Origin of the sequence: Curvivirga aplysinae (assembly GCF_009711445.1) — a bacterium.
Taxonomy (GTDB): domain Bacteria; phylum Pseudomonadota; class Alphaproteobacteria; order UBA8366; family Aestuariispiraceae; genus Curvivirga; species Curvivirga aplysinae.
This window is the reverse complement of record NZ_SMMC01000208.1, coordinates 1-53,208: the sequence shown is the minus strand read 5'-3', so window position 1 is coordinate 53,208 and position 53,208 is coordinate 1. Positions and strand designations below refer to the sequence as shown.

Here is a 53,208-nt window from a genome sequence, read left to right as displayed (position 1 = left end):
TAAAAAAAATATTAAGGAATTTAGCAATGGAAATCGGGCAAGAACAATATTACTCCCTTCGTTTTCCGGATAATATCTTTGATCAAGGATTATTAAAATCAACACATGAAGAGATGCTCAATGCGCTTCGTGATGTGGCGGAAAAAGGGGCCGGTGCCTTATCTGTTCTGGATGAAGAAGGGTGTGCGTTATTATTAGAAGAAGCACGTAAACTATCTTTTCGTAGTTGTTTGAATACCATTGGTGCTGGTGAGAAAGCGGTTACTCAGGATTTTAAAATATCATTGAATTTTCCTGATGAAACACGTCTTGACGAATTTTCTGCTGCTTTTGAACGCCAGTTAAATGAGGCATTCGCTGAATTAACTGAATGTCCGGTTCGACTCCCTTATCATTTTAATGACCGGGCTATGTTAATTTATGAGGAAGGGTCCACCGGGATTTCACCTCATAAGGATCATAAATGCTTTGAAGGTGTAGTCGCAATTTTGACCCTTACAGGAAGTGCAGATTTTTACATTTGTGATGATCGTGATAAGCAGAATAGTATTTTACTGCCAGCGCGATCGGGTGTGATGATTATGATGCGTGGAGCAAATTATTTGGGCATGGATCGCCCTTTTCATTATGTAGAAAATATCACTAAAGAAAGATATGGGTTTGGGTTACGGTTTAACGCAAAAGAAGTAGACGCACCTAAGTCTTTATTATTACAAAGATAGTATTATGAAGCAGACACATTGCCGATTTTATCTTTTGCCTAATTATTCATTATTGGCTTTAACGTCGGCGGTGGAAGCTTTAAGGGTGGCTAATAAAAAAGCAAATTCTGATTTATATTCTTGGGAACTGGTCTCAAATCATGGTGGTTTATTCGCCTCTTCCGGTGGTGTGGAACTTTTCACTATTGCGATAAGTAAAATCGATAAAGATCAGAAACTGGATCGTTTTATCATCTGTGGCGGAGATGGATCGGAACATTTATCCGATGAAATCACATTGAATTTTGTCAGGCATCAGACAAGGCAGTCCTTTATGGCTGGGGCAATTTCTGATGGATCATATCTAGCCGCGAAGGCGGGGGTTTTTGATGGTTATAGATCCACGATTCACTGGGAATGCCATGATGGATATGTGGAACAAAACCCGGATTTAGAAGTAACCCGACAAATTTATGAAATAGACCGGGAACGTTTTTCTTGTGCAGGTGGTTCTGCTGCATTTGACTTGTTTCTCAAATTGGTGGAGATGGATCATGGGCGCCATTTAAGTCTTGAAATCGCTGAAAACTCAGTGGTAGCCGATATTCGGTCAGAAGGCAGTCGCCAGCGTATGAATCCATCATATAAATTTGCGGCAGCCAATCCACATATAGGAAATGTGATTGATAAGATGGAGCGTCATCTGGAAAATCCACTATCTATTCAAGTTTTGGCAGATGAGGAAGGCATTTCCGTAAGACAACTCGGGCGGATTTTCCATCAATATGTTGGGGATAGCCCCATACAGTTTTATATGGAGCTTCGTATCCGCCGCGCAGCGAAACTGTTGCGACAAACAACGATGTCTATTGATGAAGTTTCTATTGCTTGCGGTTTTGCCTCAAGTTCTCACTTAGCCAAGAATTTCAAAAAAATCTGGAAAGTTTCCCCACGCGAATATCGTATAGAATGATGTCCGATAGTTTTCTTTATATGTCTGAAATGTTGTGGTGAAGCTGTGCGCATATCCTTAAGTTTTACATAGATTAATGAATGTAAAACTTAAGGAAATAACAATTATGGCAATGCCGACAAGTTCCAAATATGTGATTATCGGTGCGGGTATTCACGGTCTTTCTACAGCCTGGCATTTGGCTGAAAAACTAAAAGCATCTGGCAAAGGCAGCGGCGAAGATATCGTTGTTCTTGATAAAAGTGGTATTGCGGCAGGTGCTTCTGGTATTGCTTGTGGTGTGGTGCGTAACAACTATTTCCAACCAGCAATGCGCGAATTGATGGCGCATTCTGTAAATGTCTGGGAAGAAAATGCAGAGGCATTTTCTTATAACGCTGTTGGCTATATGCAAATTAGCCCTGAATCCATGCATGAAGATTGTGCAGAAATCCATCGTCAGCAGCAAGATATCGGTTATGAATCTGACTTCATCGAAGGTAAAGATGAATGCATGTCTTATATGAAGAATATCTTCAGCGATTGGCAGGCTAAAGGCATCACTAACATCTTGCATGAGAAAAAAGGTGGGTATGCAAATAATACGAAAGCGATTTATGGCTTAGCTGAAAAAGCTGAAGGCAATGGCGTTCGCATCATCACTGGCGTGACGGTAACTGGTTTCGATTCTGATAATGGCTCTTCCGCAATTAAAGGCGTTGTGACAGATAAAGGCACAATCGAATGTGACGAAGTTATTATTGGTGCAGGGCCATGGGCAAAAACATTCTGGGATATGCTGGAATTACCAAAATCCGTAAATATCAAGGCTCAGGACGGTACAATTCATAAAGATATTGATATGTGGCGTTACTGGGCGCTTGAAGAGGGCGTATTGGGTGTTGAGCCTGATTTCTTAATGGATAATGATGGCAAGATGCCACCAGTTATTCACGTGGATACAGATGAACCGTTGATCTCTGACGTTGATGGCTCTGTCATTACGGATAAAATGTGGGGTATCTATTACAAACCTGATTTCCATTTCAATGGTGTGCAAGGTGGTGCGATGCCATATGAGGTGAAAACACCAGCCGATAAAATTGAAATTGACCCTTATGGCCCGGACTCGCCAGAATTCATTGTAGATGACAATTTTGCGCATTTCTGGACATCTGCTTTGGCATTCTGTCAGAAACGTTTTGAGGGGCAGGTTGTTAAATATCGTAATGAACCCTCAGGTGGTTTAGGATGTTTCACGCCGGATAGCTTCCCTGTGTTCGATAAATTCCGTGAAAATGTGACATTCATCGCAGATTCCAATCATGGATATAAAATGATTGGTGTTGGTGAATTGATCGCCCGCGAAGTATTGGGTGAAAAGACATCCTTGTTGGAGCCATTCCGCTTAAGTCGTTATGAGGCAGGAAAGCTTCATCCAGTAAGTAATTCGCCATTCCCTTGGAGCTAGTCTTTGGGTTTAAGTTTTGGCCCTGAATAGTTCGGGGCCTTTTCTTAGATTTGATGCTAATTAATTAATTTTCCGAGAAGGAAGTTTTTACTAGAAGGTAAGAATTGAGTTTTACTTCAGTTAAACAGAAATTAGGTACAGTTTATTTCAATTGAATTGTTGGTTCGACTAGAATTTAATTCCACAAGTATTTCTGTTTTGCAGATTATTGTGAGGCAGATCGTTAATTTAGGAATGTAAAAATGCGATATTCAGGTTTTTCGGTCATACGAGAAGCATTACGCGGAAATAAAGGATGGAAGCCAGTTTGGCGTGATCCAGAGCCTCAATCCGAATATGACATCATTATTGTCGGTGGCGGCGGTCATGGTTTGGCGACCGCTTATTATCTGGCAAAGGAATTTGGTGAGAAGAAAATAGCTGTTCTTGAAAAAGGCTGGCTTGGTTCCGGTAATATTGGTCGAAATACTACGATTGTACGTTCCAACTATATGTTGGAAGGCAATGAACCTTTCTATGAGTTTTCCATGAAATTATGGGAAAACCTGGAACAGGATTTCAACTATAATGCCATGATGTCTCAACGTGGGATCTTGAACCTTTGTCATACGGATGGTCAACGAGATGCTTTCCGTCGACGTGGTAATGCCATGTTACTTATGGGCGCAGATGCGGAATTGCTGACGAATGAGCAAATTCGTGAGATGTGTCCTTTCCTGAATTTTGATGATGCACGTTTCCCTATCAAAGGGGGCTTGCTTCAACGTCGTGCCGGTACAGCACGTCATGATGGCGTGGCTTGGGGCTATGCACGTGGTGCAGACATGCGCGGTGTGGATTTGGTTCAAAACTGTGACGTAACAGGTTTTGTGATTGAAAACGGCGTTTGCAAAGGCGTAGAAACGTCTCGTGGTACTATCAATGCAAAAAAGGTCGGCGTTGCTGTGGCCGGGTCATCTGGTCGTGTGATGGAAAAGGCAGGTATGAGGTTACCGATTGAAAGCCACGTATTACAGGCTTTTGTATCTGAAGGCCTCAAGCCAACAATCCCGGGCGTGATTACTTTTGGTGCCGGACATTTTTACGTCAGCCAATCAGATAAAGGTGGTTTGGTTTTTGGGGGGGATATTGATGGCTATAACACCTATGCCCAACGCGGAAACTTGCCAGTAATCGAAGATGTTTGTGAGGGCGGGATTGCCTTAATGCCAATGATTGGTCGCGCAAAGTTATTACGAAGCTGGGGCGGAATAATGGACATGTCTATGGATGGATCACCATTCATTGATAAGACTCATATTGAAGGGCTCTATTTGAATGCAGGTTGGTGTTATGGCGGCTTTAAGGCCACACCTGCATCCGGCTATTGTTTTGCACATTTGTTGTCAAAGGATGAACCGCATAAGGTCGCGACAGCTTATCGATTAGACCGTTTTAAAACGGGTCATATCATTGATGAAAAGGGCGTCGGCGCCCAGCCGAATTTGCATTAAAGGAGGAATAGGACATGATTATTAACCATCCTCTTTTAGGGCCACGTGATGCACAGGAATTTACCTATCTAGGTGATGCTAGCATGATCCATCGCCCTCACTGGCAGGCAGAAGACGCCATAGATCAGTTTCATGACTATACCTATCTAAGGGACAATCCAGCCGGTTCACATCGGGAATTATGGTTCCATGAACAAGGTGACCGTAGTTGGTTAGTTGTGACACGAAATACACTGACACATGAGATTGAAAAAGTTGAATTGGCAAGTGATGTTGCGAAAGCCGAAGGACGAAGCCGATGACCAAAGATTTTCGCATTAAAGGCGGTGTTGTAAATCGCGATAAGAAGCTGAACTTTCGTTTTGAAGGTAAAGCCTATGAAGGCTATGAGGGCGACACGCTGGCGTCTGCATTACTCGCCAATGGGGAGCGGGTTCTTGCACGTAGTTTTAAATATCATCGCCCACGTGGTGTTTTCTCTGCAGGATCAGAAGAACCAAATGCACTGGTGACTTTACGTGAAGGGGCTTATCAGGAACCTAATGTCAGAGCCACAGTGACTGAGTTGTATGAAGGGTTGGTTGCAAAAGGACAGAATTACCGTGGCTGTTTAAAACATGATTTAATGGCAATTAATGACCTGATGTCACCTTTCCTATCGGCAGGCTTTTATTACAAAACCTTTATGTGGCCTGCTGTTTTTTGGGAAAAGCTGTATGAGCCAATTATTCGTAAAGCAGCAGGACTTGGTGAGTTGTCCATGCTGGAAGATCCGGATGCTTATGACAAAGGTTTTTTACATTGTGATCTTTTAATGATCGGTTCTGGACCAAGTGGTTTAATGGCAGCATTAGCAGCTGGTCGTGCAGGCTTACATGTGATCTTGACGGATGAAGATTTTAGAATGGGTGGTCGTTTAAATGCGGAAACTCAGGAAGTCGATGGCAAGGCAGGGCATGTTTGGGCTGAAGAGGTTTTATCAGAACTAGAAGGCATGAAAAATGTACGCCTTCTTTCGCGCACAACTGTTTATGGCGCATTTGACCATGGTATCTTTGGGGCGCTTGAACGTGTTAGCGATCACAAAAAGGAAGGTTCTGGTGACGTAAGGCAAATCTTGTGGCGTATTTATTCTAAGCGTAGCATCTTAGCTGCTGGTGCTATTGAACGTTCTATCGCCTTTGGGAATAACGATCGTCCGGGTATTATGATGGCGGGCGCAGCGCGTGCATATGCTAATCGTTACGGGGTTGCGTTGGGGCAAAATATTTCCGTCTTCACCAACAATGATGATGGATGGCAAACAACACGTGATCTTCATGCCAAAGGGGTAAATGTCGCAGCCATTATTGATAGTCGATCTTCGACAAGTCAAACTGCGCCTTCGGGTGTGGAAACTATTATGAATACGGCGGTAATGGATACGAAAGGTCGTCATGGCTTAAACTCAATCACGTTGACTAATGGTCGAACCATAAAAACAGATGGTCTGGCTGTATCCGGCGGTTGGTCGCCAGCCGTTCATCTGACCTGCCATCAACGTGGCCGCCCCGCGTGGAATGAAGATCTAGCGGCATTTTTACCCGGCGGCGATCTACCAGTGGGCATGTCTGTGGTTGGTTCTGCCAACGGCACGATGACTTTAAGCGCATGTTTGAATGAAGGTTTAAATATTGCAAATAAGGTTATTGAAGAATTAGGCGCGAAGCCATCCGATTTATCTGTACCAAAAGCAGAAGACGAAACTTTCGCTACCTCGGCTTTCTGGCATGTGAAGGAAAGTAAAAAACGGGCTTGGGTCGATCTACAAAATGATGTGACTGCCAAAGATGTGAAACTTTCTCATCAAGAAGGGTTTCGTGCGGTGGAGCATCTAAAGCGTTACACAACATTAGGCATGGCTACGGACCAAGGCAAAACTTCCAATATGCTTGGATTGGCCATCATGGCAGAAGCTTCGGGAAAAACTATTCCTGAGGTCGGAACAACAATGTTCCGTCCACCATATAGTCCTGTATCCTTATCAGCTCTGGCGGGCCGTAGTCGCGGTAAGGAGTTCCGACCGACGCGTTTGACACCTTCTCATCAATGGGCCGAAGAACAAGGAGCGGTTTTTGTTGAGGCTGGCGCATGGTTGCGCGCGCAATGGTATCCTAAAGACGGTGAAACCCATTGGCGGGAATCGGTTAATCGTGAAGCAAAAGCGGTTCGTGAATCTGTCGGGCTTTGTGATGTATCTACGCTAGGTAAGATTGATGTCCAAGGAAGTGATACAGCTGAATTCTTGAATCGTATTTATGCCAATGGCTTTGTAAAATTGCCTGTTGGTAAGACGCGTTACGGTATCATGCTTCGCGAAGATGGCATGGTGATGGATGATGGGACAACTGCCAGATTGGCTGAAAATCATTTCTTAATGACCACAACTACAGCCAATGCCGTGGGCGTATTTCGTCATATGGAATTCTGTAAACAATGCTTATGGCCTGATTTGGATGTTCAACTGATTTCAGCGACAGAACAATATGCGCAATTTGCAGTGGCTGGCCCTAATTCTAGAAAAGTCTTGGAAAAGATCGTTGATAAGGAATGTGATATTTCCAATGACGCCTTTCCATTCATGGCATGCGGCGATATCACTGTATGTGGCGGCATTAAGGCACGTTTGTTCCGTATCTCTTTCTCTGGCGAATTAGCATATGAAATCGCGGTGCCAGCCAGATATGGGGATAGCCTTGTACGTGTGCTTATGGATGCTGGTAAGGAGTTTAATATTACGCCTTATGGTACCGAGGCTTTGAACGTTTTACGGATTGAAAAAGGTCATGCCACAGGCAATGAACTTAATGGTCAATCCACCGCTTTAAATCTTGGTATGGATCGTATGGTATCTCGCAAAAAAGATTTTATAGGAAATGTTCTCTATCAACGAGAAAATCTAGTGCGAGAAGATGCTTTAAAACTTGTTGGCTTTAAATCTGTTTCGCCAAATCAGGAGTTATTAGCAGGAAGCCATTTTATCGGCGTTGATAAAAATAATGTTCAGGAAAACGATCAAGGTTGGATGACCTCTGTATGTTATTCACCTAACTTAGAGAGTTTTATTGGCCTAGGATATATCAAATCAGGAGATAGCCGTATGGGTGAACGCGTACGGGCTGTTGATCTGTTGAGCAAGACTGAAACTCTTGTTGAGATTGTTAGTCCTCATTTTGTTGATCCAGAAGGGAGCCGTCTTCGTGACTGAGTATATACTTAATGCACAAACACCTCTAAATGGCTTTTCTTTGGAAAAGGATGGGGTTTCATTTAAAGAAGTTTCTCTTGCAGGGATGATTTCCATCGCACCGTTAACGGGACAAGAAGAAGCACTAAATAATGCTTTAAAAGATAGTTTTGGTCTCGGTCTACCCAAAGTAAATAAAAAAGCATCTTCAAATTCTGCATCCATTTATTGTGTTGCGAAAGATCAGTTCTTTCTTGAAGTAGCAGAGGAGAAAACCCAGGAGCTCACAGATTTTCTGAAATATAACGCCTCTTTGGCAGCTATGACGGATCAAACGGATAGCTGGGTAAATGTGGAAGCGTCCGGTCCTAATGTGATTGGGAAATTTGAACGTTTATCAATGCTAGATATTCATCCTGATCATTTCGAAGTTGGATCGGTGGCGCGTACAGTTATGGAACATGTCGGCGTTATATTTAGTCGCGAAGCTAATCAATCTAATGGTGATATGACTTATCGAGTGATGGCAGCAAGATCATTTGCGAAATCGTTGGAGCATGCTTTATCAATTTAACTGCAGTTATAAGAAGCCCTCATAATGTTTATGTGGGCTTCTTGTTAGTTCTGATTGATTAAGTAATCTATAAAATCTTTGCGATAAAGAGGACGGCTATGCAGGTATCCTTGCGCAAAATCACATCCCCTTTCTCTAAGAATATCTTCTTGTTCCTGTGTTTCCACACCTTCGGCAACAACTTCGAGCTTTAAGCTCTTTGCCATATTTAGAATCGAATCGACCAAAGCCATGTTTTCTTCATCAGTTTCCATATCTTGAATGAAGGCTTTATCAATTTTTAGCTTGGTAATTGGGAATTTCTTTAAGTAACTTAAAGATGAATATCCAGTCCCAAAATCGTCGATGGACAAGCCAACACCTAATTCACGAATTTCTTGAAGCTGCCGCAAAATTTCATCTGTGTCTACGATGAGTAGACGTTCAGTGATTTCCAAGATTAACTTATGTGCAGGTAATCCAGTATTAATCAAAATTTCCTTAACAAGTGTTGGGATATGTTGACGCTGGAATTGGAAGCTGGACATATTGACGGCCACACTAGGCGCATTTGCTCCAAGCTCTTCTATCCATCTCACAGCTTGAATGCAGGCTTTACGTAAAATTAGCTCTCCCATTGGGACAATGAGACCGATTTCTTCGGCTAATGGGATAAACTCGTCCGGGGGGATGAAGCCAAGTTCTGGATGCTCCCATCTTACTAATGCTTCCGCACTTGCTGTATGGTTGTTACTAATATCCGTAATAGGTCAATAGTAAACACGAAATTCATCATTTTCCAAACCATGATGAAGTGCGGCTTCTAGCTGATGTCTTTTCTCTGCCTGTTCGGATAACTCACGGGTATAATAGTGGAAAGCATTACGTCCTTTTTCTTTTGCCATATACATCGCGCTATCTGCATTACGCAATAGCTCAGTAGTAGCTGCAGCATCATCCGGATAGAGTGTTATACCGATACTTGCGGAGATAAAGATTTCATGTCCATCTATGTTATATGGTGTAGATAAGCTTTTTAGAATTCGTTTCACGATTCTTTCCAGATTATACATGTTGACGATGTTTGGAAGGATTGCGGCAAATTCATCCCCACCCAAACGCGCAGCTGTGTCGGTTTTCCGTAATTCGCCCAATAAGCGCTTGGTGACACGTTGCAATAGTAAATCACCGACGGCATGACCAAGGGTGTCATTTACATTTTTAAAACGATCAAGATCGATGAAGAGTAAGGCAACTTGATGATCCTCGCGTTCGGCCCTGTCAATTGCGCGAGAGAAACGGTCGGCAAATAAGTTACGATTTGCCAACCCTGTCAGAGAATCGAAATTCGCTTGTCGAATGATATGTTCTTCATCTTGTTTGCGTTTGGTGATGTCGCTGAACAATGAGACATATCCTTCTAAATTTCCGTCACTGTCATATAAACTCGTAATCGTTAACCATTCTGGATAGACTTCTCCGCTCTTGCGGCGGTTCCAGATCTCACCACCCCAAAAACCTTTCTCATTTAAGCTTTTATACATGTCGACGTAAAAGGCTTGATCTTGATGACCAGAATTAAGAATGGATGGATTTAATCCAATCACATCATTTTGTTTATGTCCTGTGATATCTGTAAAAGCGTTATTTACGGTTAAAATTTTATTTTCTGCGTCTGTAACCATGACGGCCTCAGTCGCGGAGTTAAAAACGGTCGCAGCTAAACGTAACTGCTTTTCATTTTCTTTGCTGCTGGTTGTATCAAACAAGACCCCGATATAATGAGTTAACTCACCTGTTTCATTAAGGACTGGTGAAATACTGGCTGTGACGTAAACCCGTTTGCCGTTTTTGGTTTTATTAATAAATTCTCCTAACCAGGAATCCCCTTTACTTAAATTGCCCCACATTTCTTGATAAACGGATGCCTCTGTTTCGTTACTTCTAAGTAAACGCGGATTTTGATTTACTACTTCATCAAATTCATATCCAAAAACGCGTGTAAATGCAGGGTTTATATAGCGGATGGAACGCTCTGCATTTGTGATGAGTACAGAAACTGGAGATTGGTGTAAGGCTGTGGATAGAAGTTTTACTTGTTCCTTTAGTCTTGTCGATTTTTCGTAGTCTTTTCTTACTCGATAGACCGAAAAGGCAATCAGGGTTGATATTGCACTCAAACCTAAAATAAGCGCTAGATTGAGCTCTAACCATGACCAGAATGTTCCATAATGACATAGGGTAACGACCACTGCGAGAGGGAATTTTTCCAAGAGTTGTATGACGATCGTTTCTTGTTCAAAAATACCTAAATGCAAACTTGTAGATGATTGTTCCGCACCGTCTTTTAACAACTGATTGATTAAGGATTCATTAAGTACATCATTGTTCTGATCTGATGTTCCCAATATAAATTTTGTTTTCTGATTAGGCGCAAACCCATAAACACCAACCTTATCTTCAGGTAAGAATTTTAAATTATCAATGATGTCTATGAAGTAACTTGTATTTAAGGCGGCAATTAATTCGTATTTGGCACCTGTATCATCATTAAAGATAGGAAGTTTTAACGAAAGAGGGATAAGGGACCGTCTTTTATTATTAACTGGTGGATCACCGATAACAGGTAAAAAGCGGCTAAAAATTTGTTCTCCGATTTTTAATGCGTCGTAGGTATCTATCGGCGGTCCTAATTTTATTTGAGAACGATCTATTTCTCTTGAGCGGTTTTTTGCGGAGTCAAAAACCAGTCGATCCTCTTTGAATATAACAATTTGTCTTATATGAGGGGCAAATCCAAGAATACGATTGGTACTTGCCATTAATTCTTGTTCACCGATCAAGCCTATTTCGTAGAGATGCATTTCTTCAGAGACTGCCAGAAGACTGGCTTCTACTGATTCAATAGCGCGGGCATAACTATTTTCGATAATGCCTGCATAAAGGCCTGCATTTGATTTTCTTTCTTGAACGGTTTGCGCAAAGCTCGACCATAATGTGAATATCAATAAGAATATGAAGCTGATAGCAATGATCCAGCTCCAAAAAATAAGAGTTTTTCTTTTTTTGTAATTATTTGAATTGGTTACGATCATATCAATAATAGAGTTATGGTAATAGTCTGCTTTTCTTATGAAAAATATGAAATGGGTGATAGCAGTAGAGGCAGATTAGGACATTGATCTAGAACAAAGCTGATTGAGGATCTATATGTTAACTCATTTTCTGGATTGGCTGTGAGGTTCAAAAATCCTATCAGGAGAAAATAATGCAATCTTTCGTAGCTTTATTAGGTGTCGTTTTGACTTTCGGGATTGTTACTAGTGCACAGGCAGAAACGCGGATAGATATAATTAAAAAAACAAATATTCTAAGGGTCTGCATATGGCCTGAATATTTTGCCATTTCATATAGAAACCCAAGGACTTACGAATTGGAAGGTGTTGATGTAGATATGGCCCGGGAATTGGCTGGTGAATTAAATGTTGAGTTGAATTTTGTTGATAGTTCATTTGCCAAACTTGCCGAGAATATGACGAAGAATGCATGCGATATTTCTATGCATGGTGTTGGTGTAAGGGAAAGTCGTAAACAATTTATGGATTTTTCTACTCCGCATCTCTCTAGTGGTATTTATGCGGTGGGTATGAAGCGTAATAAGCTTATTCAATCCTGGGAAGATATTGACCAAATAGGGAATGTAGTGGTTGTACAGAGGGCAACCTATATGGAACCTGTCATGCGAGATTATCTGAAGAAAGCAGAATTAAGCGTTGTAGAAAGCTTTAAGGCCAGAGAACAGGACGTAGAAGCTGGGCGAGCCGATGTTTTTATGACTGACTATCCTTATGGGCATAGAATGAGTTCGTTGACAAATTGGGCGTTGTTGATGGCACCTGAAGAAAAGCTTGCGGTCACCCCATATGCCTTTGCCTTGCCTAAAGGCGAGCCTGACTGGTTAAAATATGTGAATAATTTTGTTGCAAGTATTAAAGCAGATGGTCGATTAAAGGCTTCTGCGATAAAACATGGTCTATTACCAATCGTTGCGCCTTGATTTTAAAATAGACCAACTCCTAAAAATCGTACCTTTTCTTTTCATATCGTTAAGTGAGAAAGTATTTATGAAACCGATCTTGCGCATCGGGTTAGGCTCGCATTAAAATCGCTTGAATTGAGTGATGTAAGGTAAAGAAATGTTATCGGTATTCCGTTTTTTGATATTGGCCTATACCATACTAGGTGCTGCATCTTTGTCATGGGCGAAGAAAAATGAAGAAGGTGTGGCAGTTATTATTGGTAACAAATCTTACTCAGACCGAATTCCTGAAGTGACTTATGCCCATCGTGATGCTGACGCGATACGATATTATATTCTTAACGTCTTAGGCTATGCTGAAGAAAACGTTATTGACTTGAGAGATGCAACGAAATCCCAATTAGAATCTGCATTTGGAAACTCAAATAGTCATAAAGGACAGATTTGGCAGTATATTGACCCAGCGGGAACATCAGATGTGACCATTTATTATTCCGGACATGGTGTGCCGGGAAGTGATAAGCGCGGTTATCTTTTACCCTCAGATGCAAATCCTGATACTGCGGAAATTAATGGTTACCCAATTGATTTACTTTATGAAAATCTAGGCAAATTAAATACACGTCGTGTTACAATATTACTGGATGCCTGTTTTTCAGGGGATAGTGGTGGAGGAATGTTAATTCGTCATGCTTCGCCAGTCTTTATGGAAAGCGAACTGCCGGAAACAAGTGGTGAAAATATGACTGTCATCACAGCGGCAAGCGGAACGCAATTAGCATCTTGGGATGAAAACGCACAACATGGTTTATTCACGCATCATCTACTGGATGCACTTTATGGTAATGCTGATGATAATACGGATGGTCAGATTACCGCGCTTGAGGTGAAATCATATCTGGATAAGAAAATGACACGGGCTGCCCGTCGTAATTATCGACGTGAGCAAGATGCGAGTTTAAGTGGCGAAGTCTCAGCGATATTGGGATTTCAGATTGATGGAGTGTTTGCTTCACGTCCCTATTTCGATGCCAAGTTGACGCAAGGACATGTCGATAATACTTTGCCATCCGCAGAAATAGAGGTGGAAGAAGTTTCCAAGCATCTATTTGCAATTACAAATGCCAATATCCGTAGTCATCCATCTACACAAGGTAATAAGATTGGCCGGGTTAAAAAAGGTGAACTGGTTATTGTAACCGGAAAAACGGGTAAATGGTATCGGGTGGCGATCGCGAATAGCAGCGATGTTGGATATGTTTATGGCAATTTACTTAGGGAAAAACACTTTCAAGTCTCGGATTTTGAAAGTTTTCAAGAATGTGACGAATGTCCGGAAATGGTGACGCTTCCAAAAGGGAGTTTTATAATGGGAACTGACGACGGCGCAGAGGATGAGGGGCCTGCTCATAAAGTGACGATTGACTATGATTTTGCTGTCAGTCGTTCTGAAATTACGCTGGGTCAGTTTACCTATTTTCTAGAGAAAACGGGCCATACGATGGGGCAAAAATGTTATGCCTCCGAAGGTGGTGAATGGGCGGAGAAAAAAGGTGTTTTTTGGGGAACCCCAAATTACTTTCAAGAACAGAATCATCCAGTTGTATGTGTGAATTGGAATGATGCACAAGCTTATGTTAAATGGTTAAGCGAAAAAACAGGACAAAAATATCGCCTTCTGTCCGAAGCAGAATGGGAATATGCAGCAAAAGGTGGCATGGAAGGGAAATTCTGGTTCGATAACATACCGATGTTGCAATGCATTTATGTAAATGGTGCGGCGGGTGAGACTGATGAGGAAAATCGTCTGCAAGAATGTTCGGATGACTTTAAATATACATCATCGGTGTATCATATGCCTCCAAATCCTTTCGGGCTTTATGCAATGAATGGTAATGTATGGGAGTGGGTGCAGGACTGTAATACAGATAATTATCAAAATGCCCCGATAAATGGTAACGCGGATGAAAGTCATGGTTGCGACCAACGTGCTTTGCGCGGTGGTGGGTTTTTGAACAGCGGGGATGCTTTATCGAATATCAATCGCGGCAGTATCAAGCCGGATCGTCGTGACTTTGATACAGGCTTTAGGATCGCACTTAGCTTAAATTAAGCTTTAGGTATAAGAGAGAATTAGTAGAACTAATCCTCTCTTAATAAAGTCAGTGGAACTATATCTCACTGATTTGATAGGTGGAAGTCGCTAGCCATTCAGGATTAATTTCAACTCCCCAACCGGGCTCATCAGTAACAGTCGCTTTACCATCTATAATTTGATATGGATCTTTTACAAAAAGCTCTTGTTGCCATGGATAATATTCCGGCCCTTCGATAGAGAATTCCAGATATTTTCCTGCATTTGGTATAGCACGTAATAGATGCATGGTGAATAATGTAACCATGGATAGATTTGCACAATGTGGCGTACATTTATATCCTCGTTCTGCCCCCATCTTGGCCACTTCCATGGTTCTAATCATGCCGCCCATATATAGAATATCTGGTTGGATCACGTTTACTGCCCCCATATCCATCATACGTTTCCAATGTTGGAAATCACAATCCTGTTCACCGCCAGTGACGTCTAGGGATAGGGCTTCGGTGACTTGTTTCGTTTCTTCCATAAGCCAATAAGGGCATGGTTCTTCAAAATGCTCCACACCGTTTGCTTCCAACATATGACCAACTTCGATAGCGCGCTTTGCGGAAAAACCGGAATTACCGTCTACAAGCAGGGAAACATCATCGCCTAACGTTTTACGGACTGTTGGAACAATCTCCTCGGTTCGACCAGGCCATTCATCCACATCTCTTCCGCATTCAGCTCCAACTCTGAATTTGAAAGCATCAAAACCATATTTATCTTTTAGGGCGTTGAGCCGATCAGCTTCATCTTGTGGTGTGATATCGCGACGCATGGAGGATGCATAACTTCTTATAGTTCCGGCAGAGCCACCTAAGAGTTCCGCTACTGGTTTTTCTGCGACTTTACCGCGCCAATCCCAAGCAGCCGTATCCAAACCGGACATGGCACGTAACACATATGAACCCGGATATTTATGTTCATGTTCTGGAATTTTATCGATGACAGTCTCAATATCTTCGATTTCTACACCTAATGCCCATGGTGCAATTTGGCGATGAAAAATCTGGCATGTAATATCGGAATTATATGTGGATACTTGTCCCCAACCTTGTTTACCGTCTTCTGTGGTGAGGCGAACAAAGCCAACAAATTCATTTGTGAATGTTTCTAGTTTGGTAATTTTCATTTTAATCGGCCTTTAAAATTAAATCTGCTGCACGATGGGCGAGCATTAAAACAGGGGCATTTGTGTTCCCTGAAGTCACATTTGGAAAGACGGAAGCATCCACCACACGTAAGCCATCTACACCAAAAACTTTTAAATTTGAATCTGTGACGGATGTTGAAATATCAGACCCCATTTTGCAGGTGGAAACGGGATGGAAGACCGTGCCGGAACGGTTACGGAAATCTTTTAATAGTGATGCATCATCCATTTTACGGAAATCATCATTCATTGGTTCCTTGATCAGCTCTGCCATAGCATCCGTGTTCATAATACGTTGGCAAAGTTTTGCCCCTGCAATGACATCCTGCATATCTTTATTTGTAGAAAGATAGTTAGGTTGAATTAACGGCATATCACTAGGATTAGTGCTGGCAATATCAATGCGGCCTCGACTTGTTGGGCGCGATGGTTGCATGCCAATAATAAATCCGGCGAAAGGATCAGGATTAATGGCAGTTCGCTTTCCCGCAACTTGTGTCGTATAGGTGACTGGGTTGAAATAAAGTTGTTGATCTGGATAGGCGAGAGAGGTATCGCTTTTGAAAAAACCACCACATTGATTCACACTTAATGATAAAGGGCCTTTTCTGGTAAATACATATTGCATACCAGCTAATAACTTACCCCACCACGGAGAAAGAACATTGTTCAATGTAGGTTCTGTAGCTTTGAAATAGTAGTTGATACCAAGGTGATCTTGTAAATTCCCACCAATATTTTCATTGTCCACAAGAACTGGAATATTATGCTGTTTTAATATTCGTGCAGGTCCCAATCCTGATCGTTGCAAAATGACAGGAGAAGCTACTGTTCCTGCTGAAAGGATAACCTCTCTTCGTGCATTTATAATTTGGGGTCGGCCATGTTGACGATAAACCACACCGGCTGCACGTTTGTTTTCAAATTTTATATGATCAACTTCCGCATGGAGAATGATTTTGAGATTTGAGCGGTTCTTAACTGGATGCAAGAAAGCTGTGGAAGAAGAGCTTCGAAAACCATTTTTGGTCGTGATCCGGTATTCGCTGGCACCTTCATACTCATCGCTATTATGGTTTTTTGTCCGGGGGATGCTTAGCTCTTCCGAAGCGTTAAAGAAATGACGACACACTTTGTGAACTTGATCAGAAACATCGGATACATGAATCGGACCATTGCCAGTTTTATTGCCATCTGGACCTACATTTGTTTCGATCGCTTCAAAATGTGGTTTTACATTTTTCCAGCCCCAACCTTTAGCACCGGCTTCTTCCCAATCATTAAAGTCATTAGGTAAACCACGACAATAAACGAGCGCATTAATGGAACTTGATCCGCCCAATGTCTTTCCACGTGGCCAATAATCTGCACGCCCATTTAAACCTTTTTCGGGTTGTGCAGTATACCTCCAGTTCAGTTTGTCATTGTAAAAAGCTTTGCCATATCCCACAGGCATTTTAACCCAAGGGGAAGCGTCTTTGCCGCCTGCTTCCAGGAGAGCAATAGTATATTTGCCATTCTCACTTAACTTATTAGCAAGAATGCATCCGGCAGAACCAGCACCAACAATGATATAATCAAATTCAGTCATGGAAATTTACCTATACCAAAACATTCACGAAATCTTACCTTCTTGAATGCATGCCGACAGGGAAATTTAAAAGCAAAAAAATCTTTGAGATATACCTAAAATATTTTGTCGAAATCCTAAATTGGGGTGGTTTTATTTGTTCTTAATTGACGGTATCCTTGATCTTCAGTTATGAATTTATGAAGTATTTCAATATCATTCTCCATTTCGATAGCTTTTTCTTCACCTGCCACAATATGATCCAGATATATGGGTAAGACGGGCGGGCATCCAATAGCTTTTTTGACCGTCTCAGGGAATTTCGACGGATGAGCCGTTCCCAATACGATTGTGGGAGTGGATGATGTTTTTTTGTTTGTAATTACTGCTTCGACACCGATGGCGGTATGCGGATCAAGAATTTCACCAGTTTGATCGAAGATTTCTTGGATAACTTCAACCGTACGTTCATCACTTACACGATATGCGTCAAACAGAGATTTTGCTTTGGTTAATATCTCTTCAGAAACTTCATATAATCCATTCCTTTTGAAGTCGTTCATAAGTCGCTTAACTTGCTCTCCATCACGATCGAAAAGTTCAAATAAGAGCCTTTCAAAATTACTTGAAATTTGTATGTCCATGCTTGGTGTAAGTGACAGTTTCACATTCCGAGCTTCCATTTTACCAGTTTCGAAGAAGCGCGTGAGAATGTCATTTCGATTTGACCCGATGATTAATTTATTGATCGGCAAGCCCATAGACCGGGCGATATGACCCGCATATACATTTCCAAAGTTACCTGTTGGTACAACAAAATTGATTTTAGTTTCAGGCGTACCCAGATTGAGGCCTGCATAAAAATAGTAGACGACTTGCGCCGCAATACGCGCCCAGTTGATGGAATTTACGGCGGTTACATAACCACTTTCATTAAGCTCTTTGTCGTTGATTAAAGCTTTCACCATTGCCTGACAGTCATCAAAACTGCCATTAATTGCTAGATTGGTGATGTTGTCTGCCTGAACCGTTGTCATTTGTTTGCGTTGAACATCCGACACACGTCCTTTTGGATGTAACATATATAACCTGATGTTCTCACTGTCTTTCAAGGCTTCTATTGCTGCTGATCCAGTATCACCAGATGTTGCCCCGATAATTATTGCCTTTTTGTCTTCTCTATGAAGGGTGTAATCCAAAAGGTGACCTAAAAATTGAAGGGCGAAGTCCTTAAATGCGATTGTGGGGCCGTGAAAAAGCTCCATTAACCAAAGATTGTTATCTAACTGTTTCAGAGGTGCGATTGCATTGTGGTGGAATGAGCCATAAGCATTTTCCACAATCTCTTGAATGACATGTTTGGGGATATGATCACCCAATAGATGCGGCAATAACTCAGATGCCAACTCTTTATAGTTTTTCCCTTTTAAAGCTTGAAGCTCTTCACATGATAGCGTGGGGAGGTTTTGCGGTACATATAAACCGCCATCTTTTGCCATGGCAGATAAAAGAACTTCATCAAAATTCACATCGGAAACACCCCCGCGGGTACTTTCAAAAAGCATAATGCATCGCCTTTATAAATTATCGGAAAAACGAGTTTATTGATGCGAATGCATCCTAGGCATGAAAAGAAATTTGGGGAGCCTCAAAAAAGTAATACCGCATTCAAATTTTAGGAATTTGCTTTGTGTCCAAGTTCAAGCTGTATTGGCTTAAAAGGGTTTTAGTCTGTCTTAAGCACTAAGACCAACAATGATAAAGATAAGTGGAATGAGCATATGTTGGATACAACCAAAGCAGAAACCTCAAATGGACGTGCAGGGCGCAGAGGTGGGCGTCGCGCCGGGCGTGGGGAAGGTAATAATAGTGGCAATCATAAGATTATCCAATCTCCTTGGCGTAATCTGGTCAATGTCTATGATCCCATTAAGGTTGTTTCAGATGAGGCTATTGAACGTATCCATGATGCTTCTATGAAAATCCTTGAAGAAATTGGTATGAATTTCTTATTACCCGAAGCGCGCAGTATCTTGAAAGAGGCGGGCGCAAAGGTGGATGAAACGACAACTCGCGTTAGGATGAGTCGCGAGCTGGTGATGAAATATGTAAATAAGGCACCCTCAGAATTTATCCTGCACGCACGTAATCCAAATCATAATCTTTGTGTTGGCGGGAAAAATGTTAACTTTTCTACCGTCGCTTCTGCACCAAATGCTGGCGACATAGAGGGGGGGCGTCGTTCCGGCAATTACGAAGATTTTATGAAATTTGTAAAACTGGGACAGTATTTTAACACAATCCATTTCTTTGGTGGATATCCTGTTGAACCAACAGATATTGCTCCCTCCATTCGGCATCTGGATTGCTTGCGCGATCTCACTCTCCTAAGCGACAAAGTATACAGCTGCTATTCTCTTGGGGTTGAACGTAACCGTGATGCTTTGGAAATCGCACGTATCGGCCGGGGCGTGTCGCATCAACAATTTGATCAAGAACCAAGCCTGACAACAGTTATTAATGCGAACTCGCCTCTTATTTATGATGAACATATGTTGACGGGTATCATTGAGATGTCCAGACGTAATCAAGTGGTTGTACTAACGCCGTTTACATTAGCAGGTGCCATGTCTCCTGTGACAGTGGCGGGCGCCATTGCCCAGCAAAATGCGGAAGCCTTAGCAGGTATTGCCTTTGCACAAATGGTGCGGGAAGGTGCCCCTGTGGTTTATGGCGGGTTCACATCTAACGTGGATATGAAAACTGGCTCACCTGCATTTGGGACACCTGAATATACCCGCGCGGCCCAAATTAGTGGACAGCTTGCCCGTCATTATGGCGTGCCATTCCGTTCATCCAATGTAAATGCGTCTAATTGTGTTGATGTTCAGGCAACCTATGAATCCCAAATGGCACTTTGGGGCGCAATTATGGGGGGGGCAAACTATCTAATGCATGGTGCCGGGTGGTTAGAAGGTGGCCTATGTGCATCTTTCGAAAAATTTGTGGTGGATGTGGATATGCTTCAACAGATGGCGGAATATCTGCAACCAATTGAGGTTTCCGAAGAGACACTTGCCTTTGAAGCGATGGAAGATGTAGGGCCGGGTGGACATTTCTTTGGCACCGCCCATACACAGGCACGATATAAGAGTGCTTTCTATAGTCCGTTTATGTCTGACTGGCGCAATTTTGAAACATGGCGTGATGCAGGGCGCGTAGATACCACAACCCGTGCAAGTGAAATCTATAAACAAGCTTTGAGTGAGTATGAAAAGCCAGTCATTGATCCGGCAATCGAAGAAGAATTGAATGCCTTTGTGGATCGTCGCAAGGCCGAAGGCGGCGCGCCTTCTGATTTCTAAGCAAACATAAGAACAAAATTAAAGATCGAAAGAATTAAAAAATGAAAACACATACACAAGTGGTCGTGATTGGTGGTGGCGTTGTTGGTTGTAGTGTCCTCTATCATCTAACAAAACTGGGATGGAAAGACGTTGTTTTAGTGGAACGCTCTGAATTAACATCAGGTTCTTCATGGCATGCGGCTGGTGGTTTTCATACGTTGAATGGCGATCCGAATGTGGCAAAACTGCAATCCTATACTATTGAACTTTATAAAGAGATTGAAGAACTTTCTGGTCAATCCTGTGGCGTGCATCTAACCGGTGGTATCATGTTAGCCGGCACCAAGGAACGTATGGATTTCTTGAAATTGGCGCATGCGAAAGGTCGTTACCTTGGCATGGATACAGAATTGATTACTCCGGAAGAAGCCAAAGAAGTGTTTCCATTAATCGACCCCGATCAATTTGAAGGGGCAATGTATGATCCACAAGAAGGCCATTTGGACCCATCCGGCACAACCTATGCCTATGCGGGTGCCGCGAAGAAAAATGGTGCTGAGATTTACTTACGTAACCCTGTCAAAGAACTTCGCTGAAATACTGATGGCAGCTGGGATGTTATTACAGAACAAGGGACCATCCGCACAGAGCATGTGGTTAATGCTGGAGGCCTATGGGCTCGTGAAGTCGGGCGCATGGTTGGCATCGAACTTCCTGTTCTTGCCATGGAACATATGTATCTTTTGACTGACGATATGCCGGAAGTAAAAGAATTCAACGAAAGCACAGGTAAAGAAATTTGCCATGCCATCGATTTTGAAGGCGAGATTTATATGCGTCAGGAACGTGGCGGCATGTTGATGGGGACATATGAACAAGGTGGTATTCCTTGGTCCCCTGTTGATACACCTTGGGATTTCGGTCATGAATTACTGCCACCTGATTTGGATCGTATCAGTGATTCCTTGGCTGTTGGCTTTGAACATTGCCCTCCTTTCGCCGAAGCAGGTATTAAGCAAATTATCAACGGTCCATTCACTTTCGCGCCGGATGGTAACCCATTGATTGGTCCGATCCGTGGCCTGACTAACTATTGGACAGCCTGTGGTGTCATGGCTGGCTTCTCCCAAGGTGGGGGTGTTGGTTTTGCGCTTGCGAATTGGATCATCAACGGAAATCCGGGATTTGATGTCTGGGGCATGGATGTGGCACGTTATGGGGATTGGGCGACCTTGGCATATACAAATGCCAAGGTGCGTGAAAACTACTCCCGACGTTTCCGTATTTCTTATCCAAATGAAGAATTACCCGCAGCCCGCAATCATTTGATGACGCCCATCTATGACCGTTTGAAAGAACGTGGTGCTGTCTTTGGTCAGTCTTATGGTCTGGAACATGCGCTTTGGTTTGCACCAGAAGGTGTTGAACCTGTTGAAGAAATTACCTTCAAACGTTCTAATGCGTTTGAACATGTAGCCGAAGAATGTCGTGCGGTTCGTGAAGATGTGGGTATGATCGAAACATCCAACTTTGCGAAATACAAAGTCACAGGTTCTGGTGCGCGCGACTGGATCAACTATATCTTTGCTAATCAGGCCCCTAAGATTGGCCGTATGGTTTTGGCGCCCATGTTGAATTATGAAGGCGGTTTAATCGGTGACTTCACAGTCGGCTGTTTAGGCGAAGACGAATTTTATGTGATCGGTACTGGTATTGCTGAAGAATATCATATGCGCTGGTTTGAGCAGCATTTACCAGAAGATGGTTCTGTTCGCATTGATGCATTGGGGCTTGGTTTGCTTGGCCTGTCTATCGCAGGTCCGAAATCTCGTGCCTTGTTACAGAAACTTGTGCGTGATGATCTATCCAACGAAGCTTTGAAATTCATGGATATCCGCAAGATGGATATCGGCATGATCCCGGCCTTGGTCGGGCGTGTTAGCTTCACAGGTGATTTGGGATATGAAATTTGGGTGAAACCAGAATATCAAATCGCTTTGTTCGACCTTTTGATGGAAACGGGTGAAGAGTTCGGCCTGAAACTATTTGGAGGTCGCGCCTTGAAATCCCTCTCCATGGAAAAGGCTTTTGGGTCTTGGTCTACAGAATATCGTCCGATTTATGGTCCATATGAAGCTGCCATGGGGCGTTTTGTATCTGTGCAAAAAGAAGATTTTATTGGTCGAGAGGCGGCCCTGAAAGAGAAAGAAGAAGGCAGCAAGATGAAACTGGTTCTTCTGGATATTGAGGTAAATGATGCAGATGTGATTAATGATGAACCAATTTGGCATGATGGCAAAACCGTTGGCTGGGTAACATCTGGTGGGTATGCGCATCATACACAGAAATCATTGGCTTTGGGATATGTCCCAAGTGAAGTAGCCACTGATGTAGCTGCAAATGCATTTGAAGTTGAGATTATGGGAGAACGTCGTCCGGCAACATTGTTGACCGAACCACCATTTGATCCAAAAGCTGAACGCATGCGCGGCTAATTCACCAAACTTCCACTACACCTAGACCCGCAGGTTACTCTTCCTGTGGGTTCTTTTTATTTTAAAAATATTTCTTATTTAGATAATCTGCCATTTCTCGTTTTACGGCAGGAATTCTATCCCATATTCGCTCAGATAATGCAGGATGTGCCGAATAGAAACTATTACTCATAATTAAATAGTAATTCTTGCTAAGATAGGGTTTTGAGAAGTGCTTTATAGTATGATCTTTCTTTTCCAAAATTGGATTCACCAGATTTAAAAAAGAAACAAATGCATCGATTCTTCCCCTCTCCAGAAGCTCTAATCCTTTCGCAGTATTTTCCAGTTCCAATATATTAAACCCATCTTCCATTAAATGTGTGACGACAGAAAAACCTAGCTCTGCCCCTATATGCCTTTCTACACCTGAAAGTGATTCTCCGTCCCATCTTAAGTCAGAATTATTTCGAATATTATAAAAGATTAAGTATTCAGATTTGATAAACTTGCGTTCATTATCTAATGCGCCTGTTTTATCTCTTGGATATTTAGCGTATTTGCTTCGAGATTCTAGAAAAGATGCGCCGGGTATCATGTCGACTTCCCCTGTTTCAAGCATTTTTAGACAGCGTTTCCAAGGGCGACGGATCAGGGTGAATTTAGTTTTTTCGGCTTCTATTACTTTTTGCAGTAATTCAATTTGGATGCCAGGGTTTTTAGGGATCTTCTCCCCTTGTCCAACGATAAAAGGAGGGAAATGATCCGTAGAATAGCATACGAGAATAGGAGAATTATGCGCATGGAGAGTTTTGTTGAGGCCGAAACCGACAGACAACAAACATAGAATAGTCAAAATGATCTTTAAGCCATGTTGAGCAATCCGCATAGGCTTTATCCTTTTGTATCTAAAGGACAGCATATACCGAATAGATGATTTTGTGAACTATACTTAGAATACTTCTAGATTAGTTGACCTTATCTGAGAAACGTTCAATAAGCCAATTCCGTAATTGTTGAACTGCAAAATGGTTCATATCTTCAGGCAAACAAACAGAGTAATATCCATACCCACTTTCATGGATCAGTTCCGGGAATGGAGCAATGAGTTGGCCTGCTGCTATCTCTTTGGCGAATAACTTAGGGTCAGAAATGAAAATACCATTGCCTGAAATCACATATTGGGCGGCCAGATGCGCAGTATCGAAGACCGGACTTGTCTGGGTGTCTTTGCTTAATCCGTTTTTTCGTAACCAATTATCCCAAGTCATAAAGGGGCCGTCCACGGTTTTGACGTGAACCGTTTGGTTTTTGGATATGATCTGAGCAACATCCAGTTTATCTATGTCATCCTCTGAAAGTAATGAGGGATGGCAAAGCGGTGTTATTTTTTCTTGCCATAGTAAATCCATTACATAATCAGACACCTGAGGCGTTGAGTAAATAACGGCTAAATCCAGATTATCTTTACGCAACTCCGTTGGCCGTCGCGGTGTACTTAGATGCAATGTAATTTCAGGATTTTCGTTCTGAAATTCCGTTAGTAAGGGGGCTGCACCATAATGAGCAAAGGTTGGCGGAAAAGAGACTTTAAGAGGGATTAACGTTTCTTCATTTTGTAAGCGGTTTAAAGCTTCTTCTAAAGTATCAAATGCGTGCGTTAACGCAGGAAGCAACGCTTTACCTTGTTCTGTTAATTCTAATGTATGTGGGCGACGTTCAAAGAGTTTCACCCCAAGAAGATCTTCTAAGTTAATAACATGGCGACTAATCGCACTTTGGGTCACTGATAAAGTTTCAGCAGCTTTGGTAAAGCTATGACGCGTGCCAGTTACTTCAAAAGCACGAAGAGAGTTCAAAGGTAAAAGGCGACGATTCATCATGTTTCATACCCAATCAATCAAGTGATTGTAAGCTCCAATTCCGGTGCATAAATGTCGGGTAATTATTGTTTTTTTTCAAGTATGAATTATAAGTTTTTCTGGCTTCAATGCGACCTTATTAATGATCCATGTCGCATTGAAACCAGTTTGTTAATCGGGATTATAATCCGTGCTTGCCGCCATAGCCACTTGCTTGGGATTCTTGCCATCCTTCAAGCGCGCCATCAGCCGGTTTGAAGATTTCCACATGTAAGGGATAACAAGCTGTACTGTCATCTGAATGACTGCTGCCACAATCCCCGCCCGGACATGTTGATAATGCCCCTACTAAGTCAATTTCCGCAAACATTTCTAGAAAATCACCTGGACGAACTGGGCTGGCTTTCATGAAATATTGATGGGTGTCTTTGGTGAAGCCTGTGCACATGAAAACATTTAAAACGTCGTGAACAATTGGTTCTGCTTGATCAACGGTCATATCAGTGCCCTCAACAACCGCACGGGTTAAGTTTGAGTGACAGCAATGGTTATAATCCACGCCCTTGAGCATATGGTTCGTATAGGGATCACAGCGTGTTCCGATTACGTCATGGACACCACCACCGTCTTCATCCCAGCCATACCAATCCAACGTATCATGTGTAATGGTTGCAAGTGGACGTAGATAAGGAAGGTTACTCCATAACCGATCCCCAGTTGACACATGTGTGGCGTGTAATTGGCGGGTTTTACCACTAAAGAAACGTTCTTGCATGTTATGGGCGTTGAACAAATTTAAGTCACCAACCTGGGGCCCCTCTACACTGTTAATGCGGAAGAAATGTCCTTTAGGGACATGAAATGTTTTTCCGTCACGTGGCGGTACCGTCACTTCATCTACCTTCACCATATTGGCACGGGCATTTTCATAAAAATCCTTTTCATAAGCAGGTACGCAATCGACATCATAACAAATGATTGGCTTTTGTGCGCGACGTTCTTTTGCATCGGATGGTTCTTGATAATGTGGTGTTTGTGGCATGCTCTTCTCCCTTATTCAATTTGTTGTTTTTATGGCAGTGACGATAGGGGGATTTGATCAACAAGGCTAATAAAAAACGGGAATAAAATCTTGTCGCCCTTTTCACTGATCAGTTATGGAGAAGCTCCTTTCACCAATTTCGTGAAAAAATTCGATATCCGACATTAGTTTTTTTCAGATTTACAGAAAAAGAAAAATAACAACTAATCCATGGATAATAAGAAAGTCGCCTTCATAATGTGAAATGTCACGAAAAAGGCATAATGATACAGGAATTAGAGGGAGGGACGACCAATGTCCGTATCCAATCAATTTTTGGATTTTCACGCCATAAAAGAAAAATTGCACCTTTCGAAATACCAGATCATCCTGGGCCAGATGCTGGCTATGAAGCTTTGGAAGCATGGTCGCGACAAAAAGCGGCAAATCACAATCAACATGTTATTGGTTATGGAAAATTAGCGGAAGATGAATGGGCTGCCGCAGGCCTTCTAGAGCCAGATCTATCTGCTATGCGCCATTATCGAATTGAACGTATTCGCGAACAATTGCGTGCCAGAGATCTGGCTGGTGTTTACCTTTATGACCCATTGAATATACGCTATGCAACAGACACTACAAATATGCAACTATGGACAACGCATAATCCTGTGCGGTCCTGTTTTATTGCAACGGATGGGCCGGTGATCTTATATGATTTCCATAATTGTGAACATCTTTCAGATCATTCTGAAGTTGTTGATGAAGTACATCCGGGCGTGGCGTGGTTCTATTTTGAAGCAGGTGGGCGTACAGAAGAATTTGCAAAGAAATGGGCAAAGATCACTGCTGATTTGGTTCATCAATATGGTGGCGGCAATAAGCGCTTAGCTTTTGACCAGATAGATTCTCACGGTATTCCATTTTTAAATGAGCATGGTGTTGAAGTAATCTATGGCGAAGATTTGATGGAAGAAGCCCGCAAGATCAAATCCGTTGATGAATTAACATGTATGCGCCGTGCGATTGTGGCCTGTGAAGCTTCAATGAAAGTCATGGAAGATAATCTGAAAGTAGGTATGACCGAAAATGATTTATGGGCTATTTTGCACGCAGAAAATATCCGCCGAGGTGGCGAATGGATTGAAACACGTTTATTGGCGTCAGGCCCACGAACCAATCCATGGTTCCAAGAATCATCCGCACGCGTCATTGAAGATGGAGATCTTGTTTCTTTCGATACAGATTTGATTGGTTCCTACGGTTATTGCGTCGATATTTCACGCAGTTGGTTATGTGGGGATGGTCTGCCCACCAATGAGCAGCGCCATCTTTATCAAATGGCAGTGGAACAGATAGAGGCAAATACAAAAATATTGAAACCGGGTATGTCTTTTTATGACATGACCCATGAAGCCAAAAATTTGCCTGATGATTACCTGCCGAACCGATATGGGGTTCTTTATCATGGTGTCGGGTTATGTGATGAATATCCATCTGTTCGTTATCCTGTGGATTGGGAACATCATGGCTATGATGGTGTTTTGGAACCTGGAATGATTGTGTGCGTTGAGAGTTATGTGGGCCGTCATGGTGGTCATGAAGGCGTAAAATTAGAAGAGCAGGTATTGATCACGGATGATGGATATGAAGTAATGTCTAGTTATCCATTAGATGAACGTTTGATGGCGTAATTTAGGTTAACCATCTGATTGAAGACATCGGCCGAAAGAAGTGTTCTTTCGGCCGTTTTTTTTGAGTTTGTTAATATAATTCAGTGAAGTATACTTTTAAAAGTCAAAATTATATGGGTGGAATTCTAAATGTAGATCGCTATCCGTATATGGGTTCGCGGCAATAACATCCTCATTTAATTCAATGCCAAGCCCCGGCGCATCATGTGCGTATAGATAACCTTCTTCCCATTTAATTGGTGTTTTCAATACATCCCCGTGGAAGCTTCTCATATCTTGGATGCTTTCCTGAATTAGGAAGTTTGGTGTAGACAGGCATAGATGTATGTTGGCTGCTTCCTCAACAGGGCCACAATATAGATGTGGAGCAATTTGAGCATAAAATGTTTCTGCCATGCCAGCGATTTTCTTTGCTTCCCAAATACCACCTACACGCCCAACTGCAAATTGCAAGATGGATGCGGAACGATTTTGAAGTACCCGAGAGAATTCGTATTTAGAGACAAGACGCTCACCCGTAGACACTGGTATTTTTGTACCACGTGCAACCAAGGCCATTTCTTCTGGCATGTCTGGTGGGGTTGGTTCTTCAAACCAAAGTGGTTCATATTGCTCAAGACGTTGCGCCAAGCGGATTGCACTTGCCGGTGTCATCTGGCCATGTGTGCCAAATAGTAAATCGGCTTTGCTACCAACTGCCTCACGTATTTTACGACAGAAGGTTTCTGCACGATCCATATCTTCTAGATTAATGAAGCGTCCATCAAAGGCAGTATAGGGGCCAGTAGGATCAAATTTAATTCCTGTAAAGCCTTGCGCGACATAGTCGGCGGCGCGTTCAGCGGCTAAATCGGGATCTGCATAGACATTTGTTTTATCTTCTGGCTTTGGATATAAATATGTATAACTACGTAAACGATCACGTACTTTCCCACCTAGTAAGTCATAAACAGGGCGATTTAGTGCTTTGCCTTGAATATCCCAACAAGCTGTTTCGATGCCACTGAAGATACTCATCAAAGTTGGATCAGGGCGCTGGGAATATCCTGTCGAATATACATTGCGATACATTTTTTCAATTTCAGAAGGTGCATTCCCTTTCACATTTCGCTCAAAGACGTCTTCGATCATCTTTTCAACTACATCTGGATGGAAAGGTGGGGAATATACTTCGCCGATTCCATCTATGCCGCAGGCCGTAGTGAGCTTGACAAAGATCCAATAGCGTCCGCCAAAATGTGGCGCAGGGGTGGCAACGGTATAAACTTTAATATCGCTGAGTTTCATGATTTTTTCTCGTGATCGCTCATAGGTGTCGTTTATGGAATAGAGGTTAGCCCTAAATTTATAGAGCTTGTCCCTAGTTTTTTAGCATAGTGTTTTTTCTTTATGCAAAAAACAAGTGAATGGTTATGAGGCTGAGGCCTAAAACTATTTGAAGATATATGTTATAATTTTTGTTGGTTTAATAAGTTAAGGATGTGGGGCCATGGCTTATAATTTACCGCCACTGAACTGGTTACGTTCATTTGAGGCTGCAGCACGTAAAGTTAGTTTTACGGCTGCTGCGGATGAATTGAACCTGACAGCTGCTGCAGTGAGCTATCAAGTACGCTCTTTAGAAGAGCATTTAGGCTTTCCGTTATTTGAACGTTTGCCTCGTAGTCTGCGCCTGACCGAAATGGGACGCGCTTATTTGCCATCGGTGCGTAAAGCCTTTGGTGAATTATCATCATCCACAGTAGGTCTTTTTGGTGTTCAGGGCGAGACATCTATCACCGTTCGTGCGCCGATCTCTTTTACCACCCAATGGTTAGCGACTAATATGTCGGAATTCCGAGATGCATATCCGGAAGTAGGCATTCGTATCTATACTTCAAACTGGGTAGATAAGTTGATGGGCGAAAAGGTGGATATTGATATTCGCTATGGTGACGGTAATTGGGACGGTGAAGTTGCTGAATTGGTCTATGAAGAAAATACGATTATCGTCGCAAGTGAATCCTATATTAAAAAGTTTGGTGAAATTAACTCTCTTCAGGATTTACAGAAACACAGTCTAATCCATGTGATGGGTGTTAAAGACAGCTGGGAACAATTATTCCGCAAACATGAAATTGAATTTGAAGATGATATTAGTTCTATCAAAGTAGACAGTTCTCTGGTTGCTATGAAGATGGCGATGGCGGATCAGGGAATTGCATTGCTTTATCGCAGTTTTGCTCAAGAAGCACTTGATGATAAAAAACTGATAGAGCCACTTATCTTTGAAGAGAAATCAGAGTTTTCTCATTATTTGATTTTGCCGGACGCACGCACAAAGCCAAGACCGGAGGTTCTTTTATTCCGTGATTGGTTACGTGATAAAGCGCGTAAGGATTTGTTGGCAGCTTAATCGGTGAATAAACCTTTGTAAGTCTCACGAAGTAGGTTTTTCTGAACTTTGCCCATTGTGTTACGGGGAAGTTCTTCAAGGAAAAGATATTTCTTCGGTTGTTTATATTTTGCTAAACTATCTTGGAAATGAGATTTTAAGTTTTCTTCTCTTAGAGTCTCATTTTGCATTGGAACGATGATTGCGATAACAGCTTCACCAAAATCTGGGTGAGGGACACCGATAATCGCACTTTCATTGACGCCTTCCATATCATCGATCAGTAATTCTAGTTCTTTTGGGTATACGTTAAAGCCACCTGAAATCACTAAATCTTTTGAGCGACCGATAATAGTGATATAGCCGTCATCGTCGATTTTACCGAGGTCGCCAGTGATAAAGAAACCATCTTCACGCAATTCTTCTTTGGTTTTGTCGGGCATTTGCCAATATCCACCAAACACATTGGGGCCTTTTACTTCTATGGAGCCAATTTCATCGTTTGGTAATAATTGATCTGTTTCAGGATCCATAATCCGTATTTCTACATCTTCCAAAGGAAAGCCAACTGTACCCGCGCGACGTTCACCATCATAAGGATTTGATGTGTTCATATTGGTTTCGGTCATGCCATATCGTTCTAGAATCGCATGACCTGTTTTCGCTTGCCATTGGTCGTGCGTTTCTGCGAGTAGGGGGGCAGAACCAGAAATAAAGATGCGCATATTGGCAACATAGTCTTTGTTGAGTTTTTCTTGTTTTAAGAGGCGTGTATAAAATGTGGGCACGCCCATCAAAGCTGTGGCATTTGGAATGGCATCTATAATGTCATCGGCATCAAATTTCGCCATGAAGATTAAGGATGAACCTGCGGCAAGTGTTGTATTTGTTGCGACAAATAATCCATGACTGTGAAAAATTGGTAGCGCATGAATGAGAACATCGTCTGAAGTAAAACGCCATGCTTTACGGAGCGTGTCACAGTTACTCCATAAATTTTGATGGGACAGCATAGCCCCTTTGGATCGTCCAGTCGTGCCAGATGTGTAGAGAATTGCGGCTAGGTCTCCAGAGTTGCGTGAAACAGGTTTGAAACCGGGTGACGTTAATTGAACTTGCCCTGTAAGACTTCCTTGTCCATCCGCATCAAGGGTAAGCAGATGTTCCGTTCCACATTGAGCTACTATTCTTTGATAGTTTTTTTCTTGACGCGGGTCGCAGATGAAAATCTGAGGTTTTGCATCATTAATGAAATATTCGATCTCTTGTGAGGTATAGGCTGTGTTTAGAGGAAGGAAAACAGCGCCTGCCATCATTGTACCAAGATATAATTGTATTTGTTCAAGGGATTTATCAGCTTGAACTGCAACACGATCTCCTGGATTTACGCCATGATTGACCAGAACTTGCGCAACCTTCTCGGCTTGTACGAATAATTCACCATAACTTATTTTTTTACCATCTAGTGTAGATGCAAAAGTTACGTTTTCGCATCCCACAGATGATTGACGCAAATGATGAATAAGATAGTTCTGGTCATACATATGAATTGGCTCTGTCGAGATTATTTGAGTAAGCCTGCCACATGTGGTGCGGCAATAACTTCACCATTATTTACATATGTTTCGTGGTTTTTCTCAATATCTTTAATGCGATATTGGTAATTTACCATACAACCCCAAGAATTTTTAAGGCCTCGTTTGCTGATATCTCCCATCATATGGAGGTTTTCTAGGCGGGCGCCATTCCCTAGATGGAAACGAGCGACTGGGTCGACAGCACCGCCATCCTTACCTTTGCTGGAGATAAGGTAACGGGCTAGTAACTCTGGCATATGATCTAAATTAGGCAGTACATCCATGACTTCGGTATCATTCTGACAAGCCGTTAAAATGCCTAGTGTCTCGTTATCCTTACCTGAAAGATTGTCACTCATTTCCAAATGGGCTTTTTCCGCCCATTTACGGAATCCCGGTACAGGTGACAACGTTATAAATGTATCTAATTTCTCAAACTCATGACGTAGATCTTCAACCACTTGTTTGATCAGGAAGTTACCAAAACTAATCCCTCGCAACCCCGTTTGACAGTTCGAAATCGAATAAAACACAGCGGTTGTTGCTTCTTCCGCCTGAATAGGGTCTCGATCATCAGAAAGGATAGGGCCAATGGCGCCGGGTACTTCTTTTAAGAGGGCAACCTCAACAAAGATCAAAGGTTCATTTCCAAGGGCAGGGTGAAAATAGCCATATAATCGACGATCTGGCGCACCTACACGTTGGCGCAAATCATCCCATCCATTTATCTCATGGACGGCCTCATAGGCGATTATTTTTTCCAAAATGGCCGCTGGTGTGTTCCAGTCAATGCGTTGTAATTCAAGAAAACCTCTATTAAACCAAGAATTAAATAAATGTGAGAAATCTTTATCTAAGGCACGTAAGTCGGCTTCGATTTTCATGAATTTTAGTAGGTCAGTGCGCATCTTTACCAATGATGATGTACCATTAGGTGCTTGATTGAGGCGTCTGATGAGGTCCTGACTACGCGGTTCCGATGCGAAATGTAGCATCCTTGCGGCTGTTTCTGTTTGATCTTTCTGCCACGCCTCAATGGCCTTTTCTAAGGCTGTTGTATCTATGCCAAATCTAGCTTGAATATCTTTGAAGAATTGAAGTTTTCTTTCATTATCATCTAGTTGGGCGTAACTATTGAGAATCTGTGCCGCATGGGCAAGCGTGGTGGCTTCCCCTTTTTTGGAGAACATAGCTTCGCATTCTTCTGCCAAACTTAGGTTTAACATGGAAGATGGTGTTCGAAGCGAGCGTCCAATGTCGCTCACTTTGGAAAGCAAATCGCTTAATAAACTCATATCGATACATCCCTTATTTCTTTGTATCAGTATATCCTTTTATAGACTGAAGCAGAAGAATTAACGGGATACAAATGAAATAAATATGATGTTTGGGGTGATTGAAATGTAGAAGTTAATTTTGGATTAAAGAGTCGAAAAAAAGCCCTTGAAGATCACTACTTCAAGGGCAGGTCAACAAGGGGTTCGTTCAAACTTATAAAGAACTATAGGAGATTGTTGTGACGATATGTATCCATGTTGTGGCAAGGATCGGGGTAGTAATATCACAAGAATCTAACACTTGTTGTATTTCATTTCTAAACGGAAAGGGTTGCTTGGTATATCAAAACTATCCGAAGATTTGATTAGGTTATGGCTAATCTAAGATGTGAAAAGATTTACTTTACGAAAGCAAAAGAAGCTTTCAATCTATCATTTCGAAACAGGGACTGGTCTCAGTCTGTTTTTTTTAGAAACTAATAAGATAGCGTTTAAAGATAAAGGATGGACCCAAATGGCCCACACACGAATTCGTCCGTTTAATACAAAGAAAACTTACCCGGAACAGAATCTGGACAATGATTTGGCCCAAGGTTGTGTCGCGCAAGGCCGCATCGTGTTTTTACGTGGTCAATGCCCGCAAGATTTAGATACCGCGGAAGATATTGGTAGTTCGGATCCAGTGGATCAAACCCATAAAGTGATGCAAAACATTAAACAATTGATGGAAGAAGCGGGCGGCAAGATGGAGCATGTAACCAAGTTGGTTGTGTATTTGACAGATGTTCGTCACCGTGAGGACGTTTATCGTACAATGGGTGAATATATCAAAGGCGTTCATCCTGTTTGTACAGGACTTGTAGTTGTTGCATTAGCACGCCCTGGCTGGTTGGTAGAGATCGACGCAACTGGCGTTATTCCAGAAGGTGAGTAAAAGATGACTTTTTCGGTTGTCGCACGTTGTCAGGAAACAGGCATGTTTGGTATGGCTGTTTCCTCATCCTCACCTGCTGTAGCAGCACGTTGTGCCAATGCCCGCGCGGGGGTTGGGGCTGTGTCTAGTCAAAATATTACAGATCCAACTTTGGGTCCAAAAGCACTGGATTTATTGGAAAAAGGTGCCTCTGCGGTACAAGCTCGTGACATTTTGCGCCAATCTAACAACCATATGAATTACCGACAGGTGTTGATTGTAGATAAAGATGGTAATACCGCTATTCATTCTGGTGAAAATTCACTGGGTATTTTTGCTGAAGCAGAAGACCACAACATCGCATGTGCAGGAAATCTACTAGATAATGACGGTGTCCCAAGGGCAATGATCAATTGTTTTAAACAGACCGAAGGTAAAGGTCTTTATCTTGGGGACCGTTTGATTGATGTGATGCGCGCGGCGTTGGCAGCAGGCGGTGAAGCAGGCCCTATTCATTCTATTGGTATGCGTTTGGTAGATAAGGTGAGTTGGCCTGTGGCTGATTTACGTGTGGATTGGACAGAAAATTGTCCGGTCGAAGAGCTTACCAAGCTTTGGAATATCTATAAGCCACAATTGGCCGATTATGTAACCCGTGGGATCAATCCATCTGATGCGCCAAGTTATGGCGTGCCCGGTGACGAATAGAAACATACTTGTAAACTGGGTGATGGGGAACCGAAAGGGAACTTGTCGCCCGTTTTTATTTGAGAAATATTATAAATAGAGGAAGCGGATCATGGGACTCCATACTCTGGAAGAATGGAAAGCAAAAGCAGCGTCACTGACATATAGAAATCAAGCCTTCATTAATGGCCAATTTGTAGATGCGATATCCGGGAATACCTTTGATAATATTAACCCGGCAACAGGTGAAACTATTACTAAAGTTGCTGAATGTGATGCAGCAGATATCGACATTGCTGTTAAAGCTGCACGTGCTTCTTTTAAGTCTGGTGTCTGGTCAAAAAAAGCACCGATGGAACGAAAAGATGTGTTGTTAAAGCTTGCTGATCTCATCCGTGATAATCTGGAAGAACTTGCCTTACTTGAATCCCTTGATATGGGAAAGAAGGTCGAAGATGCTGCGGCTGTTGATATACCGGGATCTGCCATGTTTTGGCAGTGGTATGCCGAAAGTATTGATAAAATCTATGATGAAGTTGCCCCGACAGCAGCTGGTGATTTAGCAATTGTCAAGCGTGAAGCATTGGGGGTTATTGGTGCGGTGACCCCTTGGAACTTTCCTTTGGATATGGCCACATGGAAATGTGCACCTGCTTTGGCAATGGGAAATTCCGTTGTCTTAAAACCTGCGGAACAATCACCTTTATCAGCTTTGTTCTTAGCGGAGCTGGCGCAGGAAGCTGGTGTGCCGGACGGTGTTTTAAATGTGGTGCCGGGATTTGGCCCAACGGCTGGTCAGGCTTTGGGATTACATGATGATGTGGATTGTTTAACTTTTACTGGCTCTACGGCGATTGGAAAGTTATTCCAACAATATGCTGGGCAGTCCAATATGAAACAGGTTTGGCTTGAAACGGGTGGTAAAAGTCCCAATTTGGTTTTCGCAGATTGTAAAGACCTTGACGCGGCAGCGGATATGGCAGCCTTTGGTATCTTCTTTAATCAGGGTGAAGTTTGTTCTGCAAACAGCCGTCTGTTGGTTGAACGCAGTATTAAAGATGAATTCGTTGCAAAGCTTAAAGAGCGTGCTGCGACTATGCAGCCGGGAAACCCGCTGGATCCTGATGCAGGAATGGGCGCGATTGTTGATGCGAAACAAGCCTCAAATGTGCAACGTTATATTCAGATAGGTAAAGAAACAGCCACATTGGTTTGCGGGGGGGACGCACCAACAATTGATGGTAAGGGTTCATTCATTTCGCCGACTATCTTTGATGATGTGACGCATGATCATCAGATTGCCAAAGAAGAAATTTTTGGCCCGGTATTATGTGTGATCCCGTTTGATACTGAAGAAGAAGCAGTGACTATGGCGAATGATACGGAATATGGTTTAGCGGCTTCCGTTTGGACAAATGATCTTAGTCGGGCTCATCGTGTTGCTGATGCTTTATTTGCGGGGACTGTTTCTGTGAATACAGTGGATGCATTAAGTCCAATGACACCATTTGGGGGGATGAAACAATCAGGTTTTGGGCGTGATTTGTCATTGCATGCGTTAGATAAGTTTACTGCACTCAAGACAACTTGGATCAAGTATTAAGCCTTTTAATGATTAAGGAATTCCGAAGTAGATTCTTGTTCTGCTTCGGAATTTATGGCATCTTCTAAATATGCATTTAAGATTTTCACTTCGTCAGATTGAGTATTTTGTTGCCGTAGGCGAGGCAGGTTCAATTGCGCTTGCCTCTGAACGTATTCATATCTCCTCACCTTCGATTTCAGCAGCTATTTCACAACTGGAACAGCAATTTGGCATTCAACTCTTTGTACGCCAACATGCACAGGGCCTTACTCTGACGCCGGGTGGAAGACGGTTTTTGCAAGAAGCTAAAATTCTTCTAGAAAAAGCCGAACACCTTCATGATGTGGCGTCTGATATTACCGAATCTGTGAAGGGGCCCTTAAGTATTGGATGTCTTGTTACCATGGCACCCTATGTTATGGGGCGTTTACGTAAGAGTTTTGAAGGCGATTATCCGGAAGTTTGGGTGACACAGCATATTGATAACCAAGCTAACTTATTGAGTAAAATTTCAAGAGCTGAGGTTGATGCGGCTTTAACTTATGATTTGGATATTCCACAAGATATCCGTTTTGATCCCTTAGCGAAATTGCCGCCTTATGTGATGCTATCGCATGACCATCCTTTAGCGGATCATAAAACTATTAATATTGAGGAACTTGTTGATCATCCAATGGTGATGTTGGACCTTCCGTTAAGCCGAGATTATTTCTTATCTCTCTTCCATCAAACAGGGTTACGTCCATTGATTGGGGAAACGGCGACGGATATGGGGGTTATGCGTTCTATGGTGGCAAACGGATTTGGTTATGGTTTGGCAAATCTTCGTCCACAAAATGAAATGTCCCCAGAAGGTTTGGCTTTAAAACATGTGCCATTAGAGGGAGATTATCGTCCCGTAGTTATTGGAGTTGCATCTATGCGAACCGACTATACCTCTGCGGTCATGAATGCCTTTATGGATCATTGCCATACATCTTTTAAGAATAATAATTTCTTTGGATCGCAAATAGCAACGGATTAAGTTAGCAGCGTTGAGAGGGGGATAGCCCCTCGATCAATCTTTCAACCAGTCGATCGAGCATCTCATCACATAGCTGTATTTGTTGAATGGAAACGAATTCATCTGGCTTATGGCCTTGATCCATGGACCCCGGTCCACAGACAACGGTTGGAATATTTAAAACCTGATCGAAAAGACCACCTTCGGTACCAAAGGCGATTTTAAAGTTTTTATTCTCTCCACGTAAGGATTTTACAAAAGAAACAATATCGGCGCCCGGATTGGTATCAAGACCAGGATAGCTGTTGACCACTTCGATTTTAATATCTGCGCAATCTGCCTTCTCTTTTGCGTTGAAGGTAATTATTTCAGCCGCATTCTTAATGCGCTGAATGATATCTTCAGGCTTATCGGCGGCTAGGTTTCGGATTTCAAAATCCAAAATACATTTATTTGGGACAATATTAAGTGCCACACCGCCGGACATTTTGCCCACATGAATGGTGCTATAAGGAATGTCGTAATCATGGTCTTGTGCCCCATTTTCCGCAAAATCGCTTTGAAGATCTTGAAGGGCTTTGATGAGATCTGCACCAAGATGTAAAGCATTCAGGAAATTAGGTGCCATAGCAGAGTGACCTTCAAGGCCAGTACATGTCGCACGTAAGGCCGTTTTGCCTTTGTGGCCTGTTGCAACGCCTAAGCTTGTTGGTTCCCCAATGAGACAAAAATGAGGTTTCATTGGCGCATCTTTTAGGCGTTCAATTAAATGACGTACGCCTACACAACCGATTTCTTCATCAAATGATACAGCTAAATGTAAGGGGGTTTTCAATGGTTGTTTGCTGGCAATCAAACATGTTCGTATAGCTGAGGCCAGAAAGCCTTTCATATCGGCGGTGCCGCGACCATAATATTTGTCATCTTTTTCTGTTAGGGCAAAAGGTTCGACCGTCCAGTTTTGTCCCGCGACAGGTACAACATCGCTATGTCCAGATAAAACAACACCGCCAGTTGAGGCCGTTTCAGCTGTTAGTTCTGTACCATAAATCGTTGCATATAAATTTGCACGTGTGCCTGTTTCTTCCCCAATAATTTGTACCTCAACATTATGATCAGCTAGCAAATTTTTGATGAAATGGATGAGTTCCATATTTGGAGAAAGGCTTACTGTTTGAAAGGAAAGTAGCTTTTCAAGGATTTCTTTGGTTTTCAATGTTTTACATTCCCGAAGCTGGATTAGGACACAACTACCATATTATCTAAATCTTGGGTTTTAAGAGATTAACTTTTTTCGAAGCTGCGGCCAGATTTTTCTGATGCCATTAAGTATCTCTACTTTTTAAAAATTAAAGGCCTTAACGATTACCAGCAGAGATCATTTGAGGATTGAAGAATGAGTAGAGATCCCCGCTACGATATTTTGTTTGAGCCAATAGATATTGGTCCAGCGCGTTCATTAATTGCGGACCCATATACATCCAATTGCGATTGATACATGAATGCCTACCTACCTGCCTGACTAAGTATTTGTGACTAAGTAACATATTAAAGAACGCCGATTGGGAGGCCGGTCGGCGTTTTTTTATTCTTAAAATGCACTGTCAGGCATAAATATCTTTTGATGTCCTCGTGCTTCCAACATGATAGTTTGTTCCAGCTTACGGATGCTCGCCATTCGGCGTAGTTCAAGTGGGATATGCAACCAATATGAACGGATGAAACTTACTTCTTCTGTAAGAATAGGGATCAATCGTGGATCGTTATAAGCCATATAATAAGGTAGAACACCGAACCCGCCACCATGGGCAATGAATTGCAACTGAGCCCAGACTGTAGAGCTTTGATATTGGCTTTGTAATTCTTTATCTATCAGGTGAAGGAACTCTAACTCTTCGGTATATTGAAGTTCAGGGATGTAGCCGACAAATGGATGCTTCAGGATTTCATACTTTTGATTGAGGTCGACCTGTTGGTCTTCGATAAATTTCTTAGACGTATAGAGATATAGTTTGTAATCGGTAATTTTCCGACAATAGATATGCTTGCTAGCCGTTTCTTCTAGACTGATTGCGATGTCCACTTCGCGTTTGAGTAGATTGGGAAAGAGTGGAAGAGCCGCAGATTCAATTGTAATCCCGGGGTTCTCCCTAATGAAGGAAATGAGCTTTTCTGCCAAAAAAGTATTCCCAAAACCATCAGGTGCACCAATGCGAATATTTCCTGAGACAGTTTGTCCCATTTGTTGCGCTTGCTCTTTGGCGAGAGCTGTAATGTCTTCCATCTGTTGTGCAAGAGGAAGCAGGTTTTCCCCAACCTCAGTCAGATGGAAACCATGTTCATCCTGGTCAAAAAGCTTAACTTCCAAAGCTTCTTCAAGCGCTGAAATGCGGCGCGCAACAGTAGTATGATTGACGCCTAGCCGTTTTGCTGCTGATAATAAGCGCCCCTTATGAGCAACCTCCACAAAGTAGCGAAGATCATTCCAATTCAATTTGTCATTTAGCATATGTGCAAATTAGCACAACTATAAATGATTATAAATATTTATTGAGTCAGGCTTGGCAGAAAGTTGTAGGCCATATCTATCTTGGTGATCCGGTTACCCGCAATGGCTGAACGATCTAATTAGGTTTAGACTCATAAATAATAGTTAATCAAAAGCCCGGGAATAGACACGGGCTATTTTTAGGTTAGATCATCAGGTTTTAGAAGTCGCCTTACATTTGTTGTCATCCAGACAAGTGAATTATCTTCCAAGCGCGCCTGAGCTAACTCCCATCTGAAAACAGCGACCAATTCGTCTCTTTGATTTAAGATGTCTACAAAAAGGAAGGCAGAATTATCTTTTTGATATACATCCACTATCTTGTGTTTATTAGCCGCTAACAGCACGACGTAATCTGGGCTTTGTAACATCAAAGCAAATCTTTCTATTGGACCTGTAACAGCTTTGTTCCTCGGATGGGCAAATATCCATGTTTGAAGAAATCCGCTACTTCCTTCATTTCCTACATCGGCAAGTGCTTTGAGCTGTATGGAAACAACTTGTCGCGGGCTCAAGTCAGGATTGGGAAAAATGAGCTCTTGCGCTTTGGCATTTAGGCTTGTGAAGATGGCTGCCAAAACAAAAATAACCAGCGTGTATCTTAACGATTGGGTCATATGAACCTCCTCCCTTTCGTTAGTGATTTTACGATACAGGGTGGAAGTTGGATGATTCTTCGCATTAACGTGGGAGGCGGATGGTGATTCTTAACCCATTAGGATCGATATTTTCTGCTAAAATTTTACCGCCATGTGCATTTACTATGGATCGGGCGATCGCAAGTCCTAGACCGACACTGCCACTTTCTGTATTACGTGCTTCATCTAGTCTAACAAATGGTTCGAAAATTTGCTCTAAAAGATTTTCTGGAATACCAGGGCCTTGATCAGAAATTTTGATGAATGTTTCTGATTTACTCGTTTCCAAAGTTATATTGGCGGCCTCTCCATATTTTAATGCGTTATCGACTAAATTACGTAATGCGCGTTTTAGTGATGTCGGACGACAGTTTTGAATGATGTTTTCTTCACCTTCAAAAGTCACTTCTTTGCCCATGTCTTGATAATCATGACTGATACTTTCCAATAGGGCATGAAGATTTGTCTCTTCACTCTCTTCCTTTAATGCATCTTGTTTTGCAAAGGACAAAGTCGCTTCGGTCATACGCTGCATTTCGATAAGGATAGATAAGATTTTCTCACGTAATTCTTCATCCCCAATGAATTCAGCTTGAATACGTAAGGCGGTGATTGGGGTTCGTAAATCATGTGATATGGCTGCCAACATGCGTGTTCTATCTCTAACAAAACGATCCAATCTTTCTTGCATTTGATTGAAGGCTTGGCTTGCAGCGCGTATATCTGAAGGGCCAATTGATGCTAAAGGGTCGACATGTTCCCCACGTCCAAATTTTTCAGCTGCATTGGTTAAGGCTTTTACAGGTTTGGTAACACGTCGCATCATCAGAATAACTATAAGAATAATAGCTGCCGCACTTATGAATGTGGCAATAAAGGAAGGAAGTGCCCATAGCGGAGAACCCGGCACAGAATAACTCTTCACATTTAACCATGTGCCATCTTTGAGTTTAACTGAAATGTTTAAATTTTCACGTAATCGATCAAGTGTAGGGGGAGCGGGAAGATGTTCTTCCATTTCTTCTTCTAGCTCATCTTCGTCTTCATATCGCATATGATGATCATCGCCCCACTTTTTAAACCATTCGCGGCGATTTTCGTGCATGTCATGATTGTCATGCCGCCATTGCAACCATTCGCGCCGATCGCGTTTAGTACGTAAATGGATTTCATCTGCATAATCATCAACCATCATTGCAAGAATGAAACGCATGTCAGCTTCCCAGTCTTTTTTGAAACGGCGTTTTATTTTTGGGCGTTTCGATAAGCTGAGCTGGAATTCGTCAGTTGTGGAGGCCTTGATGATATTATCTCTTTGTGATTTAGGGGCAAAAGATAAAAGTTTTACAACTGATGCCGTATGGACCAAAACTTGTTGATTGGATGCCGCACGTAAGGCATCGCGTCTTTCATCCGCAAAAATACTAATACCGATTAACTGCGCAGAAACAATTGCAATCAAGGTTAGGATGATCATCTGTCCCGAGAGACTTTTAGGGATGAATTTCCTCATAATGTATCAACCTTGGAGGTGAGCATATATCCACCGCCCCAAACTGTTGTAAGTAATTCAGGGTTTTTAGGATCTTTCTCTAATTTTTTTCGCAATCGACTGATCTGATTGTCTACACTTCGATCAAATGGAATGGCATCTCTACCTCGTGCCAAGTCTAATAATTGATCACGGCTCAATACCATGTTGGGATGAGTAACAAAAACATAAAGCAAATCATATTCCGCTGTGCTTAGGGGATGTGTGACATCATTCGTATCTATTAAGGCGCGCTTTGTACTGTCCAGTTTCCAATCCGCGAACTGGAATATTTCAGGTCCTTCTGCAGCTTGTACCGTTTTTGGAGGAAGAGCTTCGGTTCGACGTAAAACTGCTTTGATTCGCGCAATTAATTCACGTGGGTTAAATGGTTTGGTGACATAGTCATCCGCGCCCATTTCCAAGCCTATAATACGGTCGGTATCATCGACCATAGCCGTTAGTAAAATCACGGGTATTTCACTGGTAGCTTGGATATGTCTACATAATGATAAGCCATCTTCACCAGGCATCATGATATCTAAAACAACCAAATCTATGGAGTTGCCGTTTAATATTTGACGAGCGGTAGTTGCATCTTCTGCATCACTGGTACGAAAACCGTTTTGGGACAGATAACGCACCAACGGTTCGCGAATATCGCGATGGTCATCGACGACTAAGACATGTTTGCTATCTGTCATATTGTTATACCTTTTTATGTTTTTCGTATTTCGTAACCCCTTTATGCACCAAGCTTTTCCCCTTTTGGAACAAAAAAATGTATCAAAATGTATCACAGGCTTTGCATGATACAATTCGTGACCCTTTTTAACAAAATCGGGATCGTATTTCAGGTTTTGCATGCTTAATTGCTGGAGACAGAAATTAACAGGCCAGTTCAAAAAAACTAAACTGGGATTTACGAAAGGAACCTGAAATGAAGAAATCAACCAAATTTATCGTTGCTGCTGCCGCTGTTGCTGTTGTTGCTACACCGATTATTTCCGGGATCAGTTATGCTGGTGGTAAATGGGGACATGGTAAAAAAATGCATGGCATGCATCCAATTGTAAAAAATATGGACGAGATCGATGCCAATTCTGATGGGGCTATTGATAAGGTTGAGTTGCAAGAATGGCAAGTTGTGAAAGTTACACAGTTTGATGTGAATGGCGACAAAATGATCGACCTGGAAGAGTTCGAAAAAATGTGGGTCGAGCAAATGCGCAATCGCATGGTTGATGGTTTCCAGTTCCTAGATGATGACGGTAACGCACAAATCACCCTAGAGGAAATTGCGATGCCGTTGGATCGTATGTTTAACCGCATGGATCGAAATGACGATGGTCAGGTGACCAAGGACGAGATCAAAAAGCGTAAAAAACATGCACGCCATGATGACGATGATGATGATGACGATTATCACCGTGGTTAATTGACCTCAAAATTTTGCGCAAGAAAATACCTCTCGAAAACGCCTGCATATTGCGGGCGTTTTTTATTTGGCCTGATGACAAAAATTAAATTGGATGTTTCCTAAAAGGTTTAAAGATGGCAGGAAGGATAAATTAGTTTTGTGAAGGCCCTTATGTCCCGTCGATTTTTTTTCAGTTTGTATTTTCTTGCGATCCTGTTCCATTCCGGCGCCTATGGTATGATTTTGTTGATGCCAGTTTTGTTAGAAAGTATAAACGCAACGGAGGCTGATGCAGGTCGTTTACAGCTCGTTGCGGGTATTTCAACGATTGCTATTGTCATAGTATCTGGAAAAATCGTTGATAAAGTTGGTCGCATGGGAAGCTTTGCTTTTTCAGGCTTACTGCTGTTTGGCGGATTGGGCTTTTATGGACTGTTAGAAAGTATTTCGGTTTTAAGTATAATCGCCTCGCTTCTTTTTGGCGCTGGTTGGGGGCTTTTCTTTTCGACAAAAGTGATGGTTCTTTCTCAAATCTGCTGGCCGGAGGAACGCGTAAAGCTATTTTCAATTGATCTTGTTGTATTCATGATTGGATTTGGAATATCCCCTGTTATCGGCCGTTTTCTTTACAAAGCAGGGTTGTCTTATGCAGATGTGTATTGGGTGATGGGGATTGTTTGTCTATTTAGTTCTGCATTGTTTCTGTTTCTGAAGAAACCTTTAAATAAGTTAAAAAAGACGGGCAATTTAAATACTGCAATGGTTTTGAATCTTACGTCTTTTGTTCAAGTATTACGATCACCTTCCATGATACCAATCCTAATAACGTTACTTATGGCAAGTATGTATGTCGGGTTGAATAATTTTCAGGCGAAATGGGCGCAGGCGAATGAGCTAAGTTATGCAGACTTTTTTATCGTTTATACCATTGCAGTGCTTGCTAGTAGATTTGTCATGATGCGTTACAAAATCTCAGCTTTCTCCTATTTCCATATCGGTGCATTATTCATTGTTGCAATGGGTGGTGCATTCGGCATGATTTATATGCAAGGAAGTTGGGAAATTTATATGATTTCAGCCTTTCTTGGTGGTGTCGGATTAGGTGGGATGACACCAATCATTCAAGGCATTACAGCAAATCAATCCGATCAAGAGAATTTAGCACAGACCATGCAGGTTATGGTACTGGCTCATCTTACAGGTCTGTTTGGATTTCCTTATATTGGGGGCGAGATAATCGTTCATAGTGGCTTTGATCAATTTCACATGACAGCAATCTATCTGGGTGTAGGCGCTTGCGTATTATGTGTGATTGGATATTTGCAATCAGGTAGTTTTAAGCAGAAGCAGGTTTAACGTTGAAACCTGCTTCTTTAGCCTTAACTATTCATACCTATGATCATACTGCTAAGAGCAATTAGATGGATTAACATGATCGCTCGGTCATTCCAGAATATTCCAACAATAAACCAACCAATTAGCCCGGCGAGAAATAAGTATATATTTAAAGGTGTCATGCCGAATGCTGTTGTAGCATAACCAGCAATTTGAATAATGGATGCCATCCATTTGAGTATTAAGACGAACTGATCGCGACGGATATTCAGCGGATTTAAACTGACAGAGATAGAATTAGAAGCCACGTGTGAGGCCTCCATCAATCCGGATATTCTGTGCTGTAATATAGGCCGCAGCGTCAGATGCTAAATAAGAGATTAAACTTGATACTTCTTCTTCATGTCCATAACGTCCCATTGGGATACGATTACGGCGTTCTTCTGTCTCTGGAAGACTATCAATAAAACCGGGTAAAATATTATTCATACGAAGATTATCTGCAGCGAATTTATCAGCAAATAACTTTGTGTAACTCGCAAGGCCTGCTCGAAAGACACCGGATGTAGGAAAGGTTGGATCAGCCTCGAAAGCAGCGAATGTTGAGATATTCAAAATTGTACCACCACGATTTTTTACCATGACAGGGGCAACCAAACGGGTCATGCGAATGGCATTCATCAGATAGTAATCCATGCCTAGATGCCAATCATCGTCACTGATTTCCATGATATCCCCCTTTGGGCCGTGGCCAGATGAATTTACAACCACATCAATACGTCCATATTCTTTGAGGACTTTATTTACGAAGGCCTCTAAGTCTGCATGAACAAGGTTTGAGCCCGTAAAACCTAAACCTCCCAATTCACTTGCCAAAGCTTCTCCTTTACCGGATGCGGATAAGATTGCAACTTTGAAACCGTCTTCGGCAAGTTTCTTTGCAGCGCCTGCACCCATGCCACTTCCGCCAGCTGTAATGACGGCAACTTTTTGATCAATCATGATTATGTCCTCAAATTCATTTCATTTATCTGGGGTAAAGATAAGGTTGATCTGATCATGCAACAAATCATATAAAATGACATAGGATGTAGAAAAACTATTGGCTTAATAATGAAACGCCCCAATTTAAAATCTTTATATGCATTTGATGCAGCTGCACGTCATTTAAATTTTCGACTTGCGGCTAATGAGTTGAATGTGACGCAAGGTGCTGTTGCGCAGCAGGTTCGCCAGTTAGAAGCCGATCTTGGAATTATTCTGTTTGAACGTTTGGCGCGTGGACTGGCCCTTACAAAAGATGGCACCAGTTATCATAAATCTATACATGAAGCTTTAGAGATAATTGAACGAGCAACAGATGAATTATCGCCTTCATCTAGTAAAGTTACTTTAAGTGTTACACCGTCTCTCGCATCCAAGTGGTTGGTGCCACGCTTAATGAAATTCGCAAAGGAATTTCCAGCGATCGAAGTAAACACGGTCGCCAGTGAAACACTTGCCAACTTTAAAACAGATGGAATTGACCTTGCGATACGACAGGGGAAACCTCCTTTTGGAAAAGATTTACAATATCTTTATCTGTCCCAAATTGAACTGGTCGCGATAAGTAATCTATCTTATGCGGAGACGTTAGGCCCGATTGAGACTATTGCTGATTTCACCAAAGCCCAACTGATCGAAGATGCTCATTCACATTGGCGCAAGATGTTTGAAAAAGAAGGCATTGAAGTGAAGTCCAACTCATTGCAGCTAAACCAAACGGCTTTGGCGATGGATGCTGTTGCTAATGGTGATGGAGTTGCTTTGGTTCCAAGGATATTGCTCCAATCCACAATCGAAGATGGCAAGTTAAAGATATTATGGGAATTTCCTAAACAGGACCCGATTGGGTTCTATTTGGTATATCCAAGTCAAAAAAAATCAAATAGCAAGGCGCTTACACATTTGGCCCACTGGCTATCGCAGCAAATGAATTAAGGACAAAAGATGGAAACTTCTCGTAATGCAGCTTTGTTTGCGGTTCTGTGTGCTGTGCTTACAACCATGATTTGGGCTGGTAACGCAATCATGGCGCGTGGGCTTGGGGCAGATTTACCACCGGTTGGGTTAGCGTTTTGGCGTTGGTTGTTAGCTTGTGTGGTTTTCCTACCTTTTGCCCTTCGCCCCCTTTTGCGAGATAGAAAGGTCATACTTGCAAATTTGCCGATCTTGCTGGCACTCGCCATACCAGGTGTAAGTTTTTATAACACCTTCGTTTATATCTCGTTACAGACAAGTCCCGTTGCGAATACCACTATGGTGATATGTGGGACGCCTGCTTTAATTTTACTCTTTTCAAATTTATTGTTTAAAGATCCCATTCGGAAACGAGATTGGCTTGGTATTGCTTTATCAATTCTTGGTGTATGCGTTTTACTTACGAAAGGTGACTTGCTTCAGTTAGAGAAAGTCTTCATAGGGCAAGGTGAAATCTGGGCATTGGCTGCGGCTGTATCTTGGGCAATTTATTCTGTGTTGTTGAAAAAGCGTCCGGAAGGTATCGGTCAGCGAAGCTTTGTTCTTTTCACTTTTACAATTGGTATGCTGTCTCTGTTACCATTTGCTATTTACGAACATTATCATATCAAACCGATGGTATTCACACAGACCAATATTTTGGCAATTCTTTATGTAGGCTTATTTGCCTCAATTTTGGCTTACTTAATGTGGAATAATGCAGTGAAAGTTCTGGGGCCTAGTAAGGTAGGGACTTTGTTATATATGTTCCCGGTTTTTGCCGTTGTAGGTGCGGCGATAATCCTAGGTGAGGGATTAGAGTTATTTCATTTGATTGGAATCCTAACAGTCTTGAGTGGCGTTGCTATCTTATTGATTAAAAGAGTTAAAACCTCATAGAATGCAGGTCTTACTTGTTCCTGCTATTGAAATTGTTTAACATGGTCATATCAGTTTTTGACCGGAAGTATTTCGATGAGAAAACAGTTTTGTATGATTTTGTTTCGGTTTGTTGTTCTGTTTGGGATATTGGCTCCGAATTTGGTGCATGCTAAAGAACAAATAGACGTTTATGTCCAAAATTTTCCACCATTTCATATTCTCGAAGGCGATTATAAAAATACTGGTGTTCTAGATTACATCGCACAGCAAGTTTCTTCTGATCTAAAAAGTGATTTCAACTTTAATTTTCGTGAAGCGAATTTTGCACGTTTCTTTAAAGATGCGCGAAATGGAAGAGCCGTCTGTAGTTTTGCTATTCGGAAAACTAAAGCCAGAGCCGAGTTTATGGATTTTTCTATTCCGTTTGCATTGTCACTGGGGAACGGATTGGTTGTTGGTCCACATATTAGGGAATTGATTAACGGTTTTCAGAACGAGAATGGCGAAGTGAATTTAAGGGAAATTCATAAATCCATCAATCTTACATATTGGAGCGAAACAGCGCGCAGTTATGAGGCTGCGATTGAAGAAATTGTGAAAGATAAAACGCTGATTGATAGTGGGGTTGTGCAAACCTATTCTTCACGAGAAGCATTAGCTGGCGTTTTGAAGAATCTGACAAGATCAGCAAAGAATGCGCATTTTGCATATGCCGAGGAAGTTAGCTATCATTCTGCCGTGAGTGGTATTGAGAAAGGACTGTCATATTTTCGGGTGATGGATGAATCTGAAGATTACTCTATGGCACATCTTGCTTGTTCTAAAGGTGATTGGAATGACAAATTTATTGTTGCGGCAAATAAAATCTTTAGGGACATGAGAACATCAGAAACTTTGAAACAAGCGCATATGCGTTGGTTGCCTGAAAATATACATCAGCAATATAGTCAGATGGTCGATCAGGCTTTTGATAATCTGAATGATGAACACTGAGGAAAAGGCGCATGATGTTTTGCCATGCGCCTTAGTTTTTTCCAACGAATGTTGAGATCAGTATATTTAGGTATTGCGAGACGCTTCTAAGTTGCTTGCTACCCAGTGATGGAAATTATGTGTTGGACCATCCATTGCAGGTGAGAATTTGCCACCGTCAAACAGATCTCCTTTGCGGCCACGCTGCATACCTTCGACAACAAAAATGTCTTCTTCTAAAACGCTTTTCCAACGAATAGCATTTGTAGCCAACATTGTACCCATTTCAGGATTTTTGACCGCTTCATCTTTATAATAAAGCTCAATATGTTCTGTTGTTTCATTCAAACCTGTTGGTTCAAGTAGAATTGTAAAGAAATGATCGCGATGCGTCCCAAGCAGCACATTTGGATAAACAGCGATATATTCACCTGCTTCATTCCATTTATCGCTGAGGTCGTCAAAGTCTGGGAATTTATGACCGCCTTCACCTTCCAATTGTTGATAAACTAAGGTGCCCTGGCCTGCATATTGACCTGACTCATCGATGTTATAATGATCTTCTAAGCGGGAATAACTGTTCAATCCAGGGTGAACGAATGGTAGATGATAACTTTCAAGGTAATTTTCTACAGCTAGTTTCCAGTTTGCTTTTAGTTGAAGCTTCATTGAGGATTCCGGGCCCCCATGGGTCATTGGTTGATCAAATTCTTTCCATCTTTCCATGAGAGCTGCATTGGCATTTGTAAATTCTGGCGCTTCTCCGCTGATATTCACAAACACAATGTCATGCCACACGTAAGAACGAATTTTGAATAAACCTAGTTTGTCCAGTTTGATTTCTTCATGTTCATTATTGCCTGGGCCGCCAACATGTGGCGTCGTACGTAACTCGCCTTTTAAACCATAGCACCAACCGTGATAGGGGCAGCGGATTGGACCACGTACTTTGGTAGGTTCTTCAATCAGAATCATCCCGCGATGGCGACATGTATTTTGAAAAACACCGATTTCACCGTCCCTGTCGCGCACCATGAGGAGTGGCATGCCAAGGAAGTTAATTGGCTTTGCATCGCCTGCGGATGGAATATCTTTACCATAACCAATACCGGACCAATTATTGAACAGGACAGCTTGTTTTTCTTCGTCAAAAACATCTAGATCGATGTAATGTGCGTTTGGCAAACCTTTTGCTTTTTCGACAGGTTGCAGCACATCTTTCAAATTTGTTTGCACGGACATTTTTGTCTCTCCCAATCATGTTGTTTTTATCTGCCTCTCTATTGGAAGAAAACTTAGAATGCTTCAATATCAGAAAACTTAAGTTTGAAGTGAGATAAATTCAATTGATCCTAAACTAAGTTTCGCTATGAGACATGAGCCAGTCTTTTAAAATACGTGCATATTCGGAAAGATGTGTTTCGGGCTGATAGGCGATATAAAACCTCTTTGGCGCTTTCATCCGAAACTCTTCGAGGGCGACAAGTTGGCGGGTCTTCAGTAACGGGGAGACAAGTTTCTGCCACCCAAGAACCAAACCTGTGCCGTCTTGGGCTGCCTGCAAAGCAATCGTATAGTTATTAACCTTTGAGCCGATTGAAATTTTCCCTCTATATCCCATTTGCTTGAACCAATTCTCCCAAGTGGTCCAGCTTTCATGCTCCGCGATGAGATGAAAAAGATGTTGTTGAGCGAGATCTTCAACTTTGGCACCTTTGAGTTTTTCTGCCAAAGCAGGCGCACAAAGAGGCACCAAGTAATCTTGAAACAATATCGTCTCTTCTAATTCGCTCTCATCTTGTCGACCATATTGAATACGTAAATCTGGATTTTCAGTGAAACGCATGGGCCCGTCAGAGATAATTTGATTCACTGGGATATTGGAATGCTCTCGCCAGAAGGTGCTGACTTTTGGTGTAAGCCATAATGCGGATACCGCAGAAGTACAAGCAATGGTCACTGATTGATCTTTTGGTGATTTTCTAAGGGAAGTTAAAGTGCGTGAAATCTCACCAAAGCTTTTCTCAAGGGTTTCGAAAAGAATTTGACCATTTTCGGTTAACTCCACCCCACGATACTTTCGATCAAAAAGCTGAACATCCAAATCTTCTTCTAAGGCTTTTATTTGATGGCTGACAGCACCAGATGTCACATTTAGCTCACCTGCTGCATCTTTAAAACTCATGCGACGGGCTGCGGCTTCAAAAACAGCTAATGTTGTGAGAGAGGGTAACTGGTAATATCGACGAGCCATGATTCGGAAATCCATCTTGATTATAAGTTTAGTTTTAAATTAGATGAACTAAACTATAAATGATAATTTTAAGTATTGTCTAGACGCCTCGTTTGCAGCTAATGCTGATATTGGCAAATAAAAAGAAAATACCGATCAAGATAGAGGATGTTTTATGGGAACTCTTAAGGCGCGTTTGAATCATATTGTTAAGTTAAGTGATGATATCTCCGATTTTCGTTTTGAGGCGTTACATGGGCGTTTCGAAGGGATGGAGGCTGGCGCCCATATAGATGTTCATCTTGCAGACGACTTAATTCGCCAATATTCGATCTGGGAATGGGATACAGATGGAAAATGGCTGTCTGTTGCGGTTAAACGTGAAGATAATGGCCGCGGTGGTTCCCTTGCGATGCATAAACTGGAAGTAGGGAACGAGCTAGACATCGGAGGTCCTCGGAATCATTTCCAACTACAGAATATTTCTAAACCACTTACTTTGGTTGCAGGTGGTATTGGCGCTACACCAATTTTTGCTATGGCAAAATTCTTGAAAAGCAAGGATATCGTTTTCAAGCTGCATTATCTTGTAAGGGATGAAACAATGGCAGCTTTTCATAATGCGTTTTTGAATTTATCGCTTGAGGAAAATTATAACCTCCATTGCGATGATAAAGATGGTATGTTTGATATTGCAGGACTGATCAAGAATATACCGAATGGTGGGGATATATATACCTGTGGTCCAGAGCCACTTTTGAATGCAATAATTGATGCTGGCAAAGACCTTAATGGCGGAACAGTTCATTTCGAGCGTTTTTTTGCGTCTTCTGATGCAAAAGAAGGTGAAAAAGAGAGTTTTCAAATTGAAGTAAAATCAACGGGTGAAATATATGATGTCTTGCCAGATCAAACGATTCTGGGAGTCCTAAAAGAGCATGGCATTGAAGTTGAGTTTGGCTGTTCTGAAGGTCTATGTGGGTCTTGTATCGTAGATGTACTTGAAGGCGATATAGATCATCGCGATGAAGTGCTGAGTCCGGAAGAGCAGGACACGAATGAATTTATGTGTGTTTGTATTTCTCGTGCAAAATCTGAGAAACTAGTGTTGGATTTGTAATAAAGACCTTGTTTGATACTCATAATGGCGATCGATTTGATCGCCTTATTTATTTCATGCATTTAATCGTTTGGCCAAATAACGATGGAAATCTTTGATTGTGCCTTCTAAATCTTCTTGAGCTAATGGCCCCGTATCCGCATGCATCGATGTCAGGTTTTGTTGAAGGATTTCAAGTTTCACTTTGTCTTCTTGGTTCACCTGCTTCCACAAAGTTAATAATTTATCAAATTCTGTCTCAATCATTTCGGAATCTCGTACAGAAATGCTCCATCTGATTTTTAACTGATTTACGGTTAAGGGTTGAATTGCCATGTAAACCAAGAGATGTGGGGATTGAGATACCACTTGCGAGGGGAAGACACAAAACAGAGTTGAACGGTTACGTTCCTCTTCGGTTAAATCTTTATGATCATAACGCCGAGCGGTATATCCGTCTTCATAATCTGCTGCATAAGCCGTAAAGCCGGGTCCGTCAGGTAGTTTTTTTGCCTGTTTAGTTGGGGTGATTGGGCGTAATGTCCCCGGATGCACAAAACTTAAATGATACCCTTCCATAAAATTCTCTACTAAGGCTTTCCAATTTGCCTCCCAGATATCTTCTTCTACGAAGTGATGGATCATTTCATCGGTATGGTAGTTCGCAAGAATTTTATCTAGTTCGGTTAGGCGCGGTGCCAATGGTTCTGCATTTCCATCAAGATTAACATAGATAAAACCCTGCCAGATTTCTGACTTGATTTCCTTCAAACGATGCTCATCCAGAGAAAAGTTTTCAGCTGTCATAAGGGGGGCATTGATCAGTTGACCTTCAAGATCGTAACGCCAAGCATGATAGGGGCAAGAAAAGCCACGGGTTTTGCCACTGCCGGAAGCAACCTGCATACAACGGTGACGGCAAATATTGGAAAGAACCTTGATCGTGTTTTCGTTACTTCGCACCACAATTAAAGGTTCCCCTAATAGCTTGGTTGTGGTGTAATTTCCTTTAGTTGGAACTTCATCTGCACGACCAACGCACAGCCATTCTTTTTGAAAGATTTCCAGCAACTCAACTTCTAAGAAATCTGGGTCGGTATAGATTTGTGGATGCAATGTTTGTTGTGCATCCCGTGAAGTTTTCTTGAGGTTTAAAAAGAAACCTTTGTAGCGTGCATGTGCGTCTTCAATGCGAACTGTGTCTACCATTCTGATCTTCCAACTTGTTTTTTTATATACCGTTGTGAATCGGCATATGCATGGTGCTTTTTATTATGAAAATCACTTTAGAGCGGCGCTTGGTGTTGAATAGTATAATTAAACTAATTTTTGATTAGTAAAAAACTAAGATAGAAATTAAATGTAGCTTTTTGGCTCGTTGCTGAGGGAAGATTTCAACTCTAGCACCTCTCAAGAATAGCTCTTCATATAGGCATATCT

Annotated in this window: 44 protein-coding genes and 1 pseudogene; 24 read left to right on the top strand and 21 right to left on the bottom strand. The window is 42.0% G+C overall.

The window, feature by feature from the left end; translation table 11 throughout:
- The 7 genes from E1160_RS14595 to E1160_RS14565 all read left to right on the top strand — a co-directional run.
- The coding region (locus E1160_RS14595) for a hypothetical protein (RefSeq protein ID WP_218048928.1) at window positions 1-722 on the top strand (722 nt) is incomplete at its 5' end.
- Window positions 723-726: 4 nt separating this feature from the next.
- Window positions 727-1,674, top strand: a complete 948-nt coding sequence (locus E1160_RS14590; RefSeq protein WP_155156454.1) for a GlxA family transcriptional regulator — start codon at window positions 727-729, stop codon at window positions 1,672-1,674.
- 106 nt (window positions 1,675-1,780) lie between these two features.
- A complete protein-coding gene (locus E1160_RS14585; protein WP_155156452.1) occupies window positions 1,781-3,124 on the top strand; it encodes an NAD(P)/FAD-dependent oxidoreductase in 1,344 nt (447 codons plus the stop codon).
- Between the two features lie 242 nt (window positions 3,125-3,366).
- Entirely contained in the window at window positions 3,367-4,617 is a 1,251-nt protein-coding gene (locus E1160_RS14580; RefSeq protein ID WP_155156450.1) for a sarcosine oxidase subunit beta family protein, read from the top strand.
- Window positions 4,618-4,631: 14 nt separating this feature from the next.
- On the top strand, window positions 4,632-4,919 hold the full coding sequence (locus tag E1160_RS14575; RefSeq protein ID WP_155156448.1) for a sarcosine oxidase subunit delta: 288 nt from the start codon (window positions 4,632-4,634) through the stop codon (window positions 4,917-4,919).
- Window positions 4,916-7,864 carry a sarcosine oxidase subunit alpha family protein gene (locus E1160_RS14570; RefSeq protein WP_155156446.1) on the top strand — a complete coding sequence of 983 codons (2,949 nt, stop codon included), beginning with the start codon at window positions 4,916-4,918 and terminating at the stop codon, window positions 7,862-7,864. Before E1160_RS14575 ends, E1160_RS14570 begins: the two co-directional genes overlap by 4 nt.
- The gene (locus tag E1160_RS14565; RefSeq protein WP_155156444.1) at window positions 7,857-8,417 is read left to right on the top strand and encodes a sarcosine oxidase subunit gamma; all 561 of its coding nucleotides are present in this window, start codon (window positions 7,857-7,859) and stop codon (window positions 8,415-8,417) included. Before E1160_RS14570 ends, E1160_RS14565 begins: the two co-directional genes overlap by 8 nt.
- A 44-nt stretch (window positions 8,418-8,461) precedes the next feature.
- Here E1160_RS14565 and E1160_RS14560 read toward each other — a convergent pair whose 3' ends face one another.
- Together E1160_RS14560 and E1160_RS14555 are read right to left on the bottom strand one after the other, a co-directional pair.
- Window positions 8,462-9,154 carry a putative bifunctional diguanylate cyclase/phosphodiesterase gene (locus tag E1160_RS14560; RefSeq protein ID WP_328597165.1) on the bottom strand — a complete coding sequence of 231 codons (693 nt, stop codon included), beginning with the start codon at window positions 9,152-9,154 and terminating at the stop codon, window positions 8,462-8,464.
- Between the two features lie 12 nt (window positions 9,155-9,166).
- On the bottom strand, window positions 9,167-11,404 hold the full coding sequence (locus E1160_RS14555) for a sensor domain-containing protein (RefSeq protein WP_218048927.1): 2,238 nt from the start codon (window positions 11,402-11,404) through the stop codon (window positions 9,167-9,169).
- A gap of 260 nt (window positions 11,405-11,664) precedes the next feature.
- On the opposite strand from E1160_RS14555, the gene E1160_RS14550 reads away from it, so the two are divergent.
- Entirely contained in the window at window positions 11,665-12,453 is a 789-nt protein-coding gene (locus E1160_RS14550) for a substrate-binding periplasmic protein (RefSeq protein ID WP_155156438.1), read from the top strand.
- A 139-nt stretch (window positions 12,454-12,592) separates the two neighbouring features.
- Window positions 12,593-14,548: an SUMF1/EgtB/PvdO family nonheme iron enzyme gene (locus E1160_RS14545; RefSeq protein ID WP_155156436.1), complete on the top strand. Its 1,956-nt coding sequence runs from the start codon at window positions 12,593-12,595 to the stop codon at window positions 14,546-14,548.
- Between the two features lie 58 nt (window positions 14,549-14,606).
- Here the strand turns inward: E1160_RS14545 and E1160_RS14540 are convergent, their stop codons facing one another.
- The 3 genes from E1160_RS14540 to thrC form a co-directional block, all read right to left on the bottom strand.
- The gene (locus E1160_RS14540; RefSeq protein WP_155156434.1) at window positions 14,607-15,707 is read right to left on the bottom strand and encodes a mandelate racemase/muconate lactonizing enzyme family protein; all 1,101 of its coding nucleotides are present in this window, start codon (window positions 15,705-15,707) and stop codon (window positions 14,607-14,609) included.
- 1 nt (window position 15,708) lies between these two features.
- Window positions 15,709-17,319: a GMC family oxidoreductase gene (locus tag E1160_RS14535; RefSeq protein ID WP_155156433.1), complete on the bottom strand. Its 1,611-nt coding sequence runs from the start codon at window positions 17,317-17,319 to the stop codon at window positions 15,709-15,711.
- A 116-nt stretch (window positions 17,320-17,435) separates the two neighbouring features.
- A complete protein-coding gene (gene thrC, locus E1160_RS14530; RefSeq protein ID WP_155156432.1) occupies window positions 17,436-18,863 on the bottom strand; it encodes a threonine synthase in 1,428 nt (475 codons plus the stop codon).
- A gap of 216 nt (window positions 18,864-19,079) precedes the next feature.
- Here thrC and E1160_RS14525 point away from each other — a divergent pair, with 216 nt between their 5' ends.
- From E1160_RS14525 to E1160_RS14520, 3 genes and pseudogenes are all read left to right on the top strand, one after another.
- Window positions 19,080-20,663, top strand: coding sequence for a trimethylamine methyltransferase family protein (locus E1160_RS14525; RefSeq protein WP_155156431.1), 1,584 nt, complete (start codon window positions 19,080-19,082; stop codon window positions 20,661-20,663).
- A gap of 41 nt (window positions 20,664-20,704) precedes the next feature.
- Window positions 20,705-21,958: pseudogene (locus tag E1160_RS17325) on the top strand (FAD-dependent oxidoreductase); the annotation flags it as partial.
- Window positions 21,959-21,973: 15 nt separating this feature from the next.
- Entirely contained in the window at window positions 21,974-23,140 is a 1,167-nt protein-coding gene (locus E1160_RS14520; RefSeq protein ID WP_268890629.1) for an aminomethyltransferase family protein, read from the top strand.
- A gap of 61 nt (window positions 23,141-23,201) precedes the next feature.
- Here E1160_RS14520 and E1160_RS14515 read toward each other — a convergent pair whose 3' ends face one another.
- The 3 genes from E1160_RS14515 to E1160_RS14505 all read right to left on the bottom strand — a co-directional run bounded on the left by E1160_RS14515 (window position 23,202) and on the right by E1160_RS14505 (window position 26,023).
- On the bottom strand, window positions 23,202-24,008 hold the full coding sequence (locus E1160_RS14515) for a substrate-binding periplasmic protein (protein ID WP_218048924.1): 807 nt from the start codon (window positions 24,006-24,008) through the stop codon (window positions 23,202-23,204).
- Window positions 24,009-24,087: 79 nt separating this feature from the next.
- Entirely contained in the window at window positions 24,088-25,002 is a 915-nt protein-coding gene (locus E1160_RS14510) for a LysR substrate-binding domain-containing protein (RefSeq protein WP_155156429.1), read from the bottom strand.
- A 160-nt stretch (window positions 25,003-25,162) separates the two neighbouring features.
- Entirely contained in the window at window positions 25,163-26,023 is an 861-nt protein-coding gene (locus E1160_RS14505) for an urea carboxylase-associated family protein (RefSeq protein ID WP_155156428.1), read from the bottom strand.
- A 263-nt stretch (window positions 26,024-26,286) separates the two neighbouring features.
- Between E1160_RS14505 and E1160_RS14500 the strand changes: the two genes are divergently transcribed.
- Window positions 26,287-27,696, top strand: coding sequence for a M24 family metallopeptidase (locus E1160_RS14500; RefSeq protein ID WP_155156427.1), 1,410 nt, complete (start codon window positions 26,287-26,289; stop codon window positions 27,694-27,696).
- Between the two features lie 96 nt (window positions 27,697-27,792).
- Here the strand turns inward: E1160_RS14500 and E1160_RS14495 are convergent, their stop codons facing one another.
- A complete protein-coding gene (locus tag E1160_RS14495) occupies window positions 27,793-28,983 on the bottom strand; it encodes a mandelate racemase/muconate lactonizing enzyme family protein (RefSeq protein ID WP_155156425.1) in 1,191 nt (396 codons plus the stop codon).
- Window positions 28,984-29,185: 202 nt separating this feature from the next.
- On the opposite strand from E1160_RS14495, the gene E1160_RS14490 reads away from it, so the two are divergent.
- A complete protein-coding gene (locus E1160_RS14490; RefSeq protein ID WP_155156424.1) occupies window positions 29,186-30,091 on the top strand; it encodes a LysR substrate-binding domain-containing protein in 906 nt (301 codons plus the stop codon).
- Here the strand turns inward: E1160_RS14490 and E1160_RS14485 are convergent.
- Window positions 30,088-31,614, bottom strand: a complete 1,527-nt coding sequence (locus tag E1160_RS14485) for a malonate--CoA ligase (RefSeq protein WP_155156423.1) — start codon at window positions 31,612-31,614, stop codon at window positions 30,088-30,090. The genes E1160_RS14490 and E1160_RS14485 overlap by 4 nt on opposite strands.
- Window positions 31,615-31,634: 20 nt before the next feature.
- A complete protein-coding gene (locus E1160_RS14480) occupies window positions 31,635-32,942 on the bottom strand; it encodes a malonyl-CoA decarboxylase (RefSeq protein ID WP_155156422.1) in 1,308 nt (435 codons plus the stop codon).
- Between the two features lie 496 nt (window positions 32,943-33,438).
- On the opposite strand from E1160_RS14480, the gene E1160_RS14475 reads away from it, so the two are divergent.
- The 4 genes from E1160_RS14475 (at window position 33,439) to E1160_RS14460 (ending at window position 37,133) form a co-directional block, all read left to right on the top strand.
- Complete coding sequence (locus E1160_RS14475; RefSeq protein ID WP_155156421.1) at window positions 33,439-33,858, top strand: RidA family protein; 420 nt, start codon at window positions 33,439-33,441, stop codon at window positions 33,856-33,858.
- Between the two features lie 3 nt (window positions 33,859-33,861).
- Window positions 33,862-34,545 carry a DUF1028 domain-containing protein gene (locus E1160_RS14470; RefSeq protein WP_155156420.1) on the top strand — a complete coding sequence of 228 codons (684 nt, stop codon included), beginning with the start codon at window positions 33,862-33,864 and terminating at the stop codon, window positions 34,543-34,545.
- A gap of 91 nt (window positions 34,546-34,636) precedes the next feature.
- Entirely contained in the window at window positions 34,637-36,127 is a 1,491-nt protein-coding gene (locus E1160_RS14465; RefSeq protein ID WP_155156419.1) for an aldehyde dehydrogenase, read from the top strand.
- A 70-nt stretch (window positions 36,128-36,197) separates the two neighbouring features.
- On the top strand, window positions 36,198-37,133 hold the full coding sequence (locus tag E1160_RS14460) for a LysR substrate-binding domain-containing protein (protein WP_155156418.1): 936 nt from the start codon (window positions 36,198-36,200) through the stop codon (window positions 37,131-37,133).
- A gap of 1 nt (window position 37,134) precedes the next feature.
- On the opposite strand, the gene argE is transcribed toward E1160_RS14460, so the two are convergent.
- The 5 genes from argE to E1160_RS14435 form a co-directional block, all read right to left on the bottom strand.
- Window positions 37,135-38,328 (bottom strand): acetylornithine deacetylase, encoded by a 1,194-nt coding sequence (argE, locus tag E1160_RS14455; protein WP_155156416.1) that lies wholly within the window; start codon window positions 38,326-38,328, stop codon window positions 37,135-37,137.
- 375 nt (window positions 38,329-38,703) lie between these two features.
- Window positions 38,704-39,621, bottom strand: a complete 918-nt coding sequence (locus E1160_RS14450; RefSeq protein WP_155156414.1) for a LysR family transcriptional regulator — start codon at window positions 39,619-39,621, stop codon at window positions 38,704-38,706.
- 179 nt (window positions 39,622-39,800) lie between these two features.
- The gene (locus E1160_RS14445; protein WP_155156412.1) at window positions 39,801-40,277 is read right to left on the bottom strand and encodes a hypothetical protein; all 477 of its coding nucleotides are present in this window, start codon (window positions 40,275-40,277) and stop codon (window positions 39,801-39,803) included.
- A 64-nt stretch (window positions 40,278-40,341) separates the two neighbouring features.
- Entirely contained in the window at window positions 40,342-41,811 is a 1,470-nt protein-coding gene (locus E1160_RS14440) for an ATP-binding protein (RefSeq protein WP_155156410.1), read from the bottom strand.
- Complete coding sequence (locus E1160_RS14435; RefSeq protein WP_155156408.1) at window positions 41,808-42,533, bottom strand: response regulator; 726 nt, start codon at window positions 42,531-42,533, stop codon at window positions 41,808-41,810. The genes E1160_RS14440 and E1160_RS14435 overlap by 4 nt, the downstream gene beginning before the upstream one ends.
- 236 nt (window positions 42,534-42,769) lie before the next feature.
- On the opposite strand from E1160_RS14435, the gene E1160_RS14430 reads away from it, so the two are divergent.
- Together E1160_RS14430 and E1160_RS14425 are read left to right on the top strand one after the other, a co-directional pair.
- Window positions 42,770-43,267, top strand: coding sequence for an EF-hand domain-containing protein (locus E1160_RS14430; RefSeq protein WP_155156406.1), 498 nt, complete (start codon window positions 42,770-42,772; stop codon window positions 43,265-43,267).
- A gap of 153 nt (window positions 43,268-43,420) precedes the next feature.
- Window positions 43,421-44,605: an MFS transporter gene (locus E1160_RS14425; RefSeq protein WP_155156403.1), complete on the top strand. Its 1,185-nt coding sequence runs from the start codon at window positions 43,421-43,423 to the stop codon at window positions 44,603-44,605.
- 23 nt (window positions 44,606-44,628) lie between these two features.
- Here E1160_RS14425 and E1160_RS14420 read toward each other — a convergent pair whose 3' ends face one another.
- Both E1160_RS14420 and E1160_RS14415 read right to left on the bottom strand, forming a co-directional pair.
- The gene (locus E1160_RS14420) at window positions 44,629-44,892 is read right to left on the bottom strand and encodes a DUF6552 family protein (RefSeq protein ID WP_218048923.1); all 264 of its coding nucleotides are present in this window, start codon (window positions 44,890-44,892) and stop codon (window positions 44,629-44,631) included.
- Entirely contained in the window at window positions 44,882-45,586 is a 705-nt protein-coding gene (locus E1160_RS14415) for an SDR family oxidoreductase (RefSeq protein ID WP_155156401.1), read from the bottom strand. Before E1160_RS14415 ends, E1160_RS14420 begins: the two co-directional genes overlap by 11 nt.
- A 111-nt stretch (window positions 45,587-45,697) precedes the next feature.
- On the opposite strand from E1160_RS14415, the gene E1160_RS14410 reads away from it, so the two are divergent.
- From E1160_RS14410 to E1160_RS14400, 3 genes are all read left to right on the top strand, one after another.
- Window positions 45,698-46,564: a LysR substrate-binding domain-containing protein gene (locus tag E1160_RS14410; RefSeq protein WP_155156399.1), complete on the top strand. Its 867-nt coding sequence runs from the start codon at window positions 45,698-45,700 to the stop codon at window positions 46,562-46,564.
- Between the two features lie 9 nt (window positions 46,565-46,573).
- Window positions 46,574-47,482 carry a DMT family transporter gene (locus tag E1160_RS14405; protein ID WP_155156397.1) on the top strand — a complete coding sequence of 303 codons (909 nt, stop codon included), beginning with the start codon at window positions 46,574-46,576 and terminating at the stop codon, window positions 47,480-47,482.
- A 75-nt stretch (window positions 47,483-47,557) separates the two neighbouring features.
- Entirely contained in the window at window positions 47,558-48,457 is a 900-nt protein-coding gene (locus tag E1160_RS14400) for a transporter substrate-binding domain-containing protein (protein WP_155156395.1), read from the top strand.
- Window positions 48,458-48,523: 66 nt separating this feature from the next.
- Here the strand turns inward: E1160_RS14400 and E1160_RS14395 are convergent, their stop codons facing one another.
- Both E1160_RS14395 and E1160_RS14390 read right to left on the bottom strand, forming a co-directional pair.
- Window positions 48,524-49,678 (bottom strand): aromatic ring-hydroxylating oxygenase subunit alpha, encoded by a 1,155-nt coding sequence (locus tag E1160_RS14395; RefSeq protein WP_155156393.1) that lies wholly within the window; start codon window positions 49,676-49,678, stop codon window positions 48,524-48,526.
- A 115-nt stretch (window positions 49,679-49,793) separates the two neighbouring features.
- The gene (locus E1160_RS14390) at window positions 49,794-50,690 is read right to left on the bottom strand and encodes a LysR substrate-binding domain-containing protein (protein WP_155156391.1); all 897 of its coding nucleotides are present in this window, start codon (window positions 50,688-50,690) and stop codon (window positions 49,794-49,796) included.
- A gap of 154 nt (window positions 50,691-50,844) precedes the next feature.
- Between E1160_RS14390 and E1160_RS14385 the strand changes: the two genes are divergently transcribed.
- Window positions 50,845-51,789, top strand: a complete 945-nt coding sequence (locus E1160_RS14385) for a PDR/VanB family oxidoreductase (RefSeq protein ID WP_155156389.1) — start codon at window positions 50,845-50,847, stop codon at window positions 51,787-51,789.
- A 54-nt stretch (window positions 51,790-51,843) separates the two neighbouring features.
- Here E1160_RS14385 and E1160_RS14380 read toward each other — a convergent pair whose 3' ends face one another.
- Complete coding sequence (locus E1160_RS14380; RefSeq protein ID WP_155156387.1) at window positions 51,844-52,977, bottom strand: aromatic ring-hydroxylating oxygenase subunit alpha; 1,134 nt, start codon at window positions 52,975-52,977, stop codon at window positions 51,844-51,846.
- Window positions 52,978-53,208 lie beyond the last annotated feature (231 nt).

Bases quoted from the DNA above. Each gene is read 5' to 3' on its own strand.
- E1160_RS14550 (WP_155156438.1), top strand. From the start codon at position 11,665: ATGCAATCTTTCGTAGCTTTATTAGGTGTCGTTTTGACTTTCGGGATT.
- E1160_RS14410 (WP_155156399.1), top strand. From the start codon at position 45,698: ATGAAACGCCCCAATTTAAAATCTTTATATGCATTTGATGCAGCTGCA.
- E1160_RS14490 (WP_155156424.1), top strand. From the start codon at position 29,186: ATGGCTTATAATTTACCGCCACTGAACTGGTTACGTTCATTTGAGGCT.
- E1160_RS14465 (WP_155156419.1), top strand. From the start codon at position 34,637: ATGGGACTCCATACTCTGGAAGAATGGAAAGCAAAAGCAGCGTCACTG.
- E1160_RS14450 (WP_155156414.1), bottom strand. From the start codon at position 39,621: ATGCTAAATGACAAATTGAATTGGAATGATCTTCGCTACTTTGTGGAG.
- E1160_RS14570 (WP_155156446.1), top strand. From the start codon at position 4,916: ATGACCAAAGATTTTCGCATTAAAGGCGGTGTTGTAAATCGCGATAAG.
- E1160_RS14400 (WP_155156395.1), top strand. From the start codon at position 47,558: ATGAGAAAACAGTTTTGTATGATTTTGTTTCGGTTTGTTGTTCTGTTT.
- E1160_RS14380 (WP_155156387.1), bottom strand. From the start codon at position 52,977: ATGGTAGACACAGTTCGCATTGAAGACGCACATGCACGCTACAAAGGT.
- E1160_RS14590 (WP_155156454.1), top strand. From the start codon at position 727: ATGAAGCAGACACATTGCCGATTTTATCTTTTGCCTAATTATTCATTA.
- E1160_RS14470 (WP_155156420.1), top strand. From the start codon at position 33,862: ATGACTTTTTCGGTTGTCGCACGTTGTCAGGAAACAGGCATGTTTGGT.
- E1160_RS14515 (WP_218048924.1), bottom strand. From the start codon at position 24,008: ATGCGGATTGCTCAACATGGCTTAAAGATCATTTTGACTATTCTATGT.
- E1160_RS14535 (WP_155156433.1), bottom strand. From the start codon at position 17,319: ATGACTGAATTTGATTATATCATTGTTGGTGCTGGTTCTGCCGGATGC.
- E1160_RS14575 (WP_155156448.1), top strand. From the start codon at position 4,632: ATGATTATTAACCATCCTCTTTTAGGGCCACGTGATGCACAGGAATTT.
- E1160_RS14445 (WP_155156412.1), bottom strand. From the start codon at position 40,277: ATGACCCAATCGTTAAGATACACGCTGGTTATTTTTGTTTTGGCAGCC.
- E1160_RS14385 (WP_155156389.1), top strand. From the start codon at position 50,845: ATGGGAACTCTTAAGGCGCGTTTGAATCATATTGTTAAGTTAAGTGAT.
- E1160_RS14475 (WP_155156421.1), top strand. From the start codon at position 33,439: ATGGCCCACACACGAATTCGTCCGTTTAATACAAAGAAAACTTACCCG.
- E1160_RS14435 (WP_155156408.1), bottom strand. From the start codon at position 42,533: ATGACAGATAGCAAACATGTCTTAGTCGTCGATGACCATCGCGATATT.
- E1160_RS14580 (WP_155156450.1), top strand. From the start codon at position 3,367: ATGCGATATTCAGGTTTTTCGGTCATACGAGAAGCATTACGCGGAAAT.
- E1160_RS14415 (WP_155156401.1), bottom strand. From the start codon at position 45,586: ATGATTGATCAAAAAGTTGCCGTCATTACAGCTGGCGGAAGTGGCATG.
- E1160_RS14430 (WP_155156406.1), top strand. From the start codon at position 42,770: ATGAAGAAATCAACCAAATTTATCGTTGCTGCTGCCGCTGTTGCTGTT.
- E1160_RS14540 (WP_155156434.1), bottom strand. From the start codon at position 15,707: ATGAAAATTACCAAACTAGAAACATTCACAAATGAATTTGTTGGCTTT.
- E1160_RS14585 (WP_155156452.1), top strand. From the start codon at position 1,781: ATGGCAATGCCGACAAGTTCCAAATATGTGATTATCGGTGCGGGTATT.
- E1160_RS14500 (WP_155156427.1), top strand. From the start codon at position 26,287: ATGATACAGGAATTAGAGGGAGGGACGACCAATGTCCGTATCCAATCA.
- E1160_RS14460 (WP_155156418.1), top strand. From the start codon at position 36,198: ATGCATTTAAGATTTTCACTTCGTCAGATTGAGTATTTTGTTGCCGTA.
- E1160_RS14425 (WP_155156403.1), top strand. From the start codon at position 43,421: ATGTCCCGTCGATTTTTTTTCAGTTTGTATTTTCTTGCGATCCTGTTC.
- E1160_RS14545 (WP_155156436.1), top strand. From the start codon at position 12,593: ATGTTATCGGTATTCCGTTTTTTGATATTGGCCTATACCATACTAGGT.
- E1160_RS14480 (WP_155156422.1), bottom strand. From the start codon at position 32,942: ATGAGTTTATTAAGCGATTTGCTTTCCAAAGTGAGCGACATTGGACGC.
- E1160_RS14485 (WP_155156423.1), bottom strand. From the start codon at position 31,614: ATGTATGACCAGAACTATCTTATTCATCATTTGCGTCAATCATCTGTG.
- E1160_RS14495 (WP_155156425.1), bottom strand. From the start codon at position 28,983: ATGAAACTCAGCGATATTAAAGTTTATACCGTTGCCACCCCTGCGCCA.
- E1160_RS14510 (WP_155156429.1), bottom strand. From the start codon at position 25,002: ATGATGAATCGTCGCCTTTTACCTTTGAACTCTCTTCGTGCTTTTGAA.
- E1160_RS14525 (WP_155156431.1), top strand. From the start codon at position 19,080: ATGTTGGATACAACCAAAGCAGAAACCTCAAATGGACGTGCAGGGCGC.
- E1160_RS14395 (WP_155156393.1), bottom strand. From the start codon at position 49,678: ATGTCCGTGCAAACAAATTTGAAAGATGTGCTGCAACCTGTCGAAAAA.
- E1160_RS14390 (WP_155156391.1), bottom strand. From the start codon at position 50,690: ATGGCTCGTCGATATTACCAGTTACCCTCTCTCACAACATTAGCTGTT.
- E1160_RS14440 (WP_155156410.1), bottom strand. From the start codon at position 41,811: ATGAGGAAATTCATCCCTAAAAGTCTCTCGGGACAGATGATCATCCTA.
- E1160_RS14405 (WP_155156397.1), top strand. From the start codon at position 46,574: ATGGAAACTTCTCGTAATGCAGCTTTGTTTGCGGTTCTGTGTGCTGTG.
- E1160_RS14505 (WP_155156428.1), bottom strand. From the start codon at position 26,023: ATGCCACAAACACCACATTATCAAGAACCATCCGATGCAAAAGAACGT.
- thrC (WP_155156432.1), bottom strand. From the start codon at position 18,863: ATGCTTTTTGAAAGTACCCGCGGGGGTGTTTCCGATGTGAATTTTGAT.
- E1160_RS14520 (WP_268890629.1), top strand. From the start codon at position 21,974: ATGACGCCCATCTATGACCGTTTGAAAGAACGTGGTGCTGTCTTTGGT.